The sequence below is a fragment of the Gordonia sp. AC31 genome (assembly GCF_031844505.1).
Lineage (GTDB): Bacteria > Actinomycetota > Actinomycetes > Mycobacteriales > Mycobacteriaceae > Gordonia > Gordonia hongkongensis.
The window spans coordinates 115343-172586 of the sequence record NZ_JAUZVK010000011.1 but is presented as its reverse complement, the minus strand read 5'-3'; the positions used below and the strand labels follow the sequence as shown (position 1 = coordinate 172586).

At 68.0% G+C, this 57244-nt stretch carries 57 protein-coding genes (2 of these 57 cut by a window edge); 27 read left to right on the top strand and 30 right to left on the bottom strand.

Going from position 1 to position 57244, the window contains the following annotated elements:
• Positions 1-942: the 5' portion of a DUF559 domain-containing protein gene (locus Q9R39_RS15080; protein WP_078113089.1), read on the bottom strand. It extends 174 nt beyond the left edge of the window; 942 of the gene's 1116 nt are visible here — the first part of the coding sequence; it begins with the start codon at positions 940-942; its stop codon lies off the left edge, out of view.
• A 191-nt stretch (positions 943-1133) separates the two neighbouring features.
• Between Q9R39_RS15080 and Q9R39_RS15075 the strand changes: the two genes are divergently transcribed.
• Both Q9R39_RS15075 and Q9R39_RS15070 read left to right on the top strand, forming a co-directional pair.
• The gene (locus Q9R39_RS15075) at positions 1134-2576 is read left to right on the top strand and encodes a PLP-dependent aminotransferase family protein (protein ID WP_254859682.1); all 1443 of its coding nucleotides are present in this window, start codon (positions 1134-1136) and stop codon (positions 2574-2576) included.
• Between the two features lie 257 nt (positions 2577-2833).
• Positions 2834-2974 (top strand): hypothetical protein, encoded by a 141-nt coding sequence (locus Q9R39_RS15070; RefSeq protein WP_171011597.1) that lies wholly within the window; start codon positions 2834-2836, stop codon positions 2972-2974.
• Between the two features lie 22 nt (positions 2975-2996).
• Here Q9R39_RS15070 and Q9R39_RS15065 read toward each other — a convergent pair whose 3' ends face one another.
• The 19 genes from Q9R39_RS15065 to Q9R39_RS14975 all read right to left on the bottom strand — a co-directional run bounded on the left by Q9R39_RS15065 (position 2997) and on the right by Q9R39_RS14975 (position 27441).
• Entirely contained in the window at positions 2997-4490 is a 1494-nt protein-coding gene (locus tag Q9R39_RS15065; protein ID WP_311277705.1) for a sugar transferase, read from the bottom strand.
• A gap of 131 nt (positions 4491-4621) precedes the next feature.
• Positions 4622-5290 carry a GAF domain-containing protein gene (locus tag Q9R39_RS15060; protein WP_058252030.1) on the bottom strand — a complete coding sequence of 223 codons (669 nt, stop codon included), beginning with the start codon at positions 5288-5290 and terminating at the stop codon, positions 4622-4624.
• Between the two features lie 44 nt (positions 5291-5334).
• A complete protein-coding gene (locus Q9R39_RS15055) occupies positions 5335-6510 on the bottom strand; it encodes a lipase family protein (protein WP_231742422.1) in 1176 nt (391 codons plus the stop codon).
• Positions 6511-6548: 38 nt separating this feature from the next.
• Positions 6549-7820 (bottom strand): hypothetical protein, encoded by a 1272-nt coding sequence (locus Q9R39_RS15050; protein WP_058251992.1) that lies wholly within the window; start codon positions 7818-7820, stop codon positions 6549-6551.
• Positions 7807-8913, bottom strand: coding sequence for a glycosyltransferase (locus Q9R39_RS15045; RefSeq protein ID WP_058251991.1), 1107 nt, complete (start codon positions 8911-8913; stop codon positions 7807-7809). Before Q9R39_RS15045 ends, Q9R39_RS15050 begins: the two co-directional genes overlap by 14 nt.
• Positions 8903-10294, bottom strand: a complete 1392-nt coding sequence (locus Q9R39_RS15040) for a hypothetical protein (RefSeq protein WP_058251990.1) — start codon at positions 10292-10294, stop codon at positions 8903-8905. The genes Q9R39_RS15045 and Q9R39_RS15040 overlap by 11 nt, the downstream gene beginning before the upstream one ends.
• A gap of 144 nt (positions 10295-10438) precedes the next feature.
• Entirely contained in the window at positions 10439-11530 is a 1092-nt protein-coding gene (locus tag Q9R39_RS15035; protein ID WP_058251989.1) for a cellulase family glycosylhydrolase, read from the bottom strand.
• A 62-nt stretch (positions 11531-11592) separates the two neighbouring features.
• A complete protein-coding gene (locus tag Q9R39_RS15030) occupies positions 11593-12690 on the bottom strand; it encodes a glycosyltransferase family 4 protein (protein ID WP_058251988.1) in 1098 nt (365 codons plus the stop codon).
• Positions 12687-14309 (bottom strand): flippase, encoded by a 1623-nt coding sequence (locus Q9R39_RS15025; protein ID WP_058252029.1) that lies wholly within the window; start codon positions 14307-14309, stop codon positions 12687-12689. Before Q9R39_RS15025 ends, Q9R39_RS15030 begins: the two co-directional genes overlap by 4 nt.
• Positions 14299-15255, bottom strand: coding sequence for a glycosyltransferase family 1 protein (locus Q9R39_RS15020; RefSeq protein WP_082652938.1), 957 nt, complete (start codon positions 15253-15255; stop codon positions 14299-14301). Before Q9R39_RS15020 ends, Q9R39_RS15025 begins: the two co-directional genes overlap by 11 nt.
• 32 nt (positions 15256-15287) lie before the next feature.
• A complete protein-coding gene (locus Q9R39_RS15015; protein WP_269553466.1) occupies positions 15288-16688 on the bottom strand; it encodes an O-antigen ligase family protein in 1401 nt (466 codons plus the stop codon).
• A 138-nt stretch (positions 16689-16826) separates the two neighbouring features.
• Positions 16827-17438, bottom strand: coding sequence for a DUF4262 domain-containing protein (locus Q9R39_RS15010; RefSeq protein WP_058251985.1), 612 nt, complete (start codon positions 17436-17438; stop codon positions 16827-16829).
• 85 nt (positions 17439-17523) lie between these two features.
• The gene (locus Q9R39_RS15005; RefSeq protein ID WP_078113085.1) at positions 17524-18732 is read right to left on the bottom strand and encodes a NarK/NasA family nitrate transporter; all 1209 of its coding nucleotides are present in this window, start codon (positions 18730-18732) and stop codon (positions 17524-17526) included.
• On the bottom strand, positions 18729-19478 hold the full coding sequence (gene narI, locus Q9R39_RS15000) for a respiratory nitrate reductase subunit gamma (RefSeq protein WP_058251983.1): 750 nt from the start codon (positions 19476-19478) through the stop codon (positions 18729-18731). Before narI ends, Q9R39_RS15005 begins: the two co-directional genes overlap by 4 nt.
• Positions 19479-19486: 8 nt before the next feature.
• Positions 19487-20164, bottom strand: coding sequence for a nitrate reductase molybdenum cofactor assembly chaperone (gene narJ / locus Q9R39_RS14995; RefSeq protein WP_311277704.1), 678 nt, complete (start codon positions 20162-20164; stop codon positions 19487-19489).
• Positions 20161-21846, bottom strand: coding sequence for a nitrate reductase subunit beta (gene narH / locus Q9R39_RS14990; RefSeq protein ID WP_311277703.1), 1686 nt, complete (start codon positions 21844-21846; stop codon positions 20161-20163). Before narH ends, narJ begins: the two co-directional genes overlap by 4 nt.
• Entirely contained in the window at positions 21846-25589 is a 3744-nt protein-coding gene (locus tag Q9R39_RS14985) for a nitrate reductase subunit alpha (RefSeq protein WP_311277702.1), read from the bottom strand. The genes narH and Q9R39_RS14985 overlap by 1 nt, the downstream gene beginning before the upstream one ends.
• Positions 25590-25713: 124 nt before the next feature.
• A complete protein-coding gene (locus Q9R39_RS14980) occupies positions 25714-26055 on the bottom strand; it encodes a LuxR family transcriptional regulator (RefSeq protein WP_082652937.1) in 342 nt (113 codons plus the stop codon).
• Between the two features lie 285 nt (positions 26056-26340).
• Entirely contained in the window at positions 26341-27441 is a 1101-nt protein-coding gene (locus Q9R39_RS14975) for a PQQ-dependent sugar dehydrogenase (RefSeq protein ID WP_311277701.1), read from the bottom strand.
• 272 nt (positions 27442-27713) lie between these two features.
• Between Q9R39_RS14975 and rpsH the strand changes: the two genes are divergently transcribed.
• The 9 genes from rpsH (at position 27714) to map (ending at position 33329) form a co-directional block, all read left to right on the top strand.
• Positions 27714-28112 carry a 30S ribosomal protein S8 gene (gene rpsH, locus Q9R39_RS14970; protein ID WP_004023571.1) on the top strand — a complete coding sequence of 133 codons (399 nt, stop codon included), beginning with the start codon at positions 27714-27716 and terminating at the stop codon, positions 28110-28112.
• Between the two features lie 15 nt (positions 28113-28127).
• On the top strand, positions 28128-28664 hold the full coding sequence (gene rplF / locus Q9R39_RS14965; RefSeq protein ID WP_058251979.1) for a 50S ribosomal protein L6: 537 nt from the start codon (positions 28128-28130) through the stop codon (positions 28662-28664).
• 3 nt (positions 28665-28667) lie between these two features.
• Positions 28668-29072 carry a 50S ribosomal protein L18 gene (gene rplR, locus Q9R39_RS14960; protein WP_058251978.1) on the top strand — a complete coding sequence of 135 codons (405 nt, stop codon included), beginning with the start codon at positions 28668-28670 and terminating at the stop codon, positions 29070-29072.
• Positions 29073-29118: 46 nt separating this feature from the next.
• Positions 29119-29766: a 30S ribosomal protein S5 gene (rpsE, locus tag Q9R39_RS14955; protein ID WP_058251977.1), complete on the top strand. Its 648-nt coding sequence runs from the start codon at positions 29119-29121 to the stop codon at positions 29764-29766.
• A gap of 2 nt (positions 29767-29768) precedes the next feature.
• Positions 29769-29954, top strand: coding sequence for a 50S ribosomal protein L30 (rpmD, locus tag Q9R39_RS14950; RefSeq protein ID WP_058251976.1), 186 nt, complete (start codon positions 29769-29771; stop codon positions 29952-29954).
• The gene (rplO, locus tag Q9R39_RS14945) at positions 29951-30391 is read left to right on the top strand and encodes a 50S ribosomal protein L15 (protein WP_004023566.1); all 441 of its coding nucleotides are present in this window, start codon (positions 29951-29953) and stop codon (positions 30389-30391) included. The genes rpmD and rplO overlap by 4 nt, the downstream gene beginning before the upstream one ends.
• Positions 30392-30597: 206 nt before the next feature.
• Positions 30598-31926 carry a preprotein translocase subunit SecY gene (gene secY / locus Q9R39_RS14940; protein WP_058251974.1) on the top strand — a complete coding sequence of 443 codons (1329 nt, stop codon included), beginning with the start codon at positions 30598-30600 and terminating at the stop codon, positions 31924-31926.
• The gene (locus tag Q9R39_RS14935; protein ID WP_004023564.1) at positions 31923-32477 is read left to right on the top strand and encodes an adenylate kinase; all 555 of its coding nucleotides are present in this window, start codon (positions 31923-31925) and stop codon (positions 32475-32477) included. Before secY ends, Q9R39_RS14935 begins: the two co-directional genes overlap by 4 nt.
• Positions 32478-32531: 54 nt before the next feature.
• On the top strand, positions 32532-33329 hold the full coding sequence (map, locus tag Q9R39_RS14930; protein ID WP_311277700.1) for a type I methionyl aminopeptidase: 798 nt from the start codon (positions 32532-32534) through the stop codon (positions 33327-33329).
• Positions 33330-33421: 92 nt separating this feature from the next.
• Here map and Q9R39_RS14925 read toward each other — a convergent pair whose 3' ends face one another.
• Entirely contained in the window at positions 33422-35032 is a 1611-nt protein-coding gene (locus Q9R39_RS14925; RefSeq protein WP_311277699.1) for a DUF222 domain-containing protein, read from the bottom strand.
• Positions 35033-35414: 382 nt separating this feature from the next.
• Here Q9R39_RS14925 and Q9R39_RS14920 point away from each other — a divergent pair, with 382 nt between their 5' ends.
• The 6 genes from Q9R39_RS14920 (at position 35415) to Q9R39_RS14895 (ending at position 42978) form a co-directional block, all read left to right on the top strand.
• Positions 35415-36185 (top strand): hypothetical protein, encoded by a 771-nt coding sequence (locus tag Q9R39_RS14920; RefSeq protein WP_238994925.1) that lies wholly within the window; start codon positions 35415-35417, stop codon positions 36183-36185.
• A 147-nt stretch (positions 36186-36332) separates the two neighbouring features.
• Positions 36333-38411 carry a phosphatidylglycerol lysyltransferase domain-containing protein gene (locus Q9R39_RS14915; RefSeq protein ID WP_311277710.1) on the top strand — a complete coding sequence of 693 codons (2079 nt, stop codon included), beginning with the start codon at positions 36333-36335 and terminating at the stop codon, positions 38409-38411.
• An 88-nt stretch (positions 38412-38499) separates the two neighbouring features.
• Positions 38500-39414 (top strand): carbohydrate ABC transporter permease, encoded by a 915-nt coding sequence (locus Q9R39_RS14910; protein ID WP_171011599.1) that lies wholly within the window; start codon positions 38500-38502, stop codon positions 39412-39414.
• 128 nt (positions 39415-39542) lie between these two features.
• Complete coding sequence (locus Q9R39_RS14905) at positions 39543-40379, top strand: carbohydrate ABC transporter permease (protein ID WP_311277698.1); 837 nt, start codon at positions 39543-39545, stop codon at positions 40377-40379.
• A 105-nt stretch (positions 40380-40484) separates the two neighbouring features.
• Complete coding sequence (locus tag Q9R39_RS14900) at positions 40485-41798, top strand: ABC transporter substrate-binding protein (RefSeq protein WP_311277697.1); 1314 nt, start codon at positions 40485-40487, stop codon at positions 41796-41798.
• A gap of 49 nt (positions 41799-41847) precedes the next feature.
• Entirely contained in the window at positions 41848-42978 is a 1131-nt protein-coding gene (locus Q9R39_RS14895; protein ID WP_311277696.1) for a sn-glycerol-3-phosphate ABC transporter ATP-binding protein UgpC, read from the top strand.
• Here the strand turns inward: Q9R39_RS14895 and fdhD are convergent.
• From fdhD to Q9R39_RS14870, 5 genes are read right to left on the bottom strand one after another with little or no spacing between them, the layout of a single operon-like run.
• Positions 42950-43816, bottom strand: coding sequence for a formate dehydrogenase accessory sulfurtransferase FdhD (gene fdhD / locus Q9R39_RS14890; RefSeq protein WP_311277695.1), 867 nt, complete (start codon positions 43814-43816; stop codon positions 42950-42952). The genes Q9R39_RS14895 and fdhD overlap by 29 nt on opposite strands.
• 40 nt (positions 43817-43856) lie before the next feature.
• Positions 43857-44306 carry a D-aminoacyl-tRNA deacylase gene (gene dtd, locus Q9R39_RS14885; RefSeq protein ID WP_247449919.1) on the bottom strand — a complete coding sequence of 150 codons (450 nt, stop codon included), beginning with the start codon at positions 44304-44306 and terminating at the stop codon, positions 43857-43859.
• Positions 44307-44346: 40 nt separating this feature from the next.
• The gene (locus tag Q9R39_RS14880) at positions 44347-45096 is read right to left on the bottom strand and encodes an SIMPL domain-containing protein (protein WP_311277694.1); all 750 of its coding nucleotides are present in this window, start codon (positions 45094-45096) and stop codon (positions 44347-44349) included.
• Entirely contained in the window at positions 45093-45485 is a 393-nt protein-coding gene (locus tag Q9R39_RS14875) for a phage holin family protein (RefSeq protein ID WP_058251965.1), read from the bottom strand. Before Q9R39_RS14875 ends, Q9R39_RS14880 begins: the two co-directional genes overlap by 4 nt.
• Positions 45486-45512: 27 nt before the next feature.
• Positions 45513-45920, bottom strand: a complete 408-nt coding sequence (locus Q9R39_RS14870) for an iron chaperone (protein ID WP_259936263.1) — start codon at positions 45918-45920, stop codon at positions 45513-45515.
• Positions 45921-46104: 184 nt separating this feature from the next.
• On the opposite strand from Q9R39_RS14870, the gene infA reads away from it, so the two are divergent.
• The 8 genes from infA to truA all read left to right on the top strand — a co-directional run bounded on the left by infA (position 46105) and on the right by truA (position 50914).
• Positions 46105-46326: a translation initiation factor IF-1 gene (gene infA / locus Q9R39_RS14865; RefSeq protein WP_004023539.1), complete on the top strand. Its 222-nt coding sequence runs from the start codon at positions 46105-46107 to the stop codon at positions 46324-46326.
• A 117-nt stretch (positions 46327-46443) separates the two neighbouring features.
• Positions 46444-46557: a 50S ribosomal protein L36 gene (rpmJ, locus tag Q9R39_RS14860; protein WP_005207978.1), complete on the top strand. Its 114-nt coding sequence runs from the start codon at positions 46444-46446 to the stop codon at positions 46555-46557.
• A 210-nt stretch (positions 46558-46767) separates the two neighbouring features.
• A complete protein-coding gene (rpsM, locus tag Q9R39_RS14855; RefSeq protein WP_004023537.1) occupies positions 46768-47136 on the top strand; it encodes a 30S ribosomal protein S13 in 369 nt (122 codons plus the stop codon).
• Positions 47136-47543 (top strand): 30S ribosomal protein S11, encoded by a 408-nt coding sequence (gene rpsK, locus Q9R39_RS14850; RefSeq protein ID WP_004023536.1) that lies wholly within the window; start codon positions 47136-47138, stop codon positions 47541-47543. The genes rpsM and rpsK overlap by 1 nt, the downstream gene beginning before the upstream one ends.
• Positions 47544-47567: 24 nt before the next feature.
• Complete coding sequence (gene rpsD / locus Q9R39_RS14845) at positions 47568-48173, top strand: 30S ribosomal protein S4 (protein ID WP_058251964.1); 606 nt, start codon at positions 47568-47570, stop codon at positions 48171-48173.
• A gap of 91 nt (positions 48174-48264) precedes the next feature.
• Positions 48265-49317, top strand: a complete 1053-nt coding sequence (locus Q9R39_RS14840; RefSeq protein WP_058251963.1) for a DNA-directed RNA polymerase subunit alpha — start codon at positions 48265-48267, stop codon at positions 49315-49317.
• 81 nt (positions 49318-49398) lie between these two features.
• Positions 49399-50019 carry a 50S ribosomal protein L17 gene (rplQ, locus tag Q9R39_RS14835; protein ID WP_065631830.1) on the top strand — a complete coding sequence of 207 codons (621 nt, stop codon included), beginning with the start codon at positions 49399-49401 and terminating at the stop codon, positions 50017-50019.
• Complete coding sequence (gene truA / locus Q9R39_RS14830; RefSeq protein ID WP_311277693.1) at positions 49976-50914, top strand: tRNA pseudouridine(38-40) synthase TruA; 939 nt, start codon at positions 49976-49978, stop codon at positions 50912-50914. The genes rplQ and truA overlap by 44 nt, the downstream gene beginning before the upstream one ends.
• Positions 50915-51001: 87 nt before the next feature.
• Here truA and Q9R39_RS14825 read toward each other — a convergent pair whose 3' ends face one another.
• Genes Q9R39_RS14825 through Q9R39_RS14815 form a run of 3 tightly spaced genes read right to left on the bottom strand, consistent with a single transcriptional unit; the run spans position 51002 to position 53362 of the window.
• Positions 51002-51667 carry an NINE protein gene (locus Q9R39_RS14825; protein ID WP_311277692.1) on the bottom strand — a complete coding sequence of 222 codons (666 nt, stop codon included), beginning with the start codon at positions 51665-51667 and terminating at the stop codon, positions 51002-51004.
• A gap of 59 nt (positions 51668-51726) precedes the next feature.
• Positions 51727-52251 carry a hypothetical protein gene (locus tag Q9R39_RS14820; RefSeq protein ID WP_311277691.1) on the bottom strand — a complete coding sequence of 175 codons (525 nt, stop codon included), beginning with the start codon at positions 52249-52251 and terminating at the stop codon, positions 51727-51729.
• 34 nt (positions 52252-52285) lie between these two features.
• The gene (locus Q9R39_RS14815) at positions 52286-53362 is read right to left on the bottom strand and encodes an alpha/beta hydrolase (protein WP_311277690.1); all 1077 of its coding nucleotides are present in this window, start codon (positions 53360-53362) and stop codon (positions 52286-52288) included.
• 241 nt (positions 53363-53603) lie between these two features.
• Between Q9R39_RS14815 and Q9R39_RS14810 the strand changes: the two genes are divergently transcribed.
• Both Q9R39_RS14810 and Q9R39_RS14805 read left to right on the top strand, forming a co-directional pair.
• Entirely contained in the window at positions 53604-54230 is a 627-nt protein-coding gene (locus Q9R39_RS14810) for a DedA family protein (protein WP_058251958.1), read from the top strand.
• A gap of 225 nt (positions 54231-54455) precedes the next feature.
• The gene (locus Q9R39_RS14805) at positions 54456-55844 is read left to right on the top strand and encodes an IS1380 family transposase (protein WP_311277689.1); all 1389 of its coding nucleotides are present in this window, start codon (positions 54456-54458) and stop codon (positions 55842-55844) included.
• A 237-nt stretch (positions 55845-56081) separates the two neighbouring features.
• Here the strand turns inward: Q9R39_RS14805 and Q9R39_RS14800 are convergent, their stop codons facing one another.
• On the bottom strand, positions 56082-57244 hold the 3' portion of the coding sequence (locus tag Q9R39_RS14800) for an AAA family ATPase (protein WP_311277688.1). Its footprint extends 484 nt past the window's final position; the window shows 1163 of its 1647 coding nt (coding positions 485-1647); the start codon falls outside the window, past its right edge; the stop codon is at positions 56082-56084.

Sequence of the window (57244 nt, the reverse complement as noted above, 5' to 3'; positions counted from 1 at the left end):
GGCACGCTGAAGCATGTTGTCGCGACGTCGATCTCGCGCGTACTTTACCGGGCCGCGATGATCCGCGCCGTCGACCTCCACGACCACGCGTTCACTCGGCCACAGCAGGTCGACGATCACCGCGGGGTGGAGCGGATCGAGGTCGCGCGGACTCCGGTTCCACTGTCGGTCGCGAGCCCACGGTGCACGCGCGAGGGCGCGTTCGAGGGTTTGCTCGGCATCGCTGTGCGGTGCCGGTCTCCCCGACGGACGGGAGGCGACGAGGACGGGTCTCGCCGAGGCCGATGACGGATCGTGCAGCGCCTCCACCGGACCGGACGGCGGGAATCGCCGCCCCGCGGGTACCCCGATCCGGATGGCCGGCACCCTGGTGACCGCGGGCAGGGCGTCGGCGGTGAGCCACACGGTGAGGGCCGCGCGGTCGGCCAGCCATTCGTACGCGGCGGCCGCCGCGTGCTGGGCCCGCTCGGCCAATGTGGTGTCCGCGCGCACGGCCAGGACCACGGAACCCCGTCCGTATCCCCGTCGCAGGAGGAATGTCAGCGCGGCCGCCCGGGCGTCGTCGGCGGGGCCGGGGCCGGGACGTCGCGCGCCGGCGGCCGCACGGGCCAGATGGATGACGGCGGGCGAGGGGAAGCCGGCGTCCCGGCACAGCAGGCGCGCCGTGGCCTCGGCGTCGTCGGCGTCGACCGGCAGGCCCGGCTCATGGCCCGGGAGCCAGACCGGGAAGAGGGCGACGACGATGTCCTCGAGCGCGTCGAGGACCTCCCGGACGACCTCCCGGGCGGTGCGATCGCCGGGCCCGCGATGGTCCAGGAACACCGGTAGGTCAGCCGAGACCGAGTCGACGAGGTCGGCCAGGGCGAGGCCGTCGACGTCATCGACACGTAGCACGTGCCCGGGACGCACGGCCGCGTCGAGAGCTGACGGGCGGATGTTCATCGACGCCGACGATATCGCCCGAACCCGACAGCCGCCCGGTGGTCACGGGTGATCTGTGGACCGCCACCACCGCTCGACGGCAGTCCACCGACCGCGGATTGGACCTTGTGGTGCCCGCGGGCACTGCGTTTGACTGGACGTCGACGGCCGCAGGGCGTCGTTGGACCCTGGCGACCGGTGAGGAGGATTCTGTGGGTGCACCGCGAGCCATCGGCCGGCCGGTGGCTCGCTCGAACCTCGGGGTGAAGCAACTTGTCACGCTGCTCGGTGAGTGGGAGAGCGGCGACGCGGCCTACGCGGCCCTCGCCGCCCGCATCCGACTCCTCATCGACGACGGCCGGATCGCGACATACACGCGGTTGCCCGCCGAGCGAATCCTCGCCGATGCGCTCGGGCGGAGTCGGACCACGGTGGTGTCGGCGTACGGAGCGCTGCGCGAGGCCGGCTATCTGGTCAGCGTCCGGGGATCCGGCTCCGTCGCGATGCTCCCGCGGAGGGGTCCGGGCGCGGTTGCCGAGATCGACTTCGCGCACGCCGTTCCCGAACCGGTGCCCGGTCTCGAGGCGATCATCGAGCGGGTCACGGGCAATGTGCCCGACCTGCTGCGCCGGCCCGGACTCGACCTGGTGGGCGATCCGCTGCTACGCCGACGAATCGCCGATCGATACACCGACCGCGGACTGCCCACGACCCCGGCGCAGATCGTGGTGACCCTCGGTGGGCAACACGCCATCGCACTCGTCGCGCGGACCCTGCTCCGGCGAGCCGACCGGGTGGTCGTCGAGACCCCGACCTATCCGCACGCCTACGAGGCGATCGCCGAGGCCGGTGGACGGCTCGTGTCGACGCCGGTCACCGCGGCCGGTTGGGACATGGACCACTTCCTCGAGATCCTCAACCGGATGCGACCCGAGATGGCTTATTGCATACCGGATTTCCAGAACCCGACGGGCGCCTCGATGCCGTCCGCCCATCGAGAGCGACTCGCCGACGCGGCGCGCCGGGCCGGGACCGCGCTGCTCGTCGACGAGACGACTGCCGAGCTCGACATCGATCGTCGGACGGACCATTTCCCGTTCGCCGCGCATGCGCCGGTGAGGTCCTCGGTGCCGGTGGTGACGATCGGATCGCTGGGCAAGACGGTGTGGAGTGGATTGCGGGTGGGATGGATTCGTGCCGACGAGGACATCGTCGACCGGATCGTCCGACGGAGACCCGCCGGTGACCTCGGTTCGCCGATCATCGACCAGCAGATCGCCGCCGAGGTCTTGGCCGGTTACGACGACCTGCTCGCCGTTCGTTCCGCGCAGCTTCGTATCGGCCGGGACACGCTCACCGGACTTCTGCGAAAACACCTGCCGGAGTGGGAGAGTCCCGACGTCAACGGTGGGTTGGCGATGTGGGTCGGGCTCGGGGCGCCGCTGAGTTCCGCGCTCGCGGCCGCCGCCCTGAACCGAGGTGTGCGGATCAGCGCCGGACCGAAGTTCGGCGTCGACGGGGCGCACGAACGCTACATTCGCGTTCCGTTCACCGAGGATGCCGACGACCTCGCCGCCGGCGTCGACGTGTTGCGGGACGTATGGGCATCACTTGATCGCCCGGGGGCACCGGACGCGTTGACGCGCCCGGCGTGAGAGATACCGACCGTCGCGGACTGCGTGTCGTTGCCGCACCGCACTTCTCGGCGGTGTGCCGAATGATGTTGTCCGTCGGCGATGCCGTCGCCGGACCCCGGCACCGGCCCGCGGGAGAAAATCAGTGGCGCCGCCCGGCGGAGTCGCGTCACCATGGGCGGGCAATTGAGTCCACGGATGCGCGGTTGGCATCTACCACCAGGTCGTGATCGGCGATTGAATGCCGGCACACCATGTTCCGGCGTCAGGAGGTCGTCATGACCGCACTGCTCCTCGCGATCGTCTGCGGCATCATCCTGCTCGTCGTCGTCGCCCGCACGTTGATCGTCACCATCCGCGACGAGCGGGGACGGGTGCCGTATCGCCCCGCGTACGACACCCGACGTCCGACGATGTGACGAGGCGGGTGGGTAACCGCGGCTACTCCGCCCGTTTGAGCACCGCGAGCACGGTCAGGAGCAGGATCTTGACGTCGAGCCAGAGTGACCAGTTCTCGATGTAGTAGTTGTCCCACTCGGCGCGGTCGGCGATGGAGGTCTGACCGCGCAGGCCGTGCACCTGCGCCCAGCCGGTGACCCCGGCCTTCACCCGGTGGCGTTCGCCGTATCGCCGGATCTGCACCTCGAACAGCGAGACGTACTCGGGACGCTCCGGGCGTGGACCCACGAGACTCATGTCCCCGCGGATCACGTTGAGCAGCTGGGGTAGTTCGTCCATCGACGTCGAGCGCATGATCTTGCCGATCCTGGTGCGGCGGTCGACGCCCTCGACGCCGCCGGGTGCGCTGCCCTCGGTCGGCCGGAACTTCTCCGCGGCGGGGTCCTCGGGCCGCATCGAGCGAAACTTCAGGCAGTTGAACACCCGCGCGTCGCGACCCACTCGCGGCTGGGCGAAGAAGATCGGCCCGGGCGAACTCAACCGAATCAGCAGCATGAGCGTGAGGAACAGCGGTGAGATCGCGGCGAGGATCAGGGCTCCGACCACCCGGTCTCCGATGTGCTTGGTCCGGAACTGCCAACCGCGCGGGTTGGTGTGCGGGACCGACATCAGGGGCAGCCCGCCGATGTGGTCGACCCGGCTGCGGCGTCCGACGACGTCGAACATGCGCGGCACGATCCACACCTTCACCCCGTGCCGGTGGGCGATACGGACGGCGGCGGTGAGCCTTTCGACATTGGTGACCGCGAAGGCCACGACCAGGACCTCGGCCTTCGTCGCCCGGATCGCCTCGTCGAGTTCGTCCACCCCGCCGAGTTGCGCGATCTCGTTGGTGGGTCCCTCGTCCCGATCGGCGCGGGGTGGCGCGCCGGCGGCCAGGATGCCGACCGGCCGGAGACCGTGCTCCGGCGCGGCCACCATGCGGCCGACCACCTGTGCGGTGATCGGCCCGTCGCCGATGATCAGCGTGGGGGACAGCAGATGACCGTTCTTGCGCAGGCTCCGCTGGATGATGTCGCGGATGAGACGACCGAACGGAACCCAGAACAGCGCCGACACCCACACCTTGGTGACCGCGGCGCCGGGTCTGTCGTCGGAGTAGGAGAGGAGCAGGGAGCACAGCAGGATCATCGCGGTGATCGTGCACCCGGTCATGACCCGGCCGACCTCGTCGAGGAACCGGCGATTGAGCCCCCGACGGTAGACCCCGCGCAAGGAGAAGACGATCACGAGGGTCGGCACGAAGGTGGCGAGTGTCCACAACGGCGGGTTCGCGCCGCTGCCACTCCTCACCCACCAGATCCCGGCGGCCACCGCGATCGTCGCGGACAACACGTCGATCGACACGGTCACGATCGTGCTCAGGGGATCGTCGCGGATCAGCTCGTGAAAGGTGCGCCGACCGTTGGGCGACGAGTACACCGGGGTGCGCCTCGTGGTCTGCGGGAACTCGGCCTGCGATACACGGGTCGACAAGTCCACTCCATCCGAAAGAACAGCCCCCCGTCCCGACGATTGTAGGTGTACACGACGGTCCCGCGTGCGCCTACCGGCCACGTGTTGGGTACCGAATGCTCACCGCCAGGTCACGAGGGCACGCGACCGTGTCAACGCCCGAAGATGAGCTCCTGGACCAGGATCGAGAGATCGGACATGAGCTGGACCTCCGCGGTGGACCAGTGATGCGCCTCCGAGTCCCAGGCGCAGAACGTGCCGATGACATGTCCGTCGTCGTCGGCGAGCGGGATGCCGAGGTAGGCGGTCACCTCCCCGCTGACGGCGGTCGGGTGGTCGGCGAGGAGCGCGTGGTCGGCGATGTCGTCGATGATGAGGGGTGAACCGCTGACCACCGGGAGGACGCAGAGGGAGTTGACCAGCGACCGGGTGCTGGGACCGTCGGGACTCCCGGACCGGAAGGCGATCGCGGCGGTCGCCTGCTCGTCCGGTGTGATGAGGTTGACGGCGACGTGCGGGACGCCCACGGCATCGATCGTGAGCCGGATCGTCTCGTCGAGGCTGTGGGTCGGCGGGTCGTCGAGCAGGCCGCTGTCCTTCAGCGCACGCATCCGCTCCGGATCGGACAGGATCGCGCGGAGCGACCGGGCCATGTCGGGGTTGCGCCCGCGCACCGCTTCGAGGACGGCGTGCACGCCGGCCTCGGGTGACGTGTCGAAGAGTGCGGCGAGCTGGGCTGGGTCCGTGGTCGGCTCGCCATCCGGAGTGGGGTCGTCGACGGGGTTCACGGTGTTCGCACCGTCCTCGGTGTTCGAACTCATCGTCACTCCTCTCGCTGCCCGGGTCGACCCGGTCGGCACACAGCTCACGCGCAGGTGTTCGGCGGACGCTGTCCTGACCGCACGGCCCGGACCCAGTCGGTCGCCGCGGAGCCGATGTCGAGTATGCCGTGCGGCTGACCGCGGACCTCGATCGCGGTGATCGCATCGCCCAGCCGGCATCCCCGATCGATGGCTCCCGCCGTCCACGGGGCCGGGATGACGTCGTCGGCGTCGCTGTAGGCGACGAGCATCGGGGCCGAAGCCCGCCCCTGAGGCAGACTCACCTCGCGCAGCCACGTCCGGAGTCGGTCGGTGGCCACGTCGTCGACCGGGCGATAGTCCTCCGGTCGCACCTCCTCGACGATGGCCTGCTTCTGCACCATCGCGGCGTCGTTGCACTCCAGGAACACGCCGAACGCCTCACGCAGCGGTCCGTGCACGTAGTCGTCGATGACGAGTTCGGGATGGATCGCCTTCAATCCCGTCAGGACCAGCGGGAGAAACGCGATCTGCTCCGGGGTGAGGGTGCCGGCATCCATCGCGTCGGCCAACGGCGCGACGTCGAGCGCGGGACTCATGCTCACCGTCCCGCGCAGTCGCAGACCGCGACCGTAGGTCGGCGCGATCTCGTTGGCGTGGAACACCGCGTGCCCGCCCTGCGACACCCCGAAGCCCCACCACTGATCGCTGGTGCCGTCGACGATCATCCGCGTCGCACGCACCGAGTCGATGATGTCGTTCGCGGCGGGCGCCGGGTCGAGATAACGGTGGGGTCCTGGTGTGCCGAGTCCTCGATAGTCCGTCTGTACGACGACGAATCCCTGCTCGAGCAGCGACGCGATGAGCCCGACGGTGCCCAGCAGGTTGCCGTGCAGCGACGGGGCGCAGTTGCCCGCGATGCCGGTCGTCGGGTGTCCGACCGCCAGGATCTGCCATCCGCCCGCCGGTGTCCGGCCGCGCGGCACGAACACCGCGGCCGAGACGGGAACCAGCGCACCGCTGACCGGGTCGGTGGACAGGTAGCGGAACCGCACGGTGCGGTCGACGATGCGCCGCAGGGAGATGTAGGCGTCGGTCGGTATGGGTGATCCCACCAGATCGCCGGCCGACGCCCCCGGCGGTGCCGAAAAGCTCTGCGATGCATCGTCAGACGCCGGGCCGGCGGAGGCCGAACATGCGGCGGTCAGCAGTGCTGTGACGAGCAGGACGGCCACGAGCACGGTCGCAGGCGGGCGCCTGACGCGCCGCGACACCGTCCTCATGAGCGCGTGAGCAGCCGATCCAGCAGGGACACCGGATCTTCGCAGAGGTGGTCGAGGGCCGCCTCGATGACCGGGCGACCGACGAAATCGCTGCAGAATGTCGCGGTGAAACTGCGCGAACCGTCGATCTCGCTGACGAGCATGCTCGCCGCATCCGGGCCATCGGGCTCGACATAGGCGAACAGGTGATGCGAGGCCGCCGCCAGATCCCACGGCAGATCACCGAAGATCCCGATCCGCCCGAGGTCGCTGACCGACAGTCGTAACCGGTCGGGCACCTCGACCCGGCGCGGGACGGGCGGCTCCTCGGGTGACGATCGACGCAGGCGCGCCCGGAGTTCTCCCGCGGCCAGAACGGCCGCGGGCCAGCCGGATTCGGCGACCGCACGGATGCGGTCCCCGATCTCCATCGGCGTCGCGTCGCGTGGGAAGCGCAGTGGTATGCCCACGGCGAAGTTGCCATGGTCCTCGGCGTGCCCGGCGTCGAGATAGCGGCGGCAGTCGAAGAGGATCTGCGTGCGCTCGTCGAGGGGAACGCCCTGCGCGGACAGGGCGGCGCGCCACAGCGCGACGGTCACCGCCGCCGAGGACATCCGGACACCGGTGTCGGCGATCGCACGCTTGAGTTCGTCGGTCTGTCCCGGGCGCATCGCGGCGGTGACGGCGCAGCGGGTGGCATGCCAGTCCTCGATGACGCGCGTGGGTCCGTGGGTCGGCGGCGAGACGTTCGCGGCGCGCAGGCGCATGATGTCGCGCAGACGTCTGGGGTGTCGCAGGACGTGACGACGCAACGCCTGCCAGGCGGCGTCCGGCGGCAGCGAGCGTTCGAACCGCTCGGTCATCGGGAACTCGTGGTGGCTGGCCAGACCGGCGATCTGCTCGATGCCGAGGCGGCCGTCGCCCATGCCGTGGGTGTGGTCGATGACCAGCCACTGACCACACACGAGCACCTCGAGTCGGGGCAGCGGCTCGGGACGGTTCCGCAGGCGCGTCATGATGTCGCCGATCGGCAGGTCGGCGAGGTCGGGCCGCTCGACGACCCGCGGCAGGGTCGCCACGTCGTGGGCCCAGCTCGCCGACGCCGGATCGGGGACGAGACTCAGTCTCGACGTCGGTGTCCATGCCCGGGTCAGCCGGGTCCGGATGACCTCGAGATCCAACGGCGCCATCGGGCCGGTCACCGAGATCGTGCGGGACGTGGCCAGTGCGCGGTCTAGGACGGAGGCACGCTGCGCCCCGGCTGTCGCGGCGTTCTCAGAGCGCGGCATCGACGACCTCGCGCATCTCGTCGCGGAACCGTTCGCGCCGGAAGCGCTCGGCCCAGGCGCGGATCTCGGATCGGTCGTAGTCGTCGACGGCGAAGTCGCGCAACGACGCGGCCAGCCGCTCGACGATCTCGTCGTCGGTCCCCGGTTCGATCAGCAGACCGGTCGATCCGGGTACGACGGTGTCGAGGGCGCCGCCTTCACCGAGCGCGATGACGGGCGTGCCGGTGGCCATCGCCTCGACGGGCACGATGCCGAAGTCCTCGATCCCGGGCATCAGGACCGCGCGGGCGCTGCGATGCAGGTTCAGCAGGGTGTCGTGGGGGACGCGGCCGAGGAACGTCGTCTTCGGCCCGGCGAGCTCGCGACACTGCGGCATGGCCCGTCCGTCTCCCGCGACCACGAGCCGGACGTCGGCGCGGGCGGCCGCCGCGATCGCGAGGTCGGGTCGCTTGTAGGGGACGAGTCGTCCGGCGAGGAGGTAGAAGTCCTCACGGGGCACCGCGGGATCCGGTGTGAAGCCGTCGAGGTCCACCGGCGGGTGCACGACGACCGACTCACGTCCCCAGTGCTCGCGGATGCGCTTGGCGACGGCCGAGGAGTTCGCGACGACGGTGTGCAGACGGGGCGCGGCGCCGACTTCGCAGCGCCGGGCGACCACCGACAGCGCCGACAGGATCGCGGCGCCGGCTGCCCCGCCGCCCTCGCCCGCGCGCAGCGACGGATCCCATGCCCAGCGGGCCGGACTGTGTACGTAGGCGATGACCGGGGCGTCGGTCGCGTGCACCGCCTGGGTGGCGAAGGCGTGATGGCTGGTGACGACCGCGTCGGCATCCCGCAGCGGCATCCGCCGGAACGCCAGTGGCATCAGCGGGAGCAACGGGGCGTAGCTGCGTTCGCCGAGCAGGCGGTAGGCGCGATTGAGCGACGAGGTGATCGGCGGCGCGGCCAATCCGGCCGGTACCCCCTCGGTCCGTGAGATCGGCGCGTGTACCTCGACCGTCGGCCACGTCGCGGCGAGTTGTTCGACGACGTGCTCGGACCCGGCGATCTCCGTGAGTCGTTCGTGGACGACGGCGACGCGGTCACCGGGCATTGCTGCCCACATCTCCCGGCGCGGTGCGGAACCGGTCGGAATCGAGTGTCGCGCCTCGTCGATCGTCAGACGGCGGCTGGGGTGTCATGGGTGTGGCAACCTCGGCTCTCGATGCGGCTGTGGCCCCGGCACTTTCGCCCCCGGCACGATTGTCGGGGACCGGGTCCGCGGCGGTGGACAGGGCAGGCGCGGAAGGCTGCTTCCCCGTGCGCTGCACGATCAGATGACGGGTCGACCCGATGGTCGCGAGCTGGGACAGCGCCCGGTCGGCCGCCTTGCGATCACGTCCAGAAGACGAGACGACCACAGCCGCGAGCGCGACGTCCCCGGGATCGACGCTCTGCCACCAGGGCTCGGTGAGAGGGAACCGGACGATGCGCAGACGGTGCCCGGTGGTCGCGTCGTCCTCCGGGTGACGGATGTCGTCGATCGCGCGAGCGGCGTCGATGTGGTCGCCGGTGAGGATCAGCGCGACCTGGGCGCGGCGATGGCGTTGCGCGAACGCGGGCAGCAGATTCGCTGGCAGCGCCGGCTCGCCCCGCTGTCCGTAGGTGAGCTCCGCGCCGTACCGGTGCGCCGCGCGGCGGGCCCAGATCGGGTTCGGTTTCCGGCCGACCCGCCCACGGAGCAGTGCGAGCAGCTCCGCCGCGATGATCGTCGCGGCGATGCCGGCGACCGCACCCTCCTGGGCCGGTTTGGGGCTGACAGGCACCTCGCTCGCCGACGGTGCCGCGAGGATGGTGAGCGTGTCCGACGACGAGTTCTGCAACCGGGTGAGCTGGGAGTCGAGATCGGCGAGGGTCGCATCGGATTCGACCTTCGCCTCGCTGCGGTCGGGCAGTGCGCGGTTGCGGACGCGCTCGGCGGTCACCTGCGCACGCAGTTGATCGATCTGCCGGGTGATGTCGCGGGCATGGGTGGACAGCGACGCGGCGGAGATGGCGGTGACCATCGCGCGGGCGACGTCTTCGGCCTGGGTACTCGTCGGCGCCGTGGCGGTGAAGTCCATCAGTGTGGGAGCCGTTCCCGGAGTCGTGGTGACGTGCGAGCTCAACTCGCTTGTCGTCCATCCGGTGTCGACCTGGGTGAGCACCTGTTGGAGGACGTTCTCGTCGGTGGACAGCGCCACGAACGGGGCACGCAACTGTTCGACGAAGGCGTCGCCCGGAATGATCGTGCCGGCCGGCGTGATCTCGGTGACGACCGTGGCCGAGTACTCCTTCGGGACCAATGCGGTCCGCAGCGCGAGCACCGAGGCGCCGACGAGGATGCCGATCAGGATCGCGGGGACGGCGACACGGACGAGATCACCGAAGTGCCCGAACAGGTCGACCGAGGGCGGCGCATCACGTCGCCCGGCGGCATCGAAGCTGGAGGTCACGCCTAACTCCTGTGGTGTCGGATGCCCCCCGACCATCCCCGGACATTGCAGTGTCGATCAGCTGTCAGTTCACCATAACGAAGGAAGCGGGCAATCGTGGTCGGCACCGGCGGGCGTGGCGTGTGCGAGAAACGATTTCGGAGGTCACCGCGAGGCGAGCATCGAGTACGCCTGCTTCGGTGACCAGTCGCGGCGCACCAGGCCGAAGTTGTGCTCGAGATTGTTCGGGTCGGTGCCGGCGTCTCGCAGCGAGTACACGAACAGCGGTCCGAGCCAGGGCGCGTCGCTCTGGGCGCCGATGGCTATCGCGATGCTCTGTGCCTGGACCTCCTCGGTGACGGCGTTCGTGCCGGTTCCGGTCGGTGCGCCGAACTCGGTCATCCAGATCTTCTTGTCGCCGTCGCCCGCGGCGACCATCACGTCGCGCATGTCCCACATCCGTGCCGCGGTGCTCCACGATGCCGCGGCGGGGTCGTTGGGCAGAGCCGGATAGGTGTAGGGATGCACGCCGAGTGCGTCCAGCGAGCGGTTGAATCCGCCCTGATACAGATTGCGCACGAAGGTCAGCGGTGCGATGTCGCGGCCGTTGTCGGTGCCGGGTGCGAGCCCTCCGGAGATCACCGCGACGCCGGGGACCGCGCGTTTGACGGCCGCGTAGGACGCAGCGAGCAGGCGGCCGTACTCGGCCGAGTTCGCCCTCGGCAGCCAGTAGTTCGCCAGGTTGGGCTCGTTCCAGATCTCCCAGACCGCGATCGATTCGGCGTACCGTTGCGCCGCGGCCGCGGCAAAGGATGCGAAGACGTTGGGGTCGGCGGGCCGGTAGTGGCTGTTGCGCGGGAAGTCGGACGCGCGTGCCGCCCACAGCGGTGTGTAGGTCACCAGCCCCAGCGGACACATCCCGTGGGCGACCACGGCGTTGACCACCCGGTCGATGGGCGCCCAGTTCCGTTGTCCGCGCCGGGGTTCGACGACCGACCAGTCCACGTCGAGTCGCACCGCCCACATACCGAGGTCCTGGGCGACCGACAGCTCCCGATTGAGGTCCTCATCGGACGCACCGAGCAACGAGGCACCCGGCGACGCCGCGACCTTGTTCTCGCCGTTGGCGAGTGAGCACGCAGCCGGCGCCGAATGCGCGTCGCTGCGGACCCATACGATCGCGGCGAGGGTTGCGACGAGGATGCACACGTATGCGAGTGCCGACCGGGTGGCCCGACCGTGCAGGGACCGTGTCATGGATGGTGCCTATCTGACGAGACGCGCATCGCGCGCGGCAGGTGCCGGCGGTGGACTTCTCCTCAGCCGGACAACAACTCGTCGAGCATACGCGGTAGGGTCGCCGACTTGTCGTGTCCGTCCGCGATCCGACGACGCGCCTCCGCGGTCAGCGAACGGCGCAGGTCGGCGTCGTCGAGGACGCGGCTGATCGCCGCGGCCAGCGCGGCGGGATCCGACGGCGGGACGAGGACTCCGGCGCCGTCCCGTAGGAACTCGGTGGTGCCGCCGTGATCCGTGCCGATGACCGGTGTGCCGTAGGCCATCGCCTCGAGGACCGAGAGCGGTCCGGCCTCGGGCGTCACACTCGCCGAGAGCACGACATCCCACCGCTCCAGGGCGGCGCGGAGATCGGTGTGCCCGAGGAACCGGACGCGTCCGGCGAGATCCGGTCTGGCGGCCCGGGCATGCAGTGCGGCAACGTGATCGGCGTCCCCGGGGAAGGAGCCCCCGGCGAACTCCAGTTCGACGTCCGGCAACCCGGCGACCGCGTCGAGCGCGACGGTGTGCCCCTTCCAGGGGGTGAGCAGAGCCAGCATCCCGACGACCGGTGGGTCGTGGAGTTCGGTGGGCAGGGCGGGGACCGGCCAGGTGACCCCGTTGTGGGCGACGACGACCGGCAGACCGAGGTCCGCGAGGGGGACCGACGTCGCCTCCGACACCGCCACGGCGCGCCGGATCACGGGTGCGCTGACGCGGATGACGGCGCGCTGCCGCCCCGACGTCAGGGTGTCGTGCACGAGCCAGGAGACGCGGCCCGTCGGTTGCGCGACGCGTGCGGCGGGGAGTGCGAACAAGGAGTTGACGATCGTCGAGGTGTCGGACCGACGTGTCACCCGGCGCAGGGTGCGACCAGCGCGTACCCAGTCGAGCAGGAGGCGACCGGCACCCGCGAGGCGCGCCACACCGCGCTCGCCGCTCAGGCCGAGCGGCGGGATGGACACATGGTCGACCGGGACCGGGAGTCGTCCCACCAGGGGGCCGTCGGGACTGACGACCCGCACCTGGTGGCCGCGCTCGAGCGCGACGTCGATCAGATCGAGCATCACCTTCTCCGCCCCGGAGACCTGGCCGGTGTGCGCGACGAAGACGATCGTGCACGGGTGCTCGGAATCGGTCATCGGACCACCTTCGTGTGTCGTCCGGGCGGCGTGGTGACCGCCCGGGTGAGCAGTACCGCGGGTCCGGCGACGATCAGTGCGGTACCGGCCGAGACGACCGGCCAGGGAATCGAATCCGCGAGCCAGACCCCGATGGCGCACGCCGCCACCGTCAACAGGGTCAACGTGGTGAGTGCGCCCAGTGGGAGCAGACCCGTGATGGGCAGCGTCCGACCGATGACGACCCACAGTGCCACCACCGCGAGGGCGAAGGTGATGACGGTGGAGAAGGCGGCCCCGTCATAGGAGTACCGCGGGATCAGGATCAGGTTGAGCACCACGTTGAGTGCCAGGCCGCCGACCGCGATCCACGGGTAGCGATTCGCCCGACCGGTCGCCGCGAGCAGGAAGATGCCGAGCACGATGAAGGCGGTGAGCGCCGCGCCCAGAACGAGCAACCGCGCGGCGTCGGCCCCGACGACGAACCGGTCGCCGTACAGTAGTCCGATGATCGGGCCGGCGCTCGGCCAGAAGGCGGCCACGGCCACGGCACCGCCCGCGGCGAACACCACCGCCGCACTCCGGCACCGCTGGCGCAGGACCGCCGACTGGCCGGGCCAGGCGGCGACCAGCAGGGTGCTGACGGGTCCGATCGCGGCCAGGATGAAGGTGTCCATGATGTCGGAGAACTTGTACCCGATGCTGTAGATGCCGACCGCGTCGAGCGAATCGAGCAGACTCAGCAGCAGGACGTCGACCTTCTGCAGCGCGATGGTCAGGGCGAGGCCCAGTGCGAGCGGAAGGGCATCGGAGAGCATCGGTTTCCAGCGCGACCATTCGACGACCCGCGACGGCCGCAGTCCCGACGACCGGCGCGCGATCCCGACGACCTTGATGATCAGCGACAGGATCTCGTTCGCGACCGGGGCGAGCACGAACACCAGCAGTGCCGGCGCTACGAGCACGGCGGCGATGGTCAGCGCCAGCTGCAGAACCTGGCCCAGGCTCTCGGCGATCGCGGTGAGCAGGAGGCGGTGCCGGCTCTGGAAGATGACCGTGAGTGCCTGTGCGGGCGTGGCGAACACGACGACGAGTCCGGCGATCGCGGTCGCGCGGATCACGTCGCCGGGATACTGCAGCACGATCACGTAGGCGACGGCGATCAGGTAGCCGAGAAGGCCGAGCACCACCCTCAGGGCGATGAACGCCGAGGACGTCTTCGCGACATCGTCGGGGTCGTCGGAGATGAGCCGGGCCATCACCGCCCGGCCGACCCCGAGGTCGGTGAAGATCGCGGTCAGACCGAGCAGCGCGAACACGAAGGAGTAGGTGCCCCAGTCCTCCGGGGACAGGGTGCGCGCGATGAGGACGCTCCCGGCCCAGCCGAGGGCGGCGATGACCACGCGACTGGTCAGCATCGCGATGGTGGCACGGGTGGCGGCCCGCGCATCCGAGGCGGGGTGCGCGCTGGGCTCGGCGGCCGGCGCAGTCGTCGGCCCGCTCGCTGCGCTCCCGGCGCCGGTGGTGTTCGGCCCGCTCGCTACGCTCCCGGCGCCGGTCGCGCGGGCCAGCAGCTCGGCTTCGGCCTGCTGGTCGACCAGCGCATCGGACGGCAGCGGGCCGGTGACGTCAGGGCTCATGGCGCCCCGCACCGGGTATGTCGATGCCGCCGGCCCGGTAGGCCTCGACCGTCCGGCGGGCCGTGGTGTCCCAGCTGAGGGCTGACGCCACCGCGGTGCCGGCGGCGACGAGTTCGGTGCGCGCCGAGTCGTCGCGCACGAGGGGTTCCAGGGCACGGACCCAGTCGTCCTCGTCGTGGCCCTGCACCAGTGTCGCGCCGTCACCCACGACATGGGGAAGCGCGCCCACCGCGCTCGCGACGACGGCACCGCCACAGGCCATCGCCTCGACGGGCGGAAGGCCGTAACCCTCGTAGAACGAGGCGTAGGCGGTCACGGTCGCCGCGGCGTAGAGCGCCGGCAGATCCCCGACATCGACGTAACCGAGCCCGACCGCCGACGACGGGGCATCCGGGCCCGTCGAACCCGCGCCGCCGAGCACGCACGGAATGTCGAGGCGCCGGGCGACCGCCGCGACGAGTTCGACGTTCTTGCGGGGTTCGACGGTGCCGATCTGCATCACGAAGCGTTCTGGCAGATCGTATTTCGCCCGAACCCGTTCGACATCGGCCGGCGCGGGTGGGCGGGCCCAGTCGGCGGGCGCGAGTTCGGTGACGTGGGCATCCCGTCCGCAGGTCTCGCGGATCCGTTCGGCGGTGAACTCGGAGACGGCGATCAGCACGTCGGCCCGACGGAGGGTCGTGCGGACGAGTACGGATTCGCCCGCGGCGCGAAACCGGCTCGACGCGGACGGCATGTCGAGCACCGACAGGTCGTGCACGGTCGCGACCGTGGTGGCGGGACCGGCGACCGGCAGGTCGACGTCGAGACCGTGGAACACGCCGCCCGAGCGGGTGGGGAGTACGCCGAACACCGCCCGTCGGACACCGTCGGCGACGGGACGCTCCACCGGGGTGATCGCCGGGGGCAGTTCGCCGACCGCGTCGGTCTGCACGACTGCGGACAGGGCGGTGCCGTCGACGTGGCCGGGCAGTGCCCTCAGGAGTTCGCGGATGTAGGTCTGGACGCCGCTTCCTCCGGGACGAAGTGCAAGCGCACCGTACGTGATTCGTGCTGTGCCGTCGCGCATCCAGCAGCTCCCAACAGTAACCAGAAGTAGAAGTCGAGCGGGAAGATCTCGAAGTAGGTGGCGACCAGGCAGGCCACCATCGCCGCGACCATCGACGCACTGACACCCAGGACGAGGGCTCCATCCGGGTCGGGCATCCGGCGCGAGTACTGCACGCACCAGATGATCGCGGTCACGATCAGGGCCAGGAACAACCACAACCCGATCGGCCCGAGTTCGATGAGCAGCTTCACGTAGTAGTTGTCCGGCTGGTAGTTCTTCGACAACTGCTGCACGGTACCGCCGGCGCCGGCGGTGATCGTCCGCGTCGTGTCGCCCTGGGCCGCCGACATCGCGTCGGCCGCCGATCCGCTCGACGCCAGGCCGGTCCCGAGCGGGTGCACCCAGATGCTCGCGAAGATCTCACCCCACCCGGAGCCGCGCTGACTCAGGCTGCTCGACGAGAAGAACACCTTGGTGATGTTCGACGGCAGGAACGGCAGCGAGATGACGGCGACGACCCCGACTGCGAGCAGCGGGGCGATGAGGCGGCGGAAGCGAAGGGCCGCAAGCCAGATCACACCGACGATGAGGCCGAGGATCGCCGCCCGCACCACCGACGTGGCCATCGTGATCGCCATGACCGGCCAGCAGACGAGGAACAACCGGTTGCGCCGGCGGGCGGTGTCCGACAGCGCCACTGCTCCGCCGACGAGCAGGGCCAGCATGACGAAGAGTCCGAAACCGAAGGGCTGATTGAACGTGCTGAACGTCCGGAACAGCGGACCGCTCGTCCGCACCTGCTCGCCGAAGGTGTAGCCGAGTTCGACCAGCCGCGCCGGACCCAGGAGCTGCTGGCCGATGCCCACGAGGGCGGTGAGCACCCCGAGCGCCATGATGATCGAGACCAGTCGGTCGCGGTCGAGCGCGTCGAACGGCGTCAGCCAGAGCGCGAGGACCACGAAGAGGTAGAAGAAGGTGACCTTGACGCCGTACAGCCCGATGGGGCCGTAGACGTAGAGCGCCGACACGACCCCGAACGCGACCAGCACGGCCGCGGCCGGCCACCACGGCAGCTGCAACGGCGGGTCCGTCCGGTCGGCGGGCCGGACCCGGCGATTGGCCGCGCAGATCAGCGTCAGCGCGAGGACGCCCTCCTTCCACGCCGAGGCGACGCCGGGCAACGGGGCGATGTCGAGGAGACCGTCGAGGGGGGTGAGCGCGGCCAAGACCAGGAGACCGCATTGCGGACGCCGGTAGATGACGGCGACGAAGGCGACCGCGAGGACGAGGGCGACGAGTGCAGCGACCACGACCGGGAGGTGCGCCACGTCGACCTGCCTTTCCACCTGCCCCCGTGGTCTGTTCGAGCCCCCAGACCAACCATGGTGGCATCTCCGGGCTCCGTTTGTCCGGGGCAACACGGACACATGTCGCCCCGGACACGCCGGGAGGCCGCCGGCCGCAGGTCAGTGACCCGAGATGCGACGTGCCCGTCGCGGGCGGGTTCGGTCGGGCCCGGATTCGGTTGTGAGAAGGCGTGGTTGCGGGCGCGGGGGATCCAGGAGTTGCGGCATCCCCTTCACCGGCTGGTGCATCGGGAGCAGGGTGTAGCCGTCTTCCCACGGAAGGTGGCCGTGGTCGTCGGGCCATACCACCTGCAGTTTCGGGTGGTCGGGGAACAACAGGTTCGCCAGGAGCAGCTCGTCGTGGTCGAGTTGCTCGATGAGTCGGACGGTCACGGCGACCGTCTGCAACGGGATGTCGGACTGCGCGGCGACGAGATCACGCCAGTCCTCCTGGTGGAGCAGGGCGCCCAGTTCGTTCAGCACGTGCGTCGCGGTCAGGGGATCGACGCCGTAGATCGAGAGCTCCGGGATCGAGTGCAGCGAGAGTCCGGAGGTGTAGGAGAACCCGCACTCGGTTCGAGCACCTGCGGGCGGTGCGTCGAACTCGGCGTCCGCCTCGCCGACCGAGGTCACCTGCCAGCCGCAGCGCCGGATGGTCTCGATGGTGGAACGGATGAGCGGATTGGGATGCCACCGGGGCAGACCTCGGATCGCGGCAGCGTGGTCTGACATGGATCGCTCCTTTGTTCGACGGGTGCGAACATCAGAACACGAGGCCCCGACAATTCTCCCGACGCCGCAGCCGGGGAGGCGGGCGTCAGGTGTTCGCCGTGCGTCGGATGCCGAACACGGTGAACAGGGCCGCGCACGTGGCGAAGACGACCAGCAGCGCGAGCCCGATCGTGTAGCTGTGGGTGGTCGCGTCGTAGGTGGCCCCCATGACCATGGGCGGGAAGAAGCCGCCGAGCCCGCCGAGGGCACCCACGATCCCGGTGACCGAACCGACCCGCTCGGCGGGCGCGGCCTGCGCGACCCAGCTGAAGACCGACCCCGAACCGAGTCCCATGCAGACCGCCATCAGGACGAAGTCGAGACCGGCGGGTATCTCGAGGGGCGGCTTGGTGATCATCCACACGGCGAGCACGGCGGCACCGCCACAGGAGATCACGGTGATGATGCGCGGTCCGAAGCGATCGGACAGGACACCGCCGACGGGCCGGGCGATGACGGCCGCGATCGCGAAACCGGCGGTGCGCGTGCCGGCCGCCTGGAGGTCGAAGTCGTAGACGTCCTTGAGGTAGGTCGGCAGGTAGGTGCTGAAGGCGACGAAGCCGCCGAACGCCGCAGCGTAGAGAAAACCGAGCTGCCAGGTGATCGGCAGTTTGGCCGCACCGATCAGTTTGGGGACCACCGAGTCGTGGGACGCGGCCCACCTGGGTGAGTCGCGCATGAACAACCAACAGACCACGGCGACCACCGCGAGCGCGACGGCGATGATGATGTGCGTCGCGATGTATCCGAACCACGACACGAACCGCGGGGTGAAGAAGGCCGACAACGCCGTCCCGCCCATCCCGGCTCCGAAGACGCCGGTCGCGAACCCGCGCCGGGACTTGTCGTACCAGGCGTTCACGAAGGGGATGCCCACGGCGAACGTCGTCCCGCCGACGCCGAGGAAGAAGCCGGCGACGAGCAGCAACGCGTAGCTGTCGAAATGTCCGGCGGCGGCGACCAGCAGGACGAACGGAATGGTGGCGACCAGCAGAACGGTGAACATGAGGCGGCCGCCGAAGCGGTCGGTCAGTGCGCCGGTCAGGATTCGCCCGAGCGAGCCGACCAGGATCGGGATGGCGACGAGGATCGACTTCTGGGTGGCGCTCAGGTCGAGTTGGTCGGTGTAGACGACCCCGAGCGGACCGATGAGGTTCCAGGCCCAGAAGCTGATCGTGAACGCGAGTGTCGCGAGAGCTAGGTTCGTGGTCTGCGCACGCGAGCTGATGGCGGGCGTCGTGGTGTCGGTGCTCATCGATCACGATCCTTCACTCCGACGGGCGCCCACCCCGGCCGATGGGGCTGGTTACCCGGCGCGACACGTCGGTCGCGGCTTCGGTACACGATGTAGGGACGGAAGAGGTAGTGCACCGGCGCGGTGAAGATGTGCACCAGCCGGGTGAAGGGGACCATCGCGAAGAGGAGCATCCCGATCAGGATGTGCACGTGGAAACGCAAGGGCGCCGCCGCCATCGCCGTGACGTCCGGTTGCAACACGAACAGTGAACGGAACCAGGGCGAGACGGTCTCGCGGTAGTTCACGCCGGGCGCGTGCGGGTCGAGCGTGCCGATCAGCGTGATGTAGGTGCCTGCCACCAGCGCCGTGACCAGCACCAGGTACATCGCCTTGTCGTTACGCGTGGTGGCCATGAACACCGGGCCGACGGTCCGCCTGCGGTACACCAGCATCGCGACCCCGACGAGGGTGGCGACGGCCGCCAGGATCCCGAAACCCCCGGCACCCCAGTGGTACAGCGTCTCCGAGACGCCGATGGCCTCCGTCCACGACTCCGGGATCAGCAATCCGATCGCGTGGCCGATGATCACCACGAGCACGCCGTAGTGGAAGAGCGGCGACGCTATCCGCAGGAGGCGGGACTCGTAGAGCTCCGATGACCGCGTCGTCCACCCGAACTTGTCGTAGCGATAGCGCCAGATGGTTCCACCGATGAGCAGTCCTAGCGTCGCGTAGGGCACCACGCCCCACAGGAAGATGTCCACGGGTCACCTCACGCTCGGGTCGGGTTGATCGGCAGCAGGCGGGGGTCGAAGGGTTCCAGGCCCACGGTCTCCGTCGGTGCGGGTGCGCACATCGCCATCGCCATCGCCATCGCCGTGGCCCGGTCGGGTGGGGAGGGACTGGGCAGGGTGGCGCACACCGCCGCCACCGCCCCGGCGTACGGCGACTCCGCGCCGAGCAGGGCGAACCGGATCAATTCCAGTGCTGCACGGTGCTTCTCGAGCAGCTCGACGCCGCGGCACGGATCGGCCCGCGCGCTGAACTCGAGAACGATCGGCAGATGGTCGGGCAGTTCACCGCGCAGGTCCACGAGAAATCCACTGTCGCGGTAGGCCTGCTTGAACTCGCCCAGCGACGCGCCCCGACGCCGGGTGTCGCCGTCGGACCAGTACGACAGGTAGAGCGTGTGCCGTTTCGAGAGATCGAAGAGCTCGATGTACTCGCGGCGCAGCGCTGCCGGATCGCCGTTGGCGAGGTGATCGGTGATCTGCCGCAGCAGGTGTGGGGTCTGTGGGTCATCCATCTCGGCGAGGGCGGCCCGCATCAGATCGACGCGGCCGAGGACCTCGTCGTCGGGATAGCTCAGGCACCAGGACGCGATCAACCGTATGACGGTGCCCTCGTCGGTCGCCCGCGAGCGACGTGCGAACAACCGTGGTCCCCTCATCGTGCTTCCTCGTCGGGAGTCGATCCGGGTACGCGTTCGGGGAACAGGCCCGGCGGGGCCCCGTTGCCGTCCCAGTTGAGCAGGTTGGTCCGGCCCGCCATCGTGTGCTCGCCGGCCGCCGTGTCAGTGGTCTGACGCTGACGCAGCGCATGGAACGTCTCCACCGACACCGGCGCGGGACGACCGCTGGCCTCGCCGAACGGCGACGAGTCGAACATGCCGGGCCCGTCGTCGTAGTCGAGCGAACACCCCATCTCGTCCAGTTTCTCGGCCTGTTCGAGATGAGCCGTGGGGATCACGTATCGCTCTTCATATTTCGCGATCGCCATCAGGCGGTACATCTCGTACACCTCTTCCTCGGTCATCCCCACCGCGGCCGGTATTCCGGCGTCGGGTTCACGGCCCAGGGTCACGTCGCGCATGTACGAGCGCATGGCGGCCAAGCGGCGCAACACCGTGTCGATGACGACCGTGTCACCGGCGGTGAACAATTCGGCCAGGTACTCCACCGGAATCCGAAGGGCCTCGATCGCGCCGAACAGCGTTCCCGCGCCCTCGGCGTCGTGACCCTGCTCGGCGAGCAGGTCGACGATCGGCGACAGCGGTGGGACGTACCAGACCATCGGCATCGTGCGGTATTCCGGGTGCAGCGGGAGCGCGACACGGTACTTCTTCGCCAGCGCGTAGACCGGCGATCGGCGCGCGGCCTCGAGCCAGTCGTCCGGGATGCCGTCGCGTCGAGCGGCGGCGATCACCGCCGGATCCTCGGGGTCGAGCATCAGATCGAGTTGCGCCTCATACAGATCGCGATCATCGGGGACCGAGGCGGCCGCAGTCACGGCGTCGGCGTCGTAGAGGAAGATGCCCAGGTAGCGAAGCCGGCCGACGCACGTCTCGGAACACACCGTCGGCTGCCCGACCTCGATGCGCGGGTAACACAGCGTGCATTTCTCGGCCTTGCCGGATTTGTGGTTGAAGTAGATCTTCTTGTACGGGCAGCCCGTGATGCACTGCCGCCAGCCGCGGCAGCGGTCCTGGTCGACGAGCACGATGCCGTCCTCGCTGCGTTTGTAGATCGCACCGGAGGGGCACGACGCCATGCATGACGGATTGAGGCAGTGTTCGCAGATCCGCGGCAGATAGAACATGAAGGTCTGCTCGAAGCCGAACTTCACCGCGTCCTCGGACTCGCGCCGGAGCTTTTCGACGATGGGGTCGCGCTCGGCGAGTTCCGGTGCACCGCCGAGGTTGTCGTCCCAGTTCGCCGACCAGGTGACCTCGGTGTCCTTGCCGGTGAGCAGGGACTTGGGACGGGCGACCGGGAAATCGTCGCCGAGCGGGGCGTCGATGAGGGTCTGGTAGTCGTAGGTCCAGGGTTCGTAATAGTCCTCGATGGTCGGCTGGACCGGACTCGCGAACAGGGTCAACAGCTTCCGCACGCGGCCGCCGGCGCGCAGGCGCAGCCTGCCGTTGCGGTTGAGGACCCAGCCGCCCTGCCAGGTCTCCTGGTCGTCGTACCGTCGCGGATACCCCTGTCCGGGACGGGTTTCGACGTTGTTGAACCACACGTACTCGGTGCCGGACCGATTGGTCCACGCCTGCTTGCAGGTCACCGAGCAGGTGTGGCACCCGATGCACTTGTCGAGGTTCATCACCATCCCGACCTGGGCCATGACCCGCATCAGTACGTCACCTCCTGGCTGCGTTTGCGGATGGTCGAGACCATGTCGCGTTGATTGCCGGTCGGTCCGAGATAGTTGAAGGCGTAGGACAACTGGGCGTAACCGCCGATGAGGTGGGTCGGTTTCACCAGCAGCCGCGTCGGCGAGTTGTGGATGCCGCCCCGGCGGCCCGTCGCCTCCGACTTCGGGACGTCGATCGTGCGTTCCTGGGCGTGGTGGACGTAGCAGACCCCGGCCGGCATGCGATGGCTGACGATTGCACGGCACACGAAAACGCCGTTGGCGTTGGTGCATTCGATCCAGTCGTTGTCGGCGACGTCGATCGAGGCGGCGTCCTGGGGACTCAGCCAGGCGATCGGCCCGCCGCGGGAAAGCGACAACATGAATAGGTTGTCCTGATACTCGGAATGGATCGACCACTTGGAATGCGGCGTCAGGTACCGCACCGTGATCTCCCGCGACCCGTCGGCGCCGAGCTTCGGTTCGCCGAACAGGCGGTGCATGTCCAGCGGCGGCCGGTAGATCGGGAGCGACTCGCCCATGTCGATCATCCAGTCGTGGTCCAGATAGAAGTGCATCCGTCCGGTGAGCGTGTGAAACGGCTTGAGCCGCTCGATGTTCACCGTGAACGGTGCGTACCGGCGGCCGCCGGTCTCCGATCCGGACCACTCCGGCGACGTGATCACCGGCACGGGTGCCTTCTGGGTGTCGGCGAAGCGGATGCGCTTCTCCTCCGAACCGCGCGCGAGGTCGTCGAGGCGGAAACCGACGCGTTGCTGGAGTTGTTCGAAGCCGGCAACTGCGAGTTCGCCGTTCGTGGTCCCCGACAACGTCAGGATCGCCTCGGCGAGTTTCTCGTCGGTGTCGATGGCCGGTCGTCCGTCGCCGGCGCCGCCGAGCATCACGCCGTTGGATTCGGCGAGTTTACGCGTCTGCTCCGCCAGCGGGTAGGTCACATTCTTGACGGTGAAGCCGAGGGTGTCCGCGAGCGGTCCGATGGACGCCAGCTTGTCCGCGATCGCGGTGTAATCCCGTTCCACCACCGTGAAGTTCGGCATGTTCCGGCCTGGCTGTCCGACAACGCCGTCGTGTCGCCAGTCCAGAACCCGGCCGTGCGGTTGTGCAACCTCACCCGGGGTGTCGTGCTGCAGGGGGACGCTGACGAGATCGCGCCGTGTACCGAGGTGGGTGCGTGCCAGGTCCGACAGCTTGCGTGCGAGCCGGTGGAACAGGTCGAAGTCGGACTTCGCCTCCCACGGCGGGTCGATCGCCGGCGTGAACGCGTGCACGAACGGGTGCATGTCCGTCGAGGACAGGTCGTGCTTCTCGTACCAGGTCGCAGCAGGCAGGACGATGTCCGACAGCAGCGTGGTCGAGGTCATCCGGAAATCCGCCGACAGCAGCAGATCGAGCTTCCCCTCCGGAATGTCGTCGTGCCAACGGATCTCGGCAGGCCTCGGGGTCTCGGGTTTCTCGGCGCCGAGCACGTTGTGGTGGGTGCCGAGCAGGGTCCGGAGGAAGTACTCGTTGCCCTTCGCCGAGGAACCGAGCAGGTTGGATCGCCACAGCACGAGGGTCCGGGGCCAGTTCTCCGGCGCGTCGATGTCGGTGATCGCGGGTGTCAGTTCGCCGTTCTGCAGACGCTCGGCGACGTAGGACGCCGGATCGGCGGCGTCACCGCGATCCACGGCGGCGGTCGCCTCGTCGGCGACGTCGAGAGGGTTGGTGGAGAACTGGGGATAGAAGGGCATCCAGCCGAGCCGCGCCGACTGGGCGATGGCGTCGGCGGTGTGCTCGTGGTCCATCGTGCCGCGCGACAGCGGAGAGGCGAGTGAGGATGTCGAGTATCCGTCGTTGCGCCATTGCCCGGTGTGCATGTACCAGTACGAGGTCCCGGTCATCGTCCGCGGCGGGCGCGTCCAGTCCAGCGCGTTCGCCAGCGAGATCCAGCCCGTGATCGGACGACACTTCTCCTGCCCGACGTAGTGCGCCCAACCGCCGCCGTTGCGGCCCATGCATCCGGTGAGGATGAGCAGGGACAGGATCGCCCGATAGGTCGCGTCACCGTGAAACCACTGGCAGATCCCGGCGCCCATGATGATCATCGAGCGGCCGCCGGATTCTTCGGCGTTGGCGGCGAATTCGCGCGCGACGCGAATCGCCGCCGCGGCCGGCACGCCGGTGATCTCGGCCTGCCACGCCGGTGTGTACGGCGCCGATGCGTCGTCGTAGCCGGTGGGCCACTCGCCGGGGAGCCCGTCCCGGGTGACGCCGTACTGCGCGAGCATCAGATCGAAGACGGTCGTGACGAGCCGTCCCCCGATCCGCCGCGCGGGGACACCTCGGCGGACCACGGCTCCGCTGCCGTCGGGGGCGTCGAAGACCGGGAACGCGACTTCGACGAATTCGGCCGCATCGCTCATGAGTGACAGCGCGGGTTGCGCGCCGTCGAGATCGAGATTCCATCGCCCCGCACCGGAGTCGGCGTACCGGAACCCCATCGAGCCGTTGGGCACCACCGGCTCATCGCGTGCCTCGTCCCAGCACACCGTCTTCCAGACGTCCTCGGAGGCAACATGTTCCGCGCCGGGCAACTCGTCGGCGGTCACGAACTTCCCGGGGACGAGTTTTCCGGGGACGTCGGTGCCGGTCGAGTCACCGTCCGGCCCGCCCGGTTCCTCGTCCAAGTGGATCAGGAACGGCAGGTCGGTGTAGCGGCGCACGTAGTCGTCGAAGAACCCGGTCGAGCGCCGGACGAAGAACTCGGTGAGGATGACGTGTCCCATCGCCATCGCGAGCGCCCCGTCGGTGCCGGCCTGCGCGGGCAGCCATTCGTCGGCGAACTTGGTGTTGTCGGCATAGTCGGGGCTGACCGAGACCACCTTGGTGCCGCGGTAGCGCACCTCGGCCATCCAGTGCGCGTCCGGGGTCCGCGTCACCGGGACGTTGGAACCCCACATCATCAGGTACGTCGCGTCCCACCAGTCCCCGGACTCCGGGACGTCGGTCTGGTCGCCGAACACCTGGGGACTGGCCACCGGCAGATCGGCATACCAGTCGTAGAACGAGGTCATCACCCCGCCGATCAGCTGGATGAACCGGGTGCCGACGCAGTGGCTGACCATCGACATGGCCGGGATCGGGGAGAAACCCGCGCACCGGTCCGGGCCGTGGGCCTTGATCGTGTGGACGTGCGCTGCCGCGGCCATCTCGACGGCCTCGTCCCAGGAGACGCGAACGAGCCCGCCCTTGCCCCGTGCGCGCTGGTAGGAGCGTCGGCGCAGCGGGTCTCCGACGACGTCGGCCCACGCCAGCACGGGATCGCCCAGCCGGCGCTTCGCCTCGCGGAACATCTCCACCAGCACGCCCCGGGCGTACGGGTGTCGGACCCGGGTGGGGGAGTAGGTGTACCAGGAGAAGGCCGCGCCCCGCGGGCATCCGCGGGGTTCGTACTCGGGCCGGTCCGGGCCCACCGAGGGGTAGTCGGTCTCCTGGGTCTCCCAGGTGATGATCCCGTCTTTGACGTAGACCTTCCACGAGCAGGAGCCCGTGCAGTTCACGCCGTGTGTCGAGCGCACGATCTTGTCGTGGCTCCATCGATCCCGGTAGAAGACGTCGCCCGCCCGACCGCCGTCCCGGAAGACGACACGACGATCGTCGGTCTCGTCCCATCGGGTGAAGAACCTGCCGATGTCCAACAGTGCGGTGGCTGCAGAACCCTGTACATCTTCTGACCGGGCCATGAGCGACACCATACGGAGGGTCGGCAATTGTTTCTTCCCGAATCGCAAAGTCGATCAGATATGCCGAAAACGTTTGTGGGAAATACACCCGTCGGTCATTCGGGAAACAATTTGGTCGCTTAGGTCAACGCGTGGCAACCGTCAACAGGATCGCCGAGTCCTCTTGTGCGGTCAGGCCGTGACGCGTCGACGGAATGGTCACCAGGTCGCCGGTGGCGCCCTCCCACCGGCCGGCCGGGTCGCCGTCCGCCGAGGTCAGGACGACATGCCCGCGCAGGACCTGCAGCGTGGCCTCGGTGGGACTGTCGTGATCCGACAGTGCCGCGCCCGCGACCAGTGCGATCACCGTTTGTCGAAGATGGCGAGAAGAGTTGCCGTGCAACGTATGAGAGGCCCGTCGGCTCGACGCTTCGCGGGCCGAGGACAGGAGCTCGTCGACGAGCTCGGGAAGATGAGTCGAGTCCACGTGTTCCACCATGACATCGCGGCGCGGCGACGAGGTGATGTTCGGCGGATCGAGGCCAGTTCGTTGTTCCGCTGTCGACCGACGCGGTGATCCTGCCGCCTGGAATAGGCCACACAATCGTTGCGAAAACACCCGGTGATGACGGGCTCGCACCCATGAGAGTCCGGCGATGAGACGATTTCGGAAAATGGTTCCGCGAAATGATTCGAGAATCGAACTGTCGATTCCGTACAGAACCGATCGGCGCCCGTCGGATGGCTTCTGGTCCGCGCGCCGGAACTGTGGTCAGCCGAGCCGCATCCGGAGCAGACGATCGTCCCCGTCGGCCGGCCGGCCGCGTCCGTCGGTGTTGCTCGTGCCGAACCACAGTGAGCCGTCGGGCGCGGCGGCCACGACGCGCAGCCGGCCGAACTCGTCGGCGTACCTGCTCACCGGCTCGCCGGCGGCCGACCCCGTGAGCGGTATCTCCCACAGCCGCCGGCCGCGGAGCGCGGCCATGTAGGCGCGGTCGCCGATGATCGCCAGCCCGGCCGGGGACGCCTCCTGCGTGGTCCAGGTGGCGGCCGGCGCGACGAACCGCGGATCATCGGAATCGCCTTCGACCTCCGGCCACCCGTAGTTGCCACCCGGTCGGATCAGATTGAGCTCGTCACGACGGTTCTGTCCGAACTCACTGGCCCACAGCCGGCCTGCGCCGTCGAAGGCCAGGCCCTCGACGTTGCGGTGCCCGTACGAGTGGACCTCGTTGCCGAACGGGTTGCCCGGCCACGGGCGGCCATCCCGGTCCACCCGCAGGATCTTGCCGTTCAACGCGGTGACGTCCTGGGCGACCTCGGGTACGGCGGCATCGCCGACCGCGACGAACAGGCTTCCGTCCGAACCGAAGGCGAGGGCGCCGCCGTGATGGTTGTAGGCCGCGTCGAGTCCGGTGATCAGCGGTCGGGGACGGGTGAGCCGGTCGCCGTCGAAGTCCAGGCGCACCAGTCGGTTGTCGGTGGCGGTCGTGTAGTAGACGAACACCGCGCTCTCGTCGCCCGGCGCCACCGCGATGCCCTGCAACCCGCCTTCGCCGCGCGGAGCGGCGTCAGCGAACTCGCCGACGGTCCGGACCTCGCCCCCAGGGGACACCCGCACGACCGTGGCGTCGTCACGCTGGGTGACGAGGGCATCGCCGTCACCGAGGAAGGCCAGCGCCCACGGCACGTTCAGCCCGGATGCGACGGTCTCGACCGACGCGGCGTCCACTGACGTGCCCGTCGGACCCGAGCCGGATCGATCCCGCGTCGGCGGATCGTCGGTGGCGCACCCGGTCACCAGCGACGTACCGGTGATGCCGAGCAGCCCGGCCCCGAGCAGGCCCGTTTTGAGGAGTTTGCGTCGATCCATACCCTCGATGGTGCCTGATGGTCGCCACTGCCGACCGGTGCCGATTTGGGTCTACGCTGCGGATTCCCTACACTAGACCGGTTGCCTGTGCACCTCAGGTGTCCGGGACACAACTGAATAGTCTCCGGTGCCGGCGAAAAGCCAAGGGCATCGGCGGCGAGAACCTTCAGAAACAACTATCCACTTCGTGGAAGGCCCACCGCAGGTCACCGGGATTTTTCCGGCCACCGGCGCTGTATGGGAACCGCTACGAGAAAGGTTGACGGTCACCCATGACCATGACTGACCCGATCGCAGACTTCTTGACGCGTCTGCGTAACGCCAACTCGGCGTACCACGACGAGGTGACACTGCCCTCGTCGAAGATCAAGGTGAACATCGCCGAGATCCTCAAGCGCGAGGGCTACATCACCGACTACCGCACCGAAGACGCGGAGGTCGGGAAGAACCTCGTCGTCTCCCTGAAGTACGGCCCGAGTCGCGAGCGCTCCATCGCCGGTCTGCGCCGCGTCTCCAAGCCCGGCCTCCGGGTCTATGCAAAGTCCACCAACCTGCCCAAGGTTCTGGGCGGCCTCGGCGTGGCCATCATCTCCACGTCGTCGGGCCTGCTCACCGATCGCCAGGCAGCCAACCAGGGCGTGGGCGGCGAAGTCCTCGCCTACGTCTGGTAGGGGAGGTAACAACACATGTCGCGTATCGGAAAGAACCCCATCGAGATCCCCGCGGGCGTGGACGTCACCATCGACGGCCAGAACGTCACCGTGAAGGGCCCCAAGGGTGAGCTCTCGCTCACCGTCTCCGAGCCCATCTCGGTCGCCAAGGAGGACAACTCCATCGTCGTGACCCGCCCCAACGACGAGCGTCGCAGCCGCGCGCTGCACGGCCTGAGCCGTTCGCTCGTGAACAACCTCGTCGTGGGCGTCACGCAGGGCTACACCAAGAAGATGGAGATCTTCGGTGTCGGTTACCGCGTGCAGGCCAAGGGCAGCGACCTCGAGTTCGCGCTCGGTTACAGCCATCCCGTGCCGATCGAGGCCCCGGCGGGCATCACGTTCGCCGTGGAGTCCCCGACGAAGTTCTCGGTCTCGGGTATCGACAAGCAGCAAGTCGGCGAGATCTCGGCGGTCATCCGCCGCCTGCGTCGTCCGGACCCCTACAAGGGCAAGGGCATTCGCTACGAGGGTGAGCAGATCCGTCGCAAGGTCGGAAAGACGGGTAAGTAAGCCATGAGTGATTCAGCTACCAAGACAGTGCGCAAGCCGATCGGCAAGGACGTCTCGACGCGTCGTCGCAAGGCGACCGGCAACCGTCACTTCCGCCTCCGCAAGAAGGTCAGCGGAACCCCGGCCCGTCCGCGTCTCGCGGTCAAGCGCAGCTCGCGCCACATCCACGTCCAGTTGATCGACGACCTGGCCGGCAAGACGCTGGCCGCGGCATCGACGATCGAGGCCGATGTGCGTGCGGCCGGCGGCGACAAGTCCGCGCAGGCCCGCAAGGTCGGCGAGCTCATCGCCGCCCGCGCCAAGGCTGCCGGCGTCGACGCCGTCGTGTTCGACCGTGGCGGCAAGGACTACCACGGCCGGATCGCCGCGCTCGCCGACGCCGCCCGCGAGGGAGGCCTGAGCTTCTGATGACCATCTCGAACAGCTACACCCACATGACCGGAGGGAACCTCTGATGCCCGGACGTCAGCGTGACGGCGGAAACGGACCCGCCGGTAACGACAACAACCAGAACAACCAGGGCGGCGGCAACGACCGTCGCGGCGGTGGCCGCGGCGACCGTCGCGATCGTGGCGGCCGCGACCAGGACCGCAACCAGCTCGAGCGCGTGGTGACCATCAACCGCGTCTCGAAGGTGGTCAAGGGTGGACGTCGTTTCTCGTTCACCGCTCTCGTGGTCGTCGGCGACGGCCAGGGCATGGTCGGCGTCGGCTACGGCAAGGCCAAGGAAGTCCCGGCCGCGATCCAGAAGGGTGTCGAGGAAGCTCGCAAGAACTTCTTCCGCGTGCCCCTGATCGCCGGCACCGTGACCCACCCGGTCCAGGGTGAGGCCGCCGCCGGTGTCGTCATGCTCCGCCCGGCCAGCCCCGGTACCGGTGTGATCGCCGGTGGCGCGGTGCGTGCCGTGCTCGAGTGCGCGGGCGTCCACGACGTCCTCGCCAAGAGCCTCGGCTCGGACAACGCCATCAACGTCGTGCACGCCACCGTCGCGGCACTCAAGATGCTGCAGCGTCCCGAAGAGGTCGCGGCCCGCCGCGGTCTGCCGATCGAGGATGTCGCTCCGGCCGGTATGCTCCGCGCTCGCGCAGGACAGGGGGTCTGATCATGGCTCAGCTGAAGATCACTCAGGTCAAGGGCACCATCGGTACCAAGAGCAACCAGCGTGACAGCCTGCGGACCCTCGGACTCAAGGGCATCCGCCAGACCGTCACCCGCGAGGACACGCCGATCAACCGCGGCCTCATCAACGCGGTTCGTCACCTCGTGACAGTCGAAGAGGTTCAAGCATGACCATCAAACTCCATCACCTTCGCCCCGCTCCGGGGTCGAAGACCGACAAGACCCGCGTGGGTCGCGGTGAGGGGTCCAAGGGTAAGACCGCCGGTCGCGGCACCAAGGGCACCAAGGCACGCAAGAACGTGCCCGCCGGCTTCGAGGGTGGCCAGATGCCGATCCACATGCGGCTGCCGAAGCTCAAGGGCTTCACCAACCGCAACCGGATCGAGTACCAGGTCGTCAACGTCGGCGACATCGCCCGCCTGTTCCCGCAGGGCGGCACCATCGGCGTCGACGAGCTCGTCGCGGCCGGGGCCGTTCGCAAGAACAAGCTGGTGAAGGTTCTCGGCGACGGTGACCTGTCGGTCAAGGTCGACATCACCGCCGACAAGTTCACCGCCTCCGCCAAGGAGAAGATCGCCGCTGCCGGTGGCAGCGTCACCGAACTCTGACGGACACACACCGCGGTCGGGCGGCAGCATCGCTGCCGCCCGACCGGGGCGTTTCGGTGTGACTGTTAGAGTCTCAGAGGTTGTCCTGCCGGACACGCCCAAGACTGCCGCATCCCGAAAGATCATCGTCGATTGCCGAGCACACGGGGGTCGGGTCGCACCGACCCGGAACGTAGACCTCGCGTGGTCGTTACTAGGAGGAGTTAGTGCTTTCCCCCCTCTTCGCGGCCATTCGGACGCCGGATCTGAGGAAGAAGATCCTCTTCGTTCTCGGCATCATCATCCTGTATCGGCTGGGAGCGACCGTCCCGTCGCCGGGTGTCGACTACCAGGCCGTGCAGGCGTGTCTCGACGAGGTCTCGTCCGGTGAGTCGAGCTCGGTCTACTCCCTGATCAACCTGTTCTCCGGCGGCGCGCTGCTGCAGCTGTCGGTGTTCGCGATCGGCATCATGCCGTACATCACGGCGGCCATCATCGTGCAGCTGCTGACCGTGGTCATCCCGCGCTTCGAGCAACTCCGCAAGGAGGGCCAGGCCGGCCAGGCCAAGATGACGCAGTACACGCGCTACCTGGCCGTGGCCCTCGCACTCCTGCAGTCGACGGGCATCGTGGCCCTCGCCGATCGTGGCCAGCTCCTTCCGCAGTCCTGTGCGCAGAGCGGCGAAGTCCTCAACGACCAGAGCATCTTCGGTCTCTCGATCATCGTGCTCGTCATGACCGCCGGCGCCTGTGTCGTCATGTGGTTCGGTGAGCTCATCACCGAGCGCGGCATCGGCAACGGCATGTCGCTGCTGATCTTCGCCGGTATCGCCGCGCGTATCCCCGCCGAAGGTCGCACCATTCTCAACAGCCGCGGCGGACTCGTCTTCGCCCTGGTCTGTGTCGCCGCGCTGATCATCGTCGCCGGCGTAGTGTTCATCGAGCAGGGTCAGCGTCGCATCCCGGTGCAGTACGCCAAGCGCATGGTGGGCCGCAAGATGTACGGCGGGTCGTCGACCTACCTGCCGCTGAAGGTCAACCAGGCCGGCGTCATCCCGGTGATCTTCGCCTCGTCGCTGCTGTATCTGCCGCAGCTGATCGTCGAACTCACGCGCAATCCCGATGGGACGCAGTCGACCTGGCAGGAATACGTCACCAGGTACCTGACCGATCCGAGCAACGGCGTCTACATCGCCGTCTACTTCCTGATGATCATCTTCTTCACGTACTTCTACGTGGCGGTGACGTTCAATCCGGAGGAGCGCGCCGACGAGATGAAGAAGTACGGTGGATTCATCCCGGGCATCCGTCCGGGAGCGCCCACGGCCGAATACCTCGGGTATGTGCTCAGTCGCATCACGCTGCCGGGCTCGATCTACCTCGGTATCATCGCGGTACTCCCGAACCTGTTCCTCGAGATCGGTAACAGCGGCAACGTCCAGAACCTGCCGTTCGGTGGTACGGCCGTACTGATCATGGTCGGCGTGGGTCTGGACACGATGAAGCAGATCAACAGTCAGTTGATGCAACGCAAGTACGAAGGATTCCTGAAGTGAGACTTGTCATTCTCGGCCCGCCCGGAGCAGGTAAAGGCACCCAGGCGGAGCTTTTGAGCGAAGCACTCGGGATCCCCCACATCTCGACCGGTGACCTCTTCCGCGCCAACATCTCCCAGGGCACCGCCGTGGGTGTGGAGGCCAAGAAGTACCTCGACGCCGGCAACCTCGTCCCGTCCGAGATCACGGTGGACATGGTCCGCGCCCGCGTCGGCGAGCCGGATGCGTCGAAGGGTTTCATCCTCGACGGTTTCCCGCGCTCGACCGAGCAAGCCGACGCGCTGAACGACATCCTGGCGAATCTCGACGCCTCGCTCGACGCCGTGCTCTCGTTCGTCGTCGACACCGACGTCGTCGTGGAGCGCATGCTGGCGCGTGGCCGCGCCGACGACACCGAAGAGGTCATCCGCAACCGGATGGACGTCTACACCCGGGAGACCGCGCCGCTGCTCGCGTACTACGGCGACCAGGTCAAGACGATCGACGCGGTCGGTGACATCCAGGGCGTCCATCAGCGCGTCCTGAGCGCGCTCGGCGCCGGCGTCTCCTGACCCCGCTGGGTTCTGATCGCACAGTCTCCGACAACCGAGGAATCGCTGTAGGGCATGGGTTTTCGTAAGCGCAAGCGCGTCGTCCCCTTCCGCACTGCGGGCGAGCTCGATGCCATGGCCGCGGCGGGAGCGGTCGTCGGGGCCGCGCTCGTCGCGGTGCGCGATGCGGCGAAGCCGGGGGTCAGCACCCTCGATCTCGACGAGGTCGCCGAATCCGTGATCCGGGGGGCCGGGGCGGTGCCCTCGTTCAAGGGCTACCACGGCTTTCCCGGATCCATCTGCAGCTCGGTGAACGACGTCGTCGTCCACGGCATCCCGTCCGCGGACGTCGTTCTCGCCGACGGCGATCTGGTGTCGATCGATTGCGGCGCCATCCTCGACGGCTGGCACGGGGACTCGGCCTGGACCTTCGGGGTCGGGGAACTGTCCACCGCCGACGAGGAACTCTCCGAGGCGACGCGGTTGTCGATGGAGGCGGGGATCGCGGCCATGGTCGACGGCGCGCGCCTCACCGACATCTCCCACGCCATCGAACTCGGCACGCGCGCCGCGGAGAAGAAGTTCGGCCGGCCCTTCGGCATCGTCGACGGTTACGGCGGCCACGGCATCGGCCGCGAGATGCACATGGAACCGTTCCTGGCGAACGAGGGTGAACCCGGCAAGGGGCCGACGCTCGTGATCGGCTCCACCCTGGCCATCGAGCCGATGCTGACGCTGGGCACCACGGACACCACCGTCCTCGACGACGACTGGACAGTCGTCACCGACGACGGGTCGCGTTCCGCCCATTGGGAACACACCGTCGCGGTGACCGCCGACGGACCCCGCATCCTCACCCCGCGCCCGGTCTGACTCCACGCCAGTGCGGGATTCGTACCGGGAACCGATACGAATCGCGCACTGTAGGGCTTGAAGTTGTTGGGTGCTGTCCTGTTGTTGCGCGGTCAGTTTCGTACCAGGAGTTCGGCGAGACACGCCTCGACCGGCGTATAAGTCTGGCCCGGGCGCAGTGGCGGGAGGGCCGCTGGCCAGTAGTCGACGATCGGCCATACGGGTTGTTGCTGGGGGCGTGTCTGATCGCCGGACGTGTTGCGTCCGTGGATCTCTCGCCGCACTTGTTCGAGGTGTGCCTGCAACCGCTTGGGTATGTCGGGTCGGCGGTTGATGTGTTCGGGGTTGGGCGGTGCGCCGGGTTCGGCGTTGAGTCGCCAGAGGCAGCGGCCTTCGTCGGGTCCGGATCGGACGATCCGGGTGGTGTATTGGCCGGGTGCGTCGCCGACCATCCGGTTATGACGGGGACAGGCGGGTGCGAGGTCGTCGATGTCGGTGAGGCCGCCTTTGGCCCAGTCCTTGTGGGCGTGATGCATGTCGACGTGGGTGGCGGGTTGGTCGCAGCCTGGTGCCGAGCACACTTCCCCGTCGGGGCGGGCGAAGGAGACGAGGCGTTGTTCGCGGGTGGCGAGGCGTTTGCCCCGTCCGAAGTGCAGCGGAACGGTGGTGGCGTCTTTGAAGATCGCGAGCCACGGTTGCATGTCGGCGGCTATCGCGATCAAGTCCCGGATGGGCAGCAGGGTGCCGGTGGCGGTGGTCGCGAGTCCGGCTTCTCGGATCAGGTCCCCGAGGTCGGCTTTGACGATCAGTTGCACGGGCAGGCCTCGGTGCGAGGTGCCGAGAGTCCCGTCGGCGAAGCCTGCGGCCAGGGCGGCGTCGAGGGCGTCGTGATTGGTCTGGGCGAGGGTGCGGCCGTCGCGGTCGGCTGCGGCTGTGAGGGCTTCGGGGTCGGCGGCTCCGGCCGGTCCGCTGGGTGAGGCGGGGTCGTCGGGGTTGTTGAGTCCGGGTTTGCCCCAGACGGCGAACATCATGGTGAGTCGGGCGGCGAGTGCGGGTGTCAGGGTGCCGGAGATCTTGGCGGTGCCGTCAGCTCGTTGCCGTCCTATCCACAGGCCGCGGCGTCGTTTCTGGTCGGTGTCGTCGGTCAGGGTGCCGTCGGGGTCGAGGTGGGCAAGCAGCCGCGCGCCGAGTTGGGTGATCTCGGCGGGGGTGTGGTCGGTGGCGATCTCGGCCATCTGTCGTTCGGCGGCGACCTTGATGTCGTGGTCGATGGTGCCCGGGATGCGGTCGAGGACGTCGAGGGTGGCTTGTACGTGGGCGGTGCCGACCGCGCCTTGTGCGAAAGCTTCGGCGAGGTAGGGGTATTCGGGTGGGAGTACCTCGCCGCCGAGGCTGGTGCGGTGGGCGGTGGCGTCCATCTGCTTACGGCGTCGCATCGGGTTGGAGACGCGTAGCCGGTGGGTCATGTACTGCATGAGGGTGCGGCACCCTGCTTTGCGGGGCAGGTCGCGGGCCTCGACCTGATCGATCTGCCGGTCACCGGCGACGGTCAACCGTGCGATGGCGCGTTCGGTTTCCGCGGTCACGTCGGCGAGTTCGGCATCGGTACACGGCGACAGATCCACGGTCTGCAACTTGTCGAGGGTGCGGTGGAGATCGGCAACCAATTCGACCGCACGAGGGGTCGGCGCGTCGGTGCCGACGTCTCGTCGGGAATCGAACACGACCTCCCCCCCCTGTGGTGAATCGAATGTGGGTCCAACTCTACCGGCTATTCGGTTGGTGTGCAACGAGTTTCGTCTTCTCGTGGGTGACGGACGGTTGTCGGTGGGGGATGGTAAGGCGGTTCGCGCCACAGCGCGGAGTGCATCATCTCAGCGGTTTGGTAGGCCGCGAGCAGTGATCCCATGGCGTGCGGCATCCGTCACCGATACCGTCGGCGAGATGGCCCGCACCCAAGAGATCCTCGCTACGCCACGCGGACGATTCCTCTGCGCGAACATGGCATTCCGTTACGCCACAGGTGAACGGGTCGATCAGTATCGGCGACCTCGGACATCTCCAGACGTTCAGGCCGCGATTCGGAGCGTCGACGTTGAAGGACTCGTGGCGGCGGATGAATGGGAGCTCCTGGGTGCACTCGGGTACGCGGTGGACTTCGCTCGGTACTGGCAGCCTCCCGACGAGGAGGACATCCGCTATGCCGCACCAGAAGTCGTTGCGCTCCTCGAGCCGATAGCGGGGGTGCTGCTCCGCCATCCGGTCTGTGCGTGGTGGGACGACCCGGTCGATCTCGCGCTCCAGCGTGTGATCGCCTACCCGTTCGGAAACGAGGCACTCCCGGAGTCCGCCCTGCCGTACCGGAGCGAGCGCGTGCGGTGGGATGAGTGGCGGGCCCACGTCGAAGCCGGCGAGGCGCGCTCGGGACGGGAGTACGAGCGCAATCCTCACCGCACGTTCAGTGACGAGTGGTGGTCGACGCCGTATGCCGCGGGGACGGTGCAGACGACGCGTGCCCGCCCGGGCCTCGGCGCATTGCAGCTCATCGCCGAGGAAGACACTTCGATCGGCGATGAGGCCCGAGTCTGCACGGTGTCCGTCAGCGAATTCGCGCGGGTGTACGAAATCGCGGCACCCGCGGACTGTGCTCGGCTGGTCGACCGTTACCCACTCGAGGTGACCGCGTCGAGGAGATGGGACTGGTACAACACCATCGGGCGGCATCGCCGCTGGTTCATGCCCGACTGGCGAGCCGTCGCCGCCGACCTCGATGCCGTCCATGTGAGCGTCAACGGTTATCTGACGAGCGCGGGGATCGAGATCCCACTCCAGGAGCGGGACGGGGCCACGGTGCTGGCCGGATGGGCCCGGACGTGACGTGGTGGCTCGACCCAGGTTCCATCTGCATCGGCGATGTGCCCGTCCTGTGGCGTCGTGACGACGAACGGTGGGTTCCAGCGTCCGGCGCGTGACCGATCAACCAGATGACCGTGTGCGGCGGGCCGTGTCGTCGTACCGTTGACCATGCATTCCGACGTCTCCTGGCTCACCGTCGTGCGGCGGCTTCCGTTCACCGTCGCCCTTGCGGCGGCCCTGCTGATCGTCGGCGCGACGACCGGATCGCTGTGGGGTAGGGCGAACGACAAGTCGTGGTATCACGAGGTGGCCTTCGGGCTTCCCTCCCTTCGGGAGGGCAAGTGGTGGACGCCGGTCAGCTCCGCGTTCGTCGAACCCGGGCCCTGGCTGTACCTGCTGGCGCTGGTGGCGGTCGTCGTCGGAATGGGTTGGGCCGAGTGGCAATTGGGCACCGTGAAGGCTGTTCTGGTCGGTGTGGGCGGCCACCTGATCGCATCCCTGCTGACGGTGTTGCTGCTGTGGTTGCTGTCCTCCGAGGTGACGTCGTGGCGGTGGGCGGAACAACTCGCCGAGTCGCGCGCCACCGGGGTGGGGGCGTTGGTGGTCTCGGCGGTCGCGGTGGCCTCGGCGACCGTGCGTTCGCCCTGGCGGCTACGTGTCCGGGTCCTGTTGGGGGCGGTCGTCTCGGTGGCCTTCTTGTTCGAGGGGACCCTCGCCTCGGTCGAGTACGTTCTCGCCGCGATCATCATGCTGATCGTGGGGGAGAAGTTCTTCGCCACCAACGAACATGGCTGGGTGCCGCGTACCCGGCGTGAGGTCCGCATGCTGGGTTGCGCTGCCCTGCTGGTCATCGCGGGTGCGAACCTCCTGGTGTTCCTGTTCCCGGGCAGCGGGCCGCTCGGGCCGACCGACGCCGGGGACGACTCGGTGTTCACGATGCTCATCGGCCTCGTCGTCAACGTGCTCATCGCCGATCAACTGCGGCGGGGTAAGCGGTGGGCGTGGTGGGTGGCCGTCGTCCTCGGTGCACTCAACGTCATCGCGACCCTCCTGGCGGTGATCCTGGTGGTCTTCACCGACGTGTCGTCCGAGGGCGCCGTGACGCTCGGAACCACGTTGCTCTGGGTGCTGGTCCTGGCCATCCTGATCCCCGGCCGGTTCGCGTTCGCGGTGCCGTGGCGCGTGCGTCAGGTCGGTGCATCCGGTTCGGACGACGATCCGGTCGGCCGCGTCAAGGAACTGCTGCGGGTGCACGGCGGCGGCACGATGTCGTGGATGACGACCTGGCCGGGCAACAGCTACCAGTTCACCGGCGCTGCGGGCGATCTCGACGACCAGTCCGTCGTGACCTACCGAAAGCACGTCGGGACCATGGTGGCCCTGGCCGACCCGGTGTGCGCACCCGAGCGGTTGGCCGACGCCTTCGTCGACCTCGCGGAGAGCGCCGGCGCGACTCCGTGCTGGTTCTCGATCGGCTCGGCGACCTCGGAGATCGTCACCGGACGCGGATGGCTCAGTGTGCAGATCGCCGAGGACACGATCGTCGACCTGCCGGGTCTGGAGTTCAAGGGCAAGCCTTGGCAGCACGTGCGATCGGCGATGAACAAGGCCACCAAGCAGGACATCTCGATGCGGATGGTCTCGCTGGCCGACGAGTCGTTCGCCGTCAAGACCCAGGTGCGCGCGATCTCGGAGGAGTGGGTGGGGGACAAGGGCCTTCCCGAGATGGGGTTCACCCTGGGCAGTGTCGAGGAGGCGATGGACCCCGCGGTCCGGGTGGCACTCGCGGTGGATCCGACGGGCAACGTGCACGGCGTGCTCTCGTGGCTACCGGTGTACGCGCCGGGTGGCGACGTCGCGGGATGGACGCTCGACATCATGCGACGCCGTACGGACGGGTTCGGGCCGGTCGTCGAGTATCTCATCGCCTCGTCGGCAGTCGCCTTCAAAGACGAGGGTGCGCAGTTCATCTCGCTGTCCGGAGCGCCGCTGGCGCGAACGGGCGACTTCGACGCCGAGCCGCTCGACAAACTGCTCGACACGCTGGGCGCCGCGCTCGAGCCCTATTACGGATTCCGCTCGCTGCACACCTTCAAGAAGAAGTTCAATCCCCGCTACGAGCCCGTCTACCTGGCGTTCCGCGACGAATCCGACCTTCCGCGTATCGGTGTGGCCATCTCCAGGGCGTACCTGCCGGATGCCACTACCGGCCAGCTGATCCGGCTGGCGGCGTCACGAGGGGACTGACCCGCCCGCCCCGGCTGTGAAGGCATCGTTCACGGGAATCGCCGCCTGAGTTCACCATCCGGTCGTCTCCTACGGCGAGACTTCGCCAGTGTCATCGGTCGACGAACATGTGCTGCCCGCAACGGGGCGGCGTCCCTGGCGAAGCCATGGGCTGTTCCTCCTGCTCGTCGTGCCGAACCTCGTCCTCCTCGGCGTGTTCACGTATCGACCGCTCGTCGAGAACATCCGGATGTCGTTCTACGACTGGAACATCGCCGAGGCGGGAGCGACGTTCGTCGGGATCGACAACTACCTCGAATGGTTCACCCGTGCCGATACCCGGGTGATCGTCGCCAACACCGTCATCTTCACGGTCGCCGCTGTCGTCGGCAGCATGGTCATCGGCCTGGCGCTCGCACTGTTGCTCGACCGTAAACTGCGCGGCCGAAATCTGGTGCGATCGGCAGCTTTTGCTCCGTTCGTGCTGTCCGGGGCGGCGGTCGGCATCGCTTTTCAGTTCGTCTTCGACCCCAGTTTCGGCCTCGTCAACGACGTGATGGTGCGCCTCGGACTGGGCTCTGCACCTGACTTCTACCAGCAGCCGTCGTGGGCACTGTTCATGATCACGGTGACCTACATCTGGAAGAACCTCGGTTACGCGTTCGTCATCTATCTGGCTGCGCTGCAGGGTAAACGGACCGATCTGGACGAAGCGGCCGCGATCGACGGAGCCGGCTGGTGGACCTATTTCCGCAAGGTGCTGTTGCCGCAACTGCGGCCCACGACGTTCTTCCTGTCGATCACCGTGCTGCTCAACTCGTTACAGGTGTTCGACATCATCAACGTGATGACCCGGGGCGGCCCGTTGGGCAATGGCACCACCACGATGGTCTACCAGGTCTACGAGGAGAGTTTCGTCAACTTCCGTGCCGGCTACGGCGCCACCGTCGCGACCGTCATGTTCGTCGTCCTGCTGGCCATCACGGTGATCCAGGTGCGCATGATGGACAGGGGAGCGCGATGAGGCCCGTCACCACGAGTCCGGTGTCCGGACGGGTGTCCGGACGGGTTGCCACGCCGGGGCGCACAGACGAGTCCAGACGTCCGCCGGCGGGCCCCGGGCAGAAGCGACGGCGCCCCGGCGGTGAGGCGATGACGCCGGCCACCCGCCGACGACTGGCCGACGCGTGCGGGTACGCGGCGATGACGGTGGTGCTGGTGATCATCGCGCTGCCCCTGGTGTGGATCCTGGTGGCGTCGTTCAAGGATCGCACCGAGATCTACGTGCAACCGGCCGTGTGGTGGCCGTCGACGTGGCGTCCCGAGAACTACGTCGAGGCCACGACGTCGGTACCGTTCTGGAGCTACCTGCGCAACTCGGTCATCGTGACCTCGATCCTCGGCGTGGCCAAGTTCGTGCTGGGCGTGCTGAGCGCGTACGGGCTGGTGTTCCTGCGCTTCCCGGGCAAGAACATCGTGTTCGTCGTCATCATCGCCGCGCTCATGGTGCCCAACCAGATCACCGTCATCACCAACTACGCCCTGGTGGCCCAACTGGGACTGCGGAACACCTTCATCGGCATCATCCTGCCGCTCGCCGGTGTCGCATTCGGGACCTTCCTGATGCGCAATCACTTCCTGTCCATCCCACCCGAGATCATCGAGGCGGCGCGGATGGACGGGGCGGGTCACTTCCGCCTGCTCACCAGAGTGGTGCTGCCGCTGTCGATCCCGACGATGGTCGCCTTCGCGACGATCACCCTCGTCAACGAGTGGAACGAGTACCTGTGGCCGTTCCTGATGGCCGACGACGCCTCGGTCGCCACGCTACCCGTGGGATTGACCCTCCTGCAGAACAGCGACGGTCTCACCAACTGGGGCCCGGTCATGGCGGCAACCGTGCTCGCGATGCTGCCGATGCTCGTCCTCTTCCTGGCCCTGCAACGGCACATGATCAAGGGTCTGACCTCCGGGGCCGTCAAGGGCTGACCGGCCGGCACCCCACCAGCCAGAACACCAGGCACGAGAACGCCCAGCCCGAGAACCATCATGCACGAGAACGACTGACACACAGACGATCGAAGGAGACGACAGATGATGAACATGTCCCGGCGCGGGTTCCTCGCCGCGTCCGCGACGGCCGCGGCCGGTGCTCTGGTGGCCGCATGCGCCGGAACCTCGGGTGACGGCGGTTCGTCGTCGGGCGACGCCTCGAAGCTGAGCTTCTGGTCGAATCACCCCGGCAAATCCATCGAGGTCGAACGAGGACTCATCTCTCGGTTCGAGGCGGCCAACCCGGGCATCACCGTGCAGCTCGTCGACGCCGGCAAGAACTACGAGGAGGCGGCGCAGAAGTTCAACGCCGCGCTGTCCGGCGGTGCCGTGCCCGACATCATGATCCTGTCCGACGTCTGGTGGTTCAACTTCGCGCTCATCGGCGCGATCAGCCCCCTCGACGACCTCTTCGGCCGTGCGAACGTGAATACCGCCGACTACGTCGATTCGCTGGTCGGCGACTACAAGTGGAACAACCAGACGTGGGCGTTGCCGTACGCGCGGTCGACTCCGCTGTTCTACTACAACAAAGACGTGTGGCGCCGGGCCGGCCTGCCCGACCGCGGCCCGCAGACCTGGGACGAGTTCGACGACTGGGGCCCGCGGATCCAGACCGTGGTCGGCGGCGACAAGCGCGCGCACGGCTGGGGCAACGCGACCGACTACCTCGGATGGACCTTCCAGGGGCCGACCTGGACATTCGGCGGCGCCTACTCGAACGACTGGGAGCTGAAGTTCACCGATCCGAAGACCGTTGCGGCCGCGCAATATCTGAGCGACTCGATCAACACGAAACGGTACGCGAAGATCTCCAACGACATCGCCGGCGACTTCAGCGCCGGCATCATCGCCTCGACCATCGCCTCGACCGGCGATCTGTCGGGCATCACGGAGAACGCCGCCTTCGACTTCGGTACTGCTTTCCTGCCCGCGCCGCAGGGGGTCTCGGGTTGCCCGACGGGCGGTGCCGGTCTCGCGGTCCCGGCCAAACTGTCCGACGAGCGCAAGGTCAACGCGCTGAAGTTCATCGAGTTCATCACCAACACCGAGAACACCGCCTACTTCTCGCAGAATGTCGGCTACATGCCGGTGCGCAAATCCGCGCAGGACGACCCGTCGATGGTCGCGTTCCTGGAGAAGAACCCGAACTTCGCCACCGCCATCGAGCAGCTTCCGCGGACACAACCGCAGAACAACGCGCGGGTCTTCGTCCCCGGCGGCGACAAGATCATCGGCACCGGTTACGAGCGCATCGGCCTGCAGAACGCCGATGTCGCCGCGACCCTCGCCGACACCCAGCGCCAGATCGCGCAGATCTACGAGGCGCAGATCGCGCCGAAGCTCCCGTCATGACGGGCGACGTGGCGTGGCCGGTTGTGGGCCGGCGACGAGGGGGCCGGTCGTGGCATCGGTGACCTTCGACGGCGCGACCCGGCGCTTCGCCGACGGCCAGAAACCCGCCGTCGACTCGCTCGACCTGGCCGTCGACGACGGCGAGTTCATGGTCCTCGTCGGACCGTCGGGATGCGGGAAGTCGACGAGTCTGCGGATGGTCGCGGGTCTGGAGTCCGTCGAGTCGGGGGCGATCCTGATCGACGACGTCGACGTCGTCGGAAGGGCGCCGAAGGCCAGGGACGTGGCGATGGTCTTCCAGAACTACGCGCTCTACCCGAACATGACGGTCGCCGACAACATGGGATTCGCACTGCGCAACGCCGGGATGAGCAAGGCGGACACCGCGTCCCGGGTCGGTGAGGTCGCCGAGATGCTGGAACTCACACCGCTTCTCGACCGCAAACCGGCGAAGCTGTCCGGTGGGCAGCGACAGCGGGTCGCGATGGGTCGTGCCATCGTGCGACGTCCCAAGGTGTTCTGCATGGACGAGCCGTTGTCGAATCTCGACGCCAAGTTGCGGGTGAGTACGCGTGCCCAGATCGCGGCCATGCAGCGGGAACTCGGCATCACGACGCTCTATGTGACCCACGACCAGGTCGAGGCGATGACCATGGGACACCGGGTCGCGGTGCTCGATCACGGTGTGCTGCAACAGGTCGGGAGTCCGCGTGAGATCTACTCACGGCCCGCGAACCTGTTCGTGGCGTCGTTCGTGGGCTCACCGCAGATGTGTCTGATCGACGCCCGGGTGGACGCGGGCATCGTACGCCTCGGTGGCGCCGAGGTCCGGGTTCCGCCGTCGGTGCTGTCGTCGGCGTCCGCGGGCGACGTCGTCGTCGGTCTGCGTGCCGAGTCGTGGCAGGTGTCGGCTGCACCGCAGGCCGGGAACCTCACCGCAACGGTCGATCTCGTCGAGGAGCTGGGGGCCGAACAGTTCGTCTACTGCAGCGCGGACGTCCGGTTGCGCGGGAGTCGCATCGTCATCCGTGTCGATCATCGCCGGACGATCGAGGTCGGTGACGTGATCGGGCTGACCCCGGAGGTCGACGAGACGTACTGGTTCGATCCGATCAGCGGGGTCGCCCTCGACGACCCGCGTCGTCACGACCTCAGCGCGGGACCGAAACCTCTTCGGTGATCGCGGCCTCGGGCAGGGAGATCCGATCGGGACGGCTGTATATCACCATCGACTCGCCGCGAGAGAAGCCGACGAGCGTGATGCCGAGATCGTCGGCGGCGTCGGCCGCCAGTGACGACGGCGCGGAGACCGCGCACAGCATCGGGATTCCCGCCATCGCGGCTTTCTGGACGAGTTCGAAGCTCGCGCGGCCGGAGACCTGGAGGACGGTGCCCGACAGGGGTAGTCGGTCGGCGAGAACCGCCCACCCGATCACCTTGTCCACGGCGTTGTGCCGACCGACGTCCTCCCGGACGGCGAGCATGCGACCATCCGCGTCGAACAGCGCGGCGGCGTGCAGGCCACCGGTCTTGTCGAAGACGCTCTGTTCGGCGCGCAACCGGTCGGGGAGGTCCAGGACCGTCCCGGCGGCCACGGTCATGGTGTCGGCGGCGGGATCATGGACCGACGCGGTGTGGACCGCGGCGATGCTGTCCTTGCCGCAGATGCCGCATGCACTCGTAACGGGGTTGGCGCGGACCAGCTCGGAACCGGGTGGGGGCACATGCGGGGCGAGCGTCGCGTCGATGACGTTGTAGGTGTTGGCGCCCTGTGCGTCGGTGCCTGCGCAGTAACGGGCCGTCGAGTAATCCGCGCCGGTGGTCACCACACCTTCGGAGACCAGGTAGCCGGCGACCAGTTCGAAGTCGTGGCCGGGAGTGCGCATGGTGACCGCGAGTGTGCGCCCGCCGACCCGGATCTCGAGCGGCTCTTCGACGGCCAAGGTGTCCGCGCGCTGTGTCGGCTCAGCGTCGCGTCGGACGCGGGTGACACGGCGGCGTGCGGTGATTCGTCCCACCAGCACCACGGTAGTCCTGAGACTGTTCGTGGCTGCGGTCTCAGACGTCGAGCACCAGGGTGACCGGGCCGTCGTTGACGAGACCGACTTCCATGTGCGCGCCGAAACGGCCGGTGGCCACCGTCGCGCCGGCGGCCCGGAGCGCGTCGACCACCGCGTCGACCAGCGGTTCGGCGACGGGCCCGGGCGCGGCGGCATTCCACGAGGGGCGCCGGCCCTTTGCGGTGTTGGCATAGAGCGTGAACTGGCTGATCACCAGAATCGGGGCGCCGAGGTCGGCGGCGGCCCGTTCGGGGCCGTCCCCGCCGTCGAAGATCCGCAGGCGCCAGATCTTGTCGGCCAGCTTGCTCGCGTGGTCGACGGTGTCGTCGTGCGTGACCCCCACCAGGGCGACGAGGCCCGCGGCGCCGGGCGGGATGTCGAGCTCGCCGACGACCTCGCCGTCGACGCTCACACTCGCTCGGCTGACGCGCTGGAGAACGGCGCGCATCGATCCTCCGATCTCCGGGTGCGGTGCACGGACGGGGTGTTCAGTCCAGCGCGAACGTGACCGTGACGGTGAAGGTGAGTTCCTGCTGGCCGGGCTCGACCGGTACGGGCGCGGCCGCCACGTCGCGTTCGAAGGTACCGGGCGAGACCGGCTGTTCCTGGCCGCTGGTGCTCTCCTTGATGGTCAGCACGTCGCCGAGCGAGTCGCCGGCGAGACCGGCGTACTGCTGTGCGCGGCCCCGGGCGTCGGTGAACGCGGCTTCGCGCGCCTTCTCGAGGAGTTCCGAGTCGTCGTCGATGGCGAAGGCGACGTTGTTGATGCGCGTGTTGTCCCCACCGGCGGTCGCGGCGGCGCTCAGCACGGTCGACGCCGTAGAGATGTCGCGGATGGTCACGCGGATGGTGTTGGTCGCGGTGTATCCACTGATCTGGCTCGAACCGCCGGGTGCGGCACTCGAATACTGCGGGTTCACCGACACCTGCTGCGTGGCGACGTCCTTGCGCTCCACTCCGGCCGCGACGACCGCGTCGGTGACCGCGGTGACCTTGGCGCTCGTCTCGTTCAGCGCGGTCGTCACATCGGACGCGGTCGCCTCCACGCCGATGTCGGCGCGCAGGGTGTCCGGGGTGCCGCTGACCTGGCCCGACCCGACGACGGTCACCGACCGTGGCTGCCCGCCGGTGTCGCTGCCGCACCCGGCCACCACCAGGACCACGGCGGCGAGCGCCGCGAGGACCGATGTCGTCCGGAGTGCGGGGCGCAGTGTGTCGGCGCCGCGTGTACTCGTCATCGGTCGACCGGGTCGCGCATCAGCAGGGCCAGGAGCCACCCGACCACCGACACGACGATGGCGCCGAAGATCGCCGACCAGAAGAAGTCGTCGACCTCGAGCCCCCAGTGCGTGGTGTTGCGGGTGATCCACGCGGTGAGCTCCAGCATCAACGCGTTGATGACGATGTGGATCAGACCGAGCGTGAGGATGTAGAAGGGGATCGCGATGATCTGCACGATCGGTTTGATGATCGCGTTCAGGACGCCGAAGATCACGGCGACCACCAAGGCGATACCGACCTTCTCGGCGGTCGTCGAACCGCCCACGAAGTCGATGCCCGGCACGATCAGCGTCGCGACCCACAGGGCCACCGCGGTCAGCACGGTGCGGACGAGGAAGGCAAGCATGAGCGACAGTGTGCCAGCACCCTCGCCTCAACCATCGATCTGATCGCGACGGAACGTCATCATGGCGCGGATCGCGTCGTCTGACGGAGGGGCGTCGGGCTGGAAACGTACGGTGCCCTTCTGGACGTCGAATCCCGCGAGGAACGGCCGCCCGGCGTCGACCGCGTCGGGGCTGAACGGGTACAGCCCGATGTGCTTCTTGGTGCGGATCACCGACAGGAGCGGGCTACCGCGATACGTCAGGGCCGGCATCCCGTAGCCCTTGCCCTGCGCGGTGCCGGGGACCGTGTCGCGGGAGACGTCATAGAACCGGGAGATGACCGCGCGGTCGTCCGGGTCGAGCCCGTCGAGATAGTCGTCGACCGTCCCCATCCGCTTGGACCTCCTTGCGACGCCGCGCACGCATTTGGCCTGGCCTGCCTGTTCGCGTAGCATGGACCGTCGGTGCGCATCGCGCGCCGGGCCTCGGCGTGTCAGCACGTGGGTCCGGTCGGCGCACACCGGGTGCAGGTCCTCGCGGACCGGTGCCCACACCCTAACGGACAAACACTGATTCAACCCGGCCAATGGGCCGCGACGTCGCCCGGATGTCGTGGTCACGGCCAGGATCGCGGAGGACATGGCGAAGAAAGACGGGGCCATCGAGGTCGAGGGTCGAGTGATCGAACCCCTGCCCAATGCGATGTTTCGTATTGAGCTGGAGAACGGACACAAGGTTCTCGCCCACATCAGCGGCAAGATGCGGCAGCACTACATCCGCATCCTGCCCGAGGACCGGGTCGTCGTGGAACTCTCGCCCTACGACCTGGCTCGTGGGCGAATCGTGTACCGCTACAAGTAGGACTTTCCCGGCGTCGCCGGGGACAGACTTCCCGGACATCCGTTCGGGAGGAGACCGACACCCACGTGTACGGCCGTTTCGGCGTGCGCGCGGGCGAGCCGAGCAGGAGAGATTGACGTGAAGGTTCAGCCGAGCGTCAAGCCGATCTGCGAGAAGTGCAAGGTGATCCGTCGTAACGGTCGGGTCATGGTGATCTGCGAGAACCTGCGTCACAAGCAGCGTCAGGGCTGATCACGCGCACCCTCCGGGTCGCTTGAGTCAGAACAACTGAAGATCGACAACTCAATACACAAGGACCTCCCAACACCAGCGGCGACAGACGCGTCACCGCCTACCTCCGGATCAGAGGCCGGAGCCCACGAGGCCGGACACACGGTTCGGCACCAGCTCGCGGGACGGACTGGGAGCAGACCTCTGAAAATCGAAAAGGAAATCCGCCACATGGCACGTGTTGCTGGTGTGGATCTCCCCCGCGAGAAGCGGCTGGAGATCGCACTGACCTACATCTACGGAGTTGGGCGCACCACCTCCAAGGAGATCCTCGAGGGAACGGGCCTGAGCCCTGACCTCCGAGCGAAGGATCTCACCGACGCAGACGTCTCGAAGCTGCGTGAGTACATCGAAGCCTCGGTGAAGGTCGAGGGTGACCTCCGTCGCGAGGTGCAGGCCGACATCCGTCGCAAGATCGAGATCGGCTGCTACCAGGGTCTGCGCCACCGTCGTGGCCTGCCCGTTCGTGGACAGCGCACCAAGACCAATGCCCGCACTCGCAAGGGCCCGAAGAAGACCATCGCCGGGAAGAAGAAGTAATGCCTCCGAAGTCTCGTAGCGCAGGCCCCAAGAAGGGCACCCGCCGTCGCGATAAGAAGAACGTCCCGCACGGCCACGCACACATCAAGTCGACGTTCAACAACACCATCGTGTCGATCAGCGATCCCAGCGGCAACATCATCAGCTGGGCATCGTCGGGCCACGTCGGTTTCAAGGGCTCGCGCAAGAGCACCCCGTTCGCGGCTCAGCTCGCGGCCGAGAACGCTGCGCGCAAGGCCCAGGAGCACGGCGTCAAGAAGGTCGACGTGTTCGTCAAGGGACCGGGTTCGGGTCGCGAGACCGCCATCCGCTCCCTGCAGGCAGCCGGCCTCGAGGTCGGCACCATTTCCGATGTCACCCCGCAGCCGCACAACGGTTGCCGTCCGCCCAAGCGGCGTCGGGTCTAGCGGGAAAGGGAGGAACAGAGAAACATGGCTCGTTATACCGGCCCCGCAACCAAGAAGTCTCGTCGTCTTCGCGTCGACCTGATCGGTGGAGACGCTGCATTCGAGCGCCGCCCCTACCCGCCCGGCCAGCACGGCCGCTCGCGGATCAAGGAGAGCGAGTACCTGCTCCAGCTGCAGGAGAAGCAGAAGGCGCGCTTCACCTACGGCGTCCTGGAGAAGCAGTTCCGTCGCTACTACGAAGAGGCGAACCGTCGCACCGGCAAGACCGGTGACGAACTGCTGAAGATCCTCGAGACCCGTCTCGACAACGTGATCTACCGCTCCGGCATCGCGCGTACCCGTCGCCAGGCCCGCCAGCTGGTCAGCCACGGCCACTTCACCGTCAACGGTGTGAAGGTCGACGTGCCCAGCTACCGCGTCAGCCAGTACGACATCATCGATGTCCGCCCGAAGTCGCTGCAGACCGTCCCGTTCCAGATCGCCAAGGAGCTCGTCGGCGATCGTCCGGTTCCGGGTTGGCTCCAGGTCGTGCCGTCGACCCTGCGTGTTCTCGTGCACAGCGTGCCCGAGCGTGCCCAGATCGATGTCCCGCTGACCGAGCAGCTCATCGTCGAGTTCTACTCCAAGTAGTCCTTCGAGCAACACCCGCCCGACAGCAACAGCTGTTCGGTACACCCTCGAGGCCGTCATATAGCGGGCGGCCAAAGGAGAGATCCACAGAATGCTCATCTCACAGCGACCCACCCTCACCGAGGAAGTCCTCGCCGAGAACCGCTCGAAGTTCGTCATCGAGCCGCTCGAGCCGGGCTTCGGCTACACCCTCGGCAACTCGCTGCGTCGTACCCTGCTCAGCTCGATCCCGGGTGCAGCCATCACCAGCATCCGCATCGACGGTGTCCTCCACGAGTTCACCACCGTGGCCGGGGTCAAGGAGGATGTCACCGACATCATCCTGAACCTCAAGGGCCTCGTGGTCAGCTCGGACGAGGACGAGCCGGTCACCATGTACGTGCGCAAGCAGGGTCCGGGCACCGTCACCGGTGCCGACATCGTGCCCCCGGCCGGTGTCACCGTGCACAATCCCGATCTGCACATCGCCACCCTGAACGACAAGGGCAAGCTCGAGATCGAGCTCGTCGTCGAGCGGGGCCGCGGCTACGTCCCGGCCGTGCAGAACAAGGCGTCGGGTGCCGAGATCGGCCGCATCCCGGTCGACTCGATCTACTCGCCGGTGCTCAAGGTGACCTACAAGGTCGAGGCCACCCGTGTCGAACAGCGCACCGACTTCGATCGACTGGTGCTCGATGTGGAGACCAAGAACTCGATCAGTGCGCGTGACGCGCTGGCATCGGCGGGCAAGACCCTGGTGGAGCTGTTCGGGCTCGCCCGGGAGCTCAACGTCGAGGCCGAGGGCATCGAGATCGGGCCGTCGCCGGCCGAGGCCGACCACATCGCCTCGTTCAGCCTGCCGATCGAGGATCTCGAGCTGACCGTTCGTTCCTACAACTGCCTCAAGCGCGAGGGTGTGCACACCGTCGGCGAGCTGGTTGCGCGGACCGAGTCGGATCTGCTCGACATCCGCAACTTCGGTCAGAAGTCGATCGACGAGGTCAAGGTCAAGCTGCACGCGCTCGGTCTGTCTCTCAAGGACAGCCCGGCCAGCTTCGATCCGTCGCAGGTCGCGGGTTACGACCCGGCCACCGGCACGTGGTCGGAAGACGCGTCCTTCGACGCCGATTCCGGTGAGGATTTCGCGGAGACCGAGCAGCTGTAGTCGCTACGACGCGGCGGTAGCTGTCACTGCCCAACCCTGACTTCCGCATCGAGTGATGCGGGGTCCTCCTAGGAGAAGACAATGCCCAAGCCCACCAAGGGTGCCCGCCTCGGCGGGTCGGCCAGCCACCAGAAGGCGATGCTGGCGAATCTCGCCACCTCGCTCTTCGAGCACGGCCGCATCACCACCACGGAAGCCAAGGCCAAGCGCCTGCGTCCGTACGCGGAGAAGATCATCACCCACGCCAAGGCCGGCAAGCTGGCCAACCGCCGTGAGGTGCTGAAGGACATCCGTGACAAGGACGTCGTGCACACGCTGTTCGACGAGATCGGCCCGTTCTTCGCCGATCGTCCCGGTGGCTACACCCGCATCATCAAGACGCTGCCGCGCAAGGGCGACAACGCCCCCATGGCCGTGATCGAGCTGGTGCGCGAGTCCACCGCGTCGAGCGAGGCCAGCCGCGCGACCCGCGTCGCCGCCTCCAAGAAGGCCGCCGAGGACAAGCTCGACGCCACCGAAGAGGTTGTCGCTGATACCGATTCGGCTGACGCGAACGTGGTGGAGGCCGTCGAGGCCGACGCCACCGATGCCGAGGTCGCCAACGCCGAGGCTGTCGCCGAGGCCGTCGACGACGAGTCCACCGCCGCGACCGCTCCCGATGCCGAGGCAGCCGGAGCCGACGTCGACGGTGAGAAGAAGTAGTCGACTGAGTCGAGAACCGCAGACCGAACCCGTCGGCGCCGATTCCGGTGCCGGCGGGTTCTGTCGTCTCCGCTTCGACATCTCGTACGACGGCACCGACTTCGCCGGATGGGCACGGCAGGTCGGCCAGCGCAGCGTGTGCGAGGAACTCGAGACCAGGTTGTCGACGGTCCTGCGGGTGCCGGTGCGGCTGACGGTGGCGGGGCGCACCGACGCCGGTGTGCATGCCACTGGGCAGGTCGCGCACGCCGAGGTTCCGCGGTCGGTACTGGAGACCCGATCGATCGCCGGCGACCCCGCGACGCTCGTCGGGCGTCTCGCGAAGATGTGTCCCGATGACGTCCGGGTGACGGCCGTGCGCGTCGTCCCGGAGGAGTTCGACGCTCGGTTCTCGGCGCTGCGCCGGCATTACCGCTATCGGTTGACCGATGCACGGTGGGGTGCCGAACCGGTGGTCGCGCGGACGACCGCGACATGGCGTCGGCCGCTCGACGTCGACGCGTTGAACGCGGCATCGTCGGAGTTGCTCGGCCTGAACGACTTCGCGGCGTTCTGCCGTCGGCGGGAGGGTGCGACCACGATCCGGGAACTGCAGCGGTTCTCTTGGAGACGGGACGCCGAAGGAGTCCTCGTCGGCGAGGTGAGCGCGGACGCGTTCTGCTGGTCGATGGTGCGGTCGCTGGTCGGCGCGGTCGCGAGTGTGGGCGACGGCAGGCGCGACATCGACTGGTGCCGTGGCCTTCTCGAGGAGCGGGAACGCAGTAGCCAGGTACCCGTCGCCGAGGCCCGGGGTCTGTGCCTGGTCGGCGTCGACTATCCCGCCGACGACGAACTCGCCGCTCGCAACACGGTGACCCGCGACGTGCGCGGGTCGACCGGTTGCTGCGGTGGGTGACCACCCGCCGTCTCGCCGGGTCCCCGGAGTTGTTGTGACACAGAAGGCCCCGGGGACGGATCCCCGGGGCCTCCTCGAGCGCAGCGGTCAGTTGCCCAGCTTGAGGCCGTTCTTGTCCCGAACACTGCCGGTCAGCATCATGATGCCGTCGACCAGCGCCCAGATGGCGACACCGAAGATGATGACGAACCCGATCAAGAAGATCGCGGTGATGTAGCCGAGGATCGTCAGGCCGAGTTGGATCGCGCCGGTGGTGTTGTCGCCGATGTAGAAGCGCCCGACGCCCAAGCTGCCCAGGAAGATCTGCAGCAGGCCGGCAACCAGCTTCGACTTGTCGGACAGCGGTTCGCCGGTGGCCGGGTCACGGCCGTAGGGAGCAGTGGGGTCGGGAGCGCCGCCGTAGCCGTAACCGGGCGCCGCGGGATACCCACCCTGCGGAGCCCCGTACTGCTGGGGTGCGCCGTACTGCTGCGGTGCCCCGAACTGCTGGCCCCCGTACTGCTGGTCGCCGTACTGCTGGGGTGCCCCGTACTGCTGGCTCCCGTATTGCTGGTCGCCGTACTGCTGGCTCCCGTACTGCTGGTCGCCGTACTGGGGATAGCCGCCGCCGGGCTGCGAGGTCCCCGCGGTACCGAACTCCGAACCCCCCGGCTGCTGGCCGGGGTCGGTGCCGTACGACGGCGAGGCGTCGGCCGGTGGCTGCTTGACGAACGGGTCGTGGGGCTTGTCGCCCGGGTTGTCTGGTGTGGTCATCGGGTGGTCCTCCTCGTGACTGGATGGAGCGGCGTGCTCATCTCGAACGTGCGGGCGGCTCAGGCGACGGTAGCCAGTTCGCGTGCGTAGTACACGCGACCGGACACATCGCTCATCGTCCAGGGCGACGTGGCGGGGATGTTGGTGACGTGCATCGCGCCGCCCGCGCCCCGGACCCGTACCTGGATGAAGCCCGTTGTGCGCCGTTCTTTCATCAGCAAGAACAGCAGACTCAGAAAGCAGATCAGAAAGAACCCGACGAGCGCCAGCACCAGGCCCGTCTGCGACATCTGTTCGGAGGACACGGACATGTCGGTGACCTCCCACTGCGAACCCGCGAGCGGGAACGTGCCCGACGGCGTGATCACGTGGTGCTGGGTGCACGTGATGTCACCGATGACCACGAGCGGCGGCTCGGGTAATGCTGCGGCACCCGCGTCGAAGAACGGCCCGGGCGGCGCGTAACCCATGCCGGGGCCCGGGAATTGGGCGGGAGCGGGCACGAAGCCGGGACTGGAGTCGTAGGCGTTCGGCTGATGCGGCAACGGACGGGTGCCGTCATTGCCATTCCCCGGGTACGTCATCCCGCAATGGTGGCATACGCGAGTGTGTTTCGGGTCAGGTGGCGTTGCGCTCGTCTCCGAAGGCCTCGAGCACCTCGTCGACGGTCTCGTCGTCGCCGACGAACTGCTCCGGATGGGCGCCCTCGGACATCAGATGCCGCCAGTTGAGCGGGTCGAATTCCACCGGCGCGTGGCGCGCGATGAAGTCGATGACGATCCGGCAGAACCGTTCGGGGTCGTCGTGGAACGGGAAATGTCCTGAGCCGGAGAAGGTCTCGAACTCCGAGTGTGGGATCGCCGAGTGCGCCAGTTCGCCGTGGTGATGGGGGATCACGATGTCCCGGTCGCCCCACACGAGCAGGACCGGCAGGCGCTCGGTGAGGTAGCAGCGGTCGAGCATCGTGACGGACTGGCCGCGCCAGTCGACGACGGCGCGCAGAGTACGGAGGAAGGCGGCCGACGCGGTGGGGTCGGCAAGCCCACCGAGGACCCGCATGAGGTCCACGTGGTCGGCCAGTAGATGTTCGGGCGTGGCCGAGGACGGGAACAGGGGCGGCACCGGCGCGGCGACGATCGCTTTCGCGAGCGTCGTGAGACCAGGGATCACGCCGGGGACGCGGAGTACCGACAGCACCTGCGGGACGACGGGCAGCGAGAACAACCGCAGGGCGGGGTTGACGTCGCGGGTGACCCCGCCGGCCGCGACCAGCACCAGGCGCTCGACGAAGCGCGGGAACTGATAGCAGAACTGCATCGCGACGCCGCCGCCCAGGGAGTGGCCGACGACCGTCACCTTGCTGATCCCCAGGACGACGAGGAGGTCGCGCATGCCGTTGGCGAAGGCCGGCACCGAGTAGTCGGCGCGTGGCTTGTCCGATTCCCCGTGGCCGAGCAGGTCGGGTGCGATGACGGTGTAGTGCTGCGCGAGGATCGGGATGACCTCGTCCCACGTCGACGAGTTGTCACCGATGCCGTGGATGAGCAGCAGCGCCGGACCGCTGCCGGCGATCCGGTAGGCGCGCCGGTAGCCGTGGATGGTGTGGTACTCGATGCGGACGTCGGTGTCGGAGACCGGACGCAGCGTCGGACCGGACGTCGTGGTCGGGGACGGATCCCGGTGCTTGGTGGGCACTGTCTCTCCCCTCGGTGTCGCTCGGGCGGTGTCGGTCGCGTCCTCGCGACGGAGCGGTGGATGGCAATGGGCGTTGTCCCGCTAGGCGTCGAGTAAACCGCATCACCGGTCGTCGTGCGCGTCGGGTGCCGGGCGCCGGCTGCGACCTGGGTTGCCGGGATCTGAATGGTTGCCGACGCTTTGCCACGTCGCGACGGTCACCGGGCCCCGGCGGGTCGCTGCGCCACTAGTGTTGGATTCGATGAACCCCTTCGACATCGAGTCCTTCGTGGCCACCGGTGGCCTCATCGGACTCTGCGTGCTGATCTTCGTGGAGACCGGCATCCTGGTCGGGTTCATCTTTCCCGGCGACTCGGTGCTCTTCACCGCCGGCGTGTTCGCCGCACAACCCGATCCCTTCGCACCGCTGTGGCTGTTGTGCCTGGCTGTGCCGCTGGCGGCGATCATCGGCGACCAGTGCGGCTACTTCATCGGCCGCCGTGTGGGGCGCGGGGTGGTCGAGGGCAAACTGATGCGCACCATCGGACCCGAGTATCTGGCCAGGACGAACCACTACTTCGACCGCTTCGGGCCGCTCACCGTGTTCTTCGGCCGGTTCATCGGGATCGTCCGCACCCTGACCCCGCTGGTCGCCGGCTTCAGCGGCATGCCACATCGGACGTTCACCCTCTTCAGCGTGCTCGGCAGTTTCACCTGGGCGGCCGGGATCATCCTGCTCGGCTACTTCCTCGGCAACATCCCGGTCATCCGCGACAACATCGAGATCTTCATCATCGCCTCCGTGTGCACGATCGTCATACCGACATTCATCCACTTCGGTCGGCGCTGGCGGATCGCGCGGCGCGATCGGCGCGCCGAGACGCCCTGAGGCGAACCGCCGGTCCCTGAGGAGCGCACGGAGCTTGCGGATAGGCGCGACCAACCCACGCTCCCTGAGGAGCGCCCGGAGCTTGCGGAGGGCGTGACCAACCGCCGCTCCCTGAGCCTGGATCCGTGGATGGGTGCGGGGTGTCGGTAACGTGAAAATGCCCTCTGAGCTGGAATGATTGGTGGTGTTGAGACACAAAACATTCCAGCTCAGAAGGCACTTTCAGTGAAAGTATCGCACACGTTCTCCGCCACGTCCGCCATGTTCGACGACGACAACCTGGTGTCGCACGCCGGACTGGTGCCGGTCATGAGAGTGGCCGAGTCGACCGGGTTGGCCGCATCGCTGGGCGACCGGGTCGATCTCGGTACCACCCAGGTCGCCTCCGCTGGGGCAAACCTCGACGCGAAACTGTTGACCGTGATCGGCGGATTGTGTTGCGGCGCTGACAGTATCGACGACCTCGGAATGGTCCGCAGCGGTGGGCACACCCGCCTGTTCGACCGCGTGTACGCCCCAGCCACGATCGGACAAACGCTGCGCGAGTTCACCCCCGGCCACGCCCGGCAACTCAACGCCGTGATGACCCACACATTGCCGGCGATGTGCGCCACCGCGGGTCTGCTACCCACCGACGGGTCCCGGGTATTTGTCGATATCGACTCACTACTACGCCCGGTCTACGGCTACCAGAAAGAAGGCGGCTCCTACGGGCACGCGAAAATCGCCGGGCGTGAACTGCTGCGCAAAGGGTTGTCCCCGCAGGTCACCACCCTGTCTGCGCCCGGGTATGCACCGGTGATCGGCAACGCCTGGCTACGGGCCGGGCGCACCGCTTCCGGTAACGGGGCAGCGAGAATGATCGCTGAAACCCTGACCACCGCACGCCGCTGTGGGGCGAGCGGGGAGATCACCGTCCGCGGCGACGCGGCCTATGGCACCGCCGCGGTGATGCGCACCTGCCAACGCCTCGCAGCGACGTTCTCGCTGGTCCTGCGGACCAATACGGCGATCACCCGCGCCATCACCGCGATCGGCGACGACGCGTGGATGCCGGTGCACTATCCCGGGGCGGTCACCGACCCCGACACCGGCGAACTGATCTCTGATGCCGAAGTCGCCGAAACCACCTACACCGTGCAACCGGACTCCACCCAGCCGGTCACCGCCCGCCTGATCGTGCGTCGGGTCACAGCCCACCACCCCGCCGGCACCGACACCCTGATGCCCGCCTGGCGGTACCACTCGTTTTTCACCAACACCACCGACGACACCGTCACCGCCGACATCACCCACCGCCGCCACGCCATCATCGAAACCGTGTTCGCCGACCTCATCGACGGACCGCTGGCCCATCTGCCCTCCGGACGGTTCGGTGCTAACGCCGCCTGGCTGGCGCTGACCGCGATCAGCCACAACCTGATGCGCACCCTCGCCGCACTCACCAACACCCCCAGACTGCGGGCCGCGCGGGGCGCTACGCTGCGCCGCACACTCATCGCGGTACCCGCCCGACTAGCGCGACCAGCACGAACACCGGTCCTGCACCTACCCCGACACTGGCCAACCCAACACGCCTTCACCACGCTGTGGGCCGCAGTGCATACTCCCTGACCTACCAACCACACCCGCCCACCCACCACCAAGGAACCCCAGTGAAAAGGCTGACACAGGTCAGCGAATACCACACGCCCACAACACAATCAGACGATCACGCGCCCCAACCCACCCCACCTGAAACCCTTCCACGGATTCAGGCTGAGGAGCGCCCGGAGCTTGCGGAGGGCGCGTCACGAAGGGTCTGCCCCGCGTCTCACCAGGTCCCTTCCGCCGCTCGGGATCAGGGGTCGGTCAGCGGAGGAACGGCTCCTCCCGTTGTCCGGGGCCACCCGAGAAATCGTCGGCGATGGTCGCCGCGAGTTCGACGAACGATCGCTTCGTCGGCTTCGACATCAGTTCGAGGTCGACGTCCGCGCCTTCGGCGAGGTGGTCGTCGAACGGGATCTTGTGCACGGCGCGGCACCGCGTGAGGAAGTGTTGACCCAGCTGGTCGGTGTCGATGGTCGACGACCCGGGTCGCGACGAACTCAGGACGACCACGGCGCGCGAGACGAGGTGCCCGAAACCGTGCGCCTCCAGCCAGTCCAGGGTCGCGCCGGCGCTGCGGGCGCCGTCGAGAGCCGGGGAACTGACGAGGATGATCGTGTTCGCGAGGTCGAGGACCCCGTTCATCGCCGAGTGGCTCAGACCGGTGCCGCAGTCGGTGATGATGATGTTGTAGAAGCGCTGCAGCACGGTGATGACGCCGCGGTACTCCTCCTCGTTGAACGCCTCGGCCATCGCCGGATCTCGTTCGGAGGCAAGGACTTCGAGGCGACTCGGCGCCTGCGACGTGTGGGCCCGGACGTCTGAGTAGCGGTAGACGTTCTCATCGGCGAGCAGGTCGCGGACGGTCGACCGGGTCTGCTGCGGAATGCGCTGTGCGAGCGTACCGAGGTCGGGATTGGCGTCGACGGCGATGACGCGGTCGCCCCGCAGGGAGGCGAACGTCGAGCCGAGGCCGACGGTGGTCGTCGTCTTGCCGACTCCGCCCTTCAGCGACAGCACGGCGATCCGATAGTCGCCCCGGACCGGCCGGTTCACCCGTTCGAGCAGCTGCTGATATTCGATGTCGCCCTGCGACTCACCGGGATTGATCGCACCGGCAGACAGCGTGTGCACCGCACGACGCCAGCCGCGACTCGGCGCGCGACGGGCCTTCCGGATGAGTGCCACCTCGTCGAGCGAAGGGCCTCCCGACGGCGGCCCGTATCCGTGCTGCATCGGCTGCCCGGGAAAGGCGGGCGCGGGACCGGGGCCCATCGGAGCGGGACCCGCGTACGGCGGAGGTTGATGGCCGGCGACCGGAGTCGGTGGCATCCCCGGCTGGGCGGACCACGCGGGAGCGGACTGGGGAGCCGGCGGGGCGGGCGGCACGATCTGCGACGCGGCGGGGTGCGGCGGCATTCCGGATG

Bases quoted from the DNA above. Each gene is read 5' to 3' on its own strand.
- Q9R39_RS15070 (WP_171011597.1), top strand. From the start codon at position 2,834: ATGACCGCACTGCTCCTCGCGATCGTCTGCGGCATCATCCTGCTCGTC.
- Q9R39_RS15060 (WP_058252030.1), bottom strand. From the start codon at position 5,290: ATGAGTTCGAACACCGAGGACGGTGCGAACACCGTGAACCCCGTCGAC.
- Q9R39_RS15050 (WP_058251992.1), bottom strand. From the start codon at position 7,820: ATGCCGCGCTCTGAGAACGCCGCGACAGCCGGGGCGCAGCGTGCCTCC.
- Q9R39_RS15045 (WP_058251991.1), bottom strand. From the start codon at position 8,913: ATGCCCGGTGACCGCGTCGCCGTCGTCCACGAACGACTCACGGAGATC.
- Q9R39_RS15035 (WP_058251989.1), bottom strand. From the start codon at position 11,530: ATGACACGGTCCCTGCACGGTCGGGCCACCCGGTCGGCACTCGCATAC.
- Q9R39_RS15030 (WP_058251988.1), bottom strand. From the start codon at position 12,690: ATGACCGATTCCGAGCACCCGTGCACGATCGTCTTCGTCGCGCACACC.
- Q9R39_RS15025 (WP_058252029.1), bottom strand. From the start codon at position 14,309: ATGAGCCCTGACGTCACCGGCCCGCTGCCGTCCGATGCGCTGGTCGAC.
- Q9R39_RS15010 (WP_058251985.1), bottom strand. From the start codon at position 17,438: ATGTCAGACCACGCTGCCGCGATCCGAGGTCTGCCCCGGTGGCATCCC.
- Q9R39_RS15005 (WP_078113085.1), bottom strand. From the start codon at position 18,732: ATGAGCACCGACACCACGACGCCCGCCATCAGCTCGCGTGCGCAGACC.
- narJ (WP_311277704.1), bottom strand. From the start codon at position 20,164: ATGAGGGGACCACGGTTGTTCGCACGTCGCTCGCGGGCGACCGACGAG.
- narH (WP_311277703.1), bottom strand. From the start codon at position 21,846: ATGCGGGTCATGGCCCAGGTCGGGATGGTGATGAACCTCGACAAGTGC.
- Q9R39_RS14985 (WP_311277702.1), bottom strand. From the start codon at position 25,589: ATGGCCCGGTCAGAAGATGTACAGGGTTCTGCAGCCACCGCACTGTTG.
- Q9R39_RS14975 (WP_311277701.1), bottom strand. From the start codon at position 27,441: ATGGATCGACGCAAACTCCTCAAAACGGGCCTGCTCGGGGCCGGGCTG.
- rpsH (WP_004023571.1), top strand. From the start codon at position 27,714: ATGACCATGACTGACCCGATCGCAGACTTCTTGACGCGTCTGCGTAAC.
- rplF (WP_058251979.1), top strand. From the start codon at position 28,128: ATGTCGCGTATCGGAAAGAACCCCATCGAGATCCCCGCGGGCGTGGAC.
- rplR (WP_058251978.1), top strand. From the start codon at position 28,668: ATGAGTGATTCAGCTACCAAGACAGTGCGCAAGCCGATCGGCAAGGAC.
- rpsE (WP_058251977.1), top strand. From the start codon at position 29,119: ATGCCCGGACGTCAGCGTGACGGCGGAAACGGACCCGCCGGTAACGAC.
- rpmD (WP_058251976.1), top strand. From the start codon at position 29,769: ATGGCTCAGCTGAAGATCACTCAGGTCAAGGGCACCATCGGTACCAAG.
- rplO (WP_004023566.1), top strand. From the start codon at position 29,951: ATGACCATCAAACTCCATCACCTTCGCCCCGCTCCGGGGTCGAAGACC.
- map (WP_311277700.1), top strand. From the start codon at position 32,532: ATGGGTTTTCGTAAGCGCAAGCGCGTCGTCCCCTTCCGCACTGCGGGC.
- Q9R39_RS14915 (WP_311277710.1), top strand. From the start codon at position 36,333: ATGCATTCCGACGTCTCCTGGCTCACCGTCGTGCGGCGGCTTCCGTTC.
- Q9R39_RS14905 (WP_311277698.1), top strand. From the start codon at position 39,543: ATGACGCCGGCCACCCGCCGACGACTGGCCGACGCGTGCGGGTACGCG.
- Q9R39_RS14900 (WP_311277697.1), top strand. From the start codon at position 40,485: ATGATGAACATGTCCCGGCGCGGGTTCCTCGCCGCGTCCGCGACGGCC.
- dtd (WP_247449919.1), bottom strand. From the start codon at position 44,306: ATGCGCGCCGTTCTCCAGCGCGTCAGCCGAGCGAGTGTGAGCGTCGAC.
- Q9R39_RS14880 (WP_311277694.1), bottom strand. From the start codon at position 45,096: ATGACGAGTACACGCGGCGCCGACACACTGCGCCCCGCACTCCGGACG.
- Q9R39_RS14875 (WP_058251965.1), bottom strand. From the start codon at position 45,485: ATGCTTGCCTTCCTCGTCCGCACCGTGCTGACCGCGGTGGCCCTGTGG.
- Q9R39_RS14870 (WP_259936263.1), bottom strand. From the start codon at position 45,920: ATGCTACGCGAACAGGCAGGCCAGGCCAAATGCGTGCGCGGCGTCGCA.
- infA (WP_004023539.1), top strand. From the start codon at position 46,105: ATGGCGAAGAAAGACGGGGCCATCGAGGTCGAGGGTCGAGTGATCGAA.
- rpsM (WP_004023537.1), top strand. From the start codon at position 46,768: ATGGCACGTGTTGCTGGTGTGGATCTCCCCCGCGAGAAGCGGCTGGAG.
- rpsK (WP_004023536.1), top strand. From the start codon at position 47,136: ATGCCTCCGAAGTCTCGTAGCGCAGGCCCCAAGAAGGGCACCCGCCGT.
- rpsD (WP_058251964.1), top strand. From the start codon at position 47,568: ATGGCTCGTTATACCGGCCCCGCAACCAAGAAGTCTCGTCGTCTTCGC.
- Q9R39_RS14840 (WP_058251963.1), top strand. From the start codon at position 48,265: ATGCTCATCTCACAGCGACCCACCCTCACCGAGGAAGTCCTCGCCGAG.
- rplQ (WP_065631830.1), top strand. From the start codon at position 49,399: ATGCCCAAGCCCACCAAGGGTGCCCGCCTCGGCGGGTCGGCCAGCCAC.
- truA (WP_311277693.1), top strand. From the start codon at position 49,976: ATGCCGAGGCAGCCGGAGCCGACGTCGACGGTGAGAAGAAGTAGTCGA.
- Q9R39_RS14825 (WP_311277692.1), bottom strand. From the start codon at position 51,667: ATGACCACACCAGACAACCCGGGCGACAAGCCCCACGACCCGTTCGTC.
- Q9R39_RS14820 (WP_311277691.1), bottom strand. From the start codon at position 52,251: ATGACGTACCCGGGGAATGGCAATGACGGCACCCGTCCGTTGCCGCAT.
- Q9R39_RS14810 (WP_058251958.1), top strand. From the start codon at position 53,604: ATGAACCCCTTCGACATCGAGTCCTTCGTGGCCACCGGTGGCCTCATC.